Below are 55,239 nucleotides of genomic sequence, written 5' to 3'. Positions count from 1 at the left end.
GGCCTTCACCTTTCGAGGCGCCAGCGACCAGGCCGGCGATGTCGACGAATTCCATGGTGGTCGGCAGGATGCGGTTCGGCTTGACGATCTCGGCCAGCGCGGCCAGGCGTGCGTCGGGCATCGGCACGATGCCGCTGTTCGGCTCGATGGTGCAGAAGGGGAAGTTCTCCGCCGCGATGCCGGACTTGGTCAGGGCGTTGAACAGGGTGGACTTGCCGACGTTGGGCAGGCCGACGATGCCGCAATTGAAACCCATGGGTATTCCCCTATCTAAAAGTGTCAGGCCTTCTGGCTGTGCAGTTCGCGCATCGCCTTGGCGAAGTCGCCGGCAAGCACGTCGGGCATCACGCCGAGGGCAAAATCGATGCTGGCGTCGAGCTTCTCCTGCTCGGCGCGCGGCGCGCGGCCCAGGACGAAGTTGGAGACCAGTTTGGCGTCACCCGGGTGGCCGATGCCAAGCCGCAGGCGGTGGAAGTCGTTCTGGTTGCCGAGCTGCGCGATGATGTCGCGCAGGCCGTTGTGCCCACCATGGCCGCCGCCTCTCTTGAGCTTGGCGACGCCGGGGGGCAGGTCGAGTTCGTCGTGCGCCACCAGGATCGCTTCCGGCTTGATGCGGAAGAAATTGGCCAGAGCCGCCACGGACTGGCCGCTACGGTTCATGTAGGTGGTGGGGATCAGCAAACGAACATCGTTGCCTTGATGGCTGAACTTAGCCGTCAGGCCGAAATACTTCTTGTCAGCGGACAGCGAGACGCGCTGGGCGCTGGCGAGGCGTTCAACGAAAAGAGCCCCTGCGTTATGCCGGGTCTGTTCGTATTCGGGGCCGGGGTTACCCAGGCCGACGATCAACTGGATGGCGGTCACGTCAGGGGCTCTTCCTTGGAGTTGGTGGGTTACGGTGCGCGCGGCACTGTAACCCGATCAACGCCGGCGTGCGAGTGGATTACTCGGCAGCGCCTTCAGCAGCTTCAGCGGCAACGCGCGGGGCGTGGACGTTGGCAACAGCTTTGTCATCACCGTGGGCCAGAGCAACGAACTCTACGCCTTTCGGAGCTTTCAGGTCCGACAGGTGGATGATGGTGCCGACTTCGGCGTTGGCCAGGTCGACTTCGATGAACTCAGGCAGGTCTTTGGCTTCGCAGGAAACTTCGATCTCGGAAACAACGTGCGAGATCTCGCCGCCTTTCTTGATCGGGGCTTCTTCGCCGACGAAGTGAACCGGGACCTTGGCGGTCAGCTTCTGGCCAGCAACGACGCGAACGAAGTCGGCGTGCATGATGAAGCCTTTGGCCGGGTGACGCTGCATGGCCTTGACCACGACGTTCTGCTTGGCGCCGTCGACATTCAGTTCGATAACGTGGCTGAAGGCAGCTTCGTTTTCGAACAGCTTGGCGATTTCCTTGGCCACGATGGTCAGGGATTGGGCTTCTTTATCGCCACCGTAGACAACGGCAGGAATGTTGGCGGAGTGACGCAGGCGGCGGCTCGCACCTTTCCCCAGGTCAGTACGCGCTTGGGCGTTCAGGATGAAATCAGTCATTTTGCTTCTCCAAAATAGCCCCCCGAGGGCGTTTGCGACCAGCGCCAACGGGGATGGCAAAAAAGCCCCGCCCCAACGAATGCTGGGGCGGGGCGCTTCATATCAACACGTGTTCCGCTTAGCGGAACATCGCGCTGATCGATTCTTCGTTGCTGATGCGGCGTACCGCTTCAGCGACAACCGGTGCGATATCCAGCTGGCGGATACGGTCACAGGCTTGAGCAGCGGCGGACAGCGGAACGGTGTTGGTCACCACCAGCTCGTCCAGTACCGACTTCTCGATGTTCTCGATCGCGCGGCCCGACAGGACAGGGTGCGTGCAGTAGGCGTAAACCTTGGCAGCGCCGTGTTCTTTCAGGGCCTTGGCCGCGTGGCACAGGGTGCCGGCGGTGTCGACCATGTCGTCTACCAGGATGCAGGTGCGTCCTTCGACGTCGCCGATGATGTGCATAACCTCGGAGTGGTTAGCCTTTTCGCGGCGCTTGTCGATGATCCCGAGATCGACGCCCAGGGACTTGGCGACGGCGCGAGCACGCACCACACCACCGATGTCCGGGGAGACGATCATCAGGTTCTCGAAACGCTGGTCTTCGATGTCGTCGACCAGTACGGGCGAGCCGTAGATGTTGTCGACGGGGATATCGAAGAAACCCTGGATCTGGTCAGCGTGAAGGTCGACGGTGAGTACACGGTCGATACCCACGACAGTGAGCATGTCAGCGACAACTTTGGCGCTGATGGCTACACGTGCCGAACGCGGACGGCGATCCTGGCGGGCGTATCCGAAGTAAGGAATCACGGCAGTGATTCGCGACGCTGAGGAGCGGCGGAAGGCATCGGCCATCACTACCAGTTCCATCAGATTGTCGTTGGTAGGGGCACAGGTGGGCTGAATGATGAAGACGTCTTTACCGCGGACATTTTCGTTGATTTCAGCACTGATTTCGCCGTCGGAGAACTTACCGACAGAAACATCACCCAGTGGAATATGCAGCTGACGTACGACACGCCGAGCCAGATCGGGGTTTGCATTCCCCGTGAAGACCATCATCTTGGACACGCGCAGTACCTGAAGGCTGAGGGTAACCTGGATGAGTATAAGAAATGGCAGGGGCGGCTGGATTCGAACCAACGCATGGCAGGATCAAAACCTGCTGCCTTACCGCTTGGCGACGCCCCTGTATCTGTTGCTGCGAATTCTTATGAACTCGACTTCTTGATCAGACTTTGCAGCTTGCGATGCAACATCGAAATATTGCTTCCTTTCGCCACAAACCCTGTTTGGGTCTCTGAAAGAAGGGCCAGAACTCTATCAGCTTCGGCTTTGCTTGGGAAGGCCCCAAACACACAACTTCCAGTGCCGGTCATTCGAGCTTCAGTGAATTTACCCAGTGAAATCAGCGCATTGCGAACTTCAGGATACCGTTGCTCTACTACCGGTTGGCAGTCATTTCGACTGTTTCCCTCGGGAACGGGGCGCATCTTAAGGGGGAGGGAATCACGTGTCAACTCTGGATGCGAAAAAATTTCCGCTGTGCTGACAGACACTTGCGGCACCAGCACGACATACCAGGGTTCGGCGGGGTCGACCGGGGTCAGTTGCTCGCCGACACCCTGTGCGAAGGCAGCATATCCGCGGACGAACACCGGCACATCGGCGCCGAGCGAAAGGCCCAGGGCCGCCAGGCGATCTTCGTTCCAGTCCAGGTGCCACAGGTGCGCGAGTCCCAGCAGGGTAGTCGCCGCGTCGGAGCTGCCGCCACCGATGCCGCCGCCCATGGGCAGCACCTTGCGCAGCCAGATATCGGCGCCGAGCGGAGTGCCGGACTGTGCCTGTAGCATCCGCGCCGCGCGGACGATCAGGTTGCTGTCGTGGGGCACGCCGTCAATTTCAGTCTGCAGGTGGATCTGGCCGTCGTCGCGTAGGGCGAAGCTCAGTTCGTCGCCGTGCTCGAGAAACTGGAACACGGTTTCCAGCTCGTGATAGCCATCGGCGCGGCGCCCAGTAATGTGCAGCCACAGGTTGAGCTTGGCCGGGGCCGGCAGTGTCAGCTTTTGCATCGAATCAGTGCCCCAGCTGGCGTGGCTGCCAGTCCTTGACTACCAGGGTCACGTCGATGTTCTCGCCGTGCAGCTTCAGGCGCTCGGGCAGCCAGTAGCCGTTCTGCTCCACATAGCTCAGGTATTCGACCTTCCAGCCGTCCTGGGCGAGGCTGGCCAGGCGGCTGTCGCCGTCGAGGGTCAGCTGGCTCTTGCTGTCCGGGGCGGGCAGGCCGCGCACCCACCAGACCAGGTGCGACACCGGCAGGCGCCAGCCCAGTTGTTCTTCCAGCAGCGCCTCGGGGTTAGCCGCCTCGTAGCGACCTTGGTTGGCGACTTCCAGCACTACGCCGCCGGGGCGCCCGGTCAAGCGTGCCGCGCCGCGGCCCAGGGGGCCGGCCAGGCGGATGTCGTAGTAGTCCTGGCGCTGCAGCCAGAACAGCGTGCCGCTGCCCGAATCACGCGGGGCGCGGATGCCGACCTTGCCGTTGATCTGCCAGCCGTCGAGATTGCCCAACTGCTGCTTGTGCTCGCGCCACAGCTGCGGGTTGCCCTGGCCCTGCACGGCTTCCTTGCTGCCGAAACCGGCGCAGCCGGCGAGCAGGGCGATGAGGGTGAAGGTGATGCAATGACGCAGGAACATGATTTACAGGCTCTCGGATCCGGTCAGGCGCAGGAGGGTCTTGCGCAGGATGGGGCTGTCGGCCTGGGCTTCGAAGCCCTTGGCCCAGACTTGGCGGGCTTCGCGGCGTTTGCCGTTGGCCCAGAGGACTTCGCCCAGGTGGGCGGCGACTTCATGATCAGGGAAGCGTTCGAAGGCCAGGCGCAGCTGGCGCTCGGCTTCCTCGAGGTTGCCCGTGCGATAGGCGATCCAGCCCATGCTGTCGAGCACGGCCGGGTCGTCCGGGGTGAGCTGGTGGGCTTTTTCGATCAGCGCCTTGGCTTCGCCGTAGCGGGTGGTGCGGTCGGCCAGGGTGTAGCCCAGGGCGTTGAGGGCCATGGCGTTTTCCGGCTCGCGGGCGATGATGGCGCGCAGGTCTTTTTCCATCTGCGCCAGATCGTTGCGTTTTTCGGCCAGCATGGCCCGGGTGTAGAGCAGGTTGAGGTCGTCGGGGTAGCGCTTGATTGCCTGCTCCAGCACCTGGGCGGCCTGAGTTTCCTTGCCGTTGTTGCCCAGGCTTTCGGCCTCGATCAGGTACAGCTGGATGGCGTAGTCCGGCTGCGCCTCTCGGGCCTCGGCGAGCAGTTTCGAGGCTTCGGCGCTGCGACCGTTGGCAATCAGGATATCGGCCTGGCGCAGTTGTGCCGGCAGGTAGTCCGGGCCGGGGCCGACCAGGGCGTACTCGCGCAGGGCGGCAGCCGGCTGGCTGCGTTCTTCACGGATGCGGCCGAGGTTGAGGTGGGCGGCATCGACATTGGCGTCACGCTCGACCAGTTCCTGCAGGTAGCCTTCGGCCTCGTCCCAGTGCTTGGTCTCCAGGCATACCAGGGCCAGCGAGTAGCGGATCTCGTCGTCTTCCGGGTATTGCTGGAGCAGGCTCTCAAACTCGGCCTTGGCGTCGTCGATGCGGTCCTGCTCGACCAGGGTGCGCGCGTAGGTCAGGCGCAGGCGCTTGTCTTCGGGGTTGTCGCGGATTGCGCCGCGCAGCAGCGGCAGGGCCTCCGGGCCGCGGTCCAGGGCCTGCAGCAGGCGGGCGCGCAGCAGCACCGGGGCGATCTCGCCATTCTGTGGCGGGTGGGCCTCGAGCAGGTCGAGGGCCTGTTGCGGCTTGTCATCCTGGTTCAGCAGCAAGGCCTTGCCAAACACCAGCTGGCTGTTCTCTGGGTACTTCACCAGCAGGCGGTCGAAGCTTTGCATCAAGCCGTCGCGGGTATGCTGGTCGGTCTCGGCGGCCGACAGGGCGAGGAAGTCGAAATGGGTATCGCCCTGGCCTTGCAACACCTTCTCCATATAAGTCATGGAGTCGTCGTAACGCCCGGCGCGTGCCAACTGGATGGCGGCGGCGCGCTGGGCGTCGAGGTTCTGCGGGTCGTTGCGGGCCCAGATCAGCGCGGTGTCCATGGCCGGCTCGTCGGCGCCCAGGTACTCGGCGATGCGATAGGCGCGTTCGGAGACAGCCGGGTCCTGGGTCTTCTCGGCCTGGTCGACGTAGTTGGCCAGGGCGATGTCGAAGCGGTTGCGCTGGCCGGCCAGCTCCGCCACCAGCAGGCTGTACAGGGTGTCCTGCTTGAACGATCCGTACACCACGGGCTTTTCCGCGCTCTTGCCGGCGTCGGCGGCGGGCGTCTGGACGTCCGTCTTCGGGGCCAGGCTCTGGCAGCCTTGAAGCAGGGCGAGGGCAAGCAGCAATGCGTAGGATTTGTTCATAGAGGCTTATAAAGAGGCTAAACCGGCGGTCGGAGCATGATGACACAAGCGCGATGGCAAACCCACCTGCGAAGGTCGTGGTGTGAAGCGGCGCTTCGGAGTATAGGGACAATGTATGGCGGTGGTGGTTCGCAAACGGCCTTGCGGCATCTTGCCCTTGCCCTTGCCCTTGCCCTTGCCCTTGCCGTTGCCGTTGCCGTTGCCGTTGTTTTTGCTTTGCTTCTAAGCGCGCGGTAGTTCAGGCAACGCAAAATGCGACTTCAGGAGGCCGAACGCAGGTCTTGCGGAGGGAGGTGACGGGCATGGATGCCCGTCAAGCGCTGCGCCCCAGGATGGGGCGTTCAGCGCGGTCCTCCCGGGAGCAAGGCCGGAGTGAGGGGACCCCGGAGCGAAGCGTAGGGGCCGGATGAATGGAGCCGGGCGGCTTTGGTTACTTTGGCCGTCCAAAGTAACCCGCCGTAAGGGCGGAAAGGTGACTGTGAGTCGCCGCAGCGAATGAATGCGCATACAGCTTTCAATACACACGCTCTAAAAAGCCAAAGCCAAAGCCAAAGGCAGATAGAGGTGGCGGGACAGCCAATAGCCTGGCCGCATTAGCACAATAGCGAACGGTGGTTGTTCTAAAACCTGCGAAGTAGGACAATTATCGGCTTCACGTCCCAACCAGCGATCTTGCATGGCCTTTCTTGCCCTTGGTATCAACCATAAGACTGCCTCGGTAGACGTACGCGAGCGCGTGGCGTTTACGCCCGAGCAGCTGGTCGATGCCCTGCAGCAGCTGTGCCGACTGACCGCCAGCCGCGAAGCGGCGATCCTGTCGACCTGCAACCGTAGCGAACTCTATATAGAACAGGACCACCTTGCCGCCGATGCTGTGCTGCAATGGCTGGCCGACTATCACCAGCTGAGCCTCGACGAGCTGCGCGCCAGCGCCTATGTCCACGAGGAGCACGACGCGGTCCGGCACATGATGCGGGTGGCCTCCGGCCTCGATTCGCTGGTGCTCGGCGAGCCGCAGATCCTCGGCCAGATGAAGTCGGCCTACGCCGTGGCGCGCGAGGCGGGCACCGTCGGGCCGCTGCTCGGGCGCCTGTTCCAGGCCACCTTCAGTGCCGCCAAGCAGGTGCGCACCGACACCGCCATTGGCGAGAACCCGGTGTCGGTGGCATTTGCCGCGGTCAGCCTGGCCAAACAGATCTTCTCCGACCTGGGCCGCAGCCAGGCGCTGCTGATCGGCGCCGGCGAGACCATCACCCTGGTCGCCCGTCACCTGCACGAGCAGGGCGTGCGGCGTATCGTCGTGGCCAACCGTACCCTGGAGCGCGCCAGTATCCTCGCCGAGCAGTTCGGTGCCCATGCGGTGCTGCTGGCGGACATCCCGCAGGAGCTGGCCAACAGTGACATCGTCATCAGTTCCACCGCCAGCCAGTTGCCGATCCTGGGCAAGGGCGCGGTGGAGAGTGCGCTGAAACAGCGCCGGCACAAGCCGATCTTCATGGTCGACATCGCCGTGCCGCGAGACATCGAACCGCAGGTCGGCGAGCTGGACGACGTCTACCTCTATACCGTCGACGACTTGCATGAAGTGGTCGCGGAAAACCTCAAGAGCCGCCAGGGCGCGGCCCAGGCCGCCGAGGAACTGGTATCGGCGGGCGCGGACGACTTCATGGTGCGCCTGCGCGAGCTGGCGGCGGTGGACGTGCTCAAGGCCTACCGCCAGCAGAGCGAGCGCCTGCGCGACGAGGAACTGCAGAAGGCCCAGCGCCTGCTGGCCAACGGCGGCAACCCCGAGGACGTGCTCATGCAGCTGGCCCGGGGCCTGACCAACAAGCTGTTGCATGCTCCCAGCGTGCAACTGAAAAAGCTCTCCGCCGAAGGCCGCGTCGATGCGCTGGCCATGGCCCAGGAACTCTTCGCCCTCGACGAGGGCTCGACGGACAAATCCCCGCAATGAAAGCGTCGCTGCTGAACAAACTGGACACGCTCCAGGACCGCTTCGAGGAACTCACCGCGTTGCTCGGTGATGCCGAAGTCATTTCCGATCAGACGCGCTTTCGCGCCTATTCCCGCGAATATGCCGAAGTGGAACCGGTCATCGGGGCCTATAAAGAGTGGCGCAAGGTCCAGGACGACCTCGAAGGTGCCCAGGCGTTGCTCAAGGACGCCGACCCTGACCTGCGCGAGATGGCGGTCGAGGAGGTGCGCGAGGCGAAGGAGCAACTGGTGGGCCTTGAGTCGACGCTGCAGCGCATGCTGCTGCCGAAGGACCCTAACGATGGGCGCAACGTGTTCCTGGAAATCCGTGCCGGCACCGGTGGTGACGAGGCGGCAATCTTCTCCGGCGACCTGTTCCGCATGTACTCGCGCTATGCCGAGAAGCGCGGCTGGCGCCTGGAGATCCTCTCCGAGAACGAAGGCGAGCACGGTGGCTACAAGGAGATCATTGCCCGGGTCGAAGGGGACAGCGTCTACGGCAAGCTGAAGTTCGAGTCCGGTGCGCATCGCGTGCAGCGTGTGCCGGAAACCGAGTCGCAAGGCCGTATCCATACCTCCGCCTGCACCGTGGCGGTTTTGCCCGAGCCCGATGAGCAGGTGGCGATCGAGATCAACCCGGCCGACCTGCGCGTGGACACCTACCGCGCATCCGGTGCCGGTGGCCAGCACGTCAACAAGACCGATTCGGCGATCCGCATCACCCACTTGCCCACTGGCATCGTGGTCGAGTGCCAGGAAGAACGTTCGCAGCACAAGAACCGTGCCCGCGCCATGTCCTGGTTGTCGGCCAAGCTCAACGACATGCAGACCAGCGCCGCGCAGAACGCCATTGCCAGCGAGCGCAAGCTGCTGGTCGGCTCGGGCGACCGCTCCGAGCGCATCCGCACCTACAATTACCCGCAGGGCCGGGTCACCGACCACCGTATCAACCTCACCTTGTACTCGCTCGACGATGTTCTCGCCGGTGGCGTGGACGCGGTGATCGAACCGTTGCTGGCCGAATACCAGGCCGATCAGCTGGCTGCCCTGGGGGACTGAGATGACCATCATCGCCAGCTTGTTGCGCAACGCGCAGCTGCCCGACTCGCCAACCGAACGGCTGGACGCCGAGCTGCTCCTGGCCGCGGCCCTGGGCAAATCGCGCAGCTACCTGCACACCTGGCCCGAGCGCATCGTCAGCAGCGAGGCGGCAGCCGCCTTCGCCGGCTACCTCGAGCGCCGTCGCGCCGGTGAACCGGTGGCCTATATCCTCGGCCAGCAAGGGTTTTGGAAGCTGGACCTGGAAGTGGCGCCGCACACACTGATCCCGCGCCCGGACACCGAGCTGCTGGTGGAGACCGCCCTGGAGCTGGTTTCGCCCAAGCCCGCCCGGGTGCTCGACCTGGGCACCGGCACCGGGGCCATCGCCCTGGCCCTGGCCAGCGAGTGTCCTGGTTGGCAGGTGACGGCGGTGGACCGTATCGACGAGGCCGTGGCCCTGGCCGAGCGCAACCGCCAGCGCCTGGGCCTGGGCAATGTCCAGGTGCGTGCCAGCCACTGGTTCGACGCCCTCGCCGGTGAGCGTTTCGACTTGATCCTCAGCAACCCGCCCTACATCCGCGCCGCCGACCCGCACCTGGTGGCCGGTGACGTGCGTTTCGAACCCAGCAGCGCACTGGTGGCCGGTGAAGACGGGCTGGACGATCTGCGCGTGATCGTCGCCCAGGCGCCAGGGCATCTGTTGCCTGGTGGCTGGCTGCTGCTCGAACATGGCTACGATCAATCCGCCGCGGTTCGTGAATTGCTGGTGATCGGCGGCTTCACCGAGGTGGTCAGCCGCGTTGACCTGGGTGGCCATGAACGCATCAGCCTGGGGCGCCTGCCATGCTGAGCGACCAGGAACTGTTGCGCTACAGCCGGCAGATCCTGTTGTCGCAGGTGGATATCGACGGCCAGTTGCGCCTGAAACACAGCAAGGCCTTGGTCATCGGCCTGGGCGGGCTGGGCTCGCCGGTGGCGCTGTACCTCGCTGCGGCGGGTGTCGGTGAGCTACACCTGGCCGATTTCGACACCGTCGACTTGACCAACCTCCAGCGCCAGGTGATCCACGACAGCGACAGCGTCGGCATGAGCAAGGTCGATTCGGCTATCAGGCGGTTGCAGGCGATCAACCCACAAATCAGCCTGGTCGCTCATCGCCAGGCGCTGGACGAGGATTCGCTGGCCGCCGCGGTGGCTGCAGTCGACGTGGTGCTGGACTGCTCCGACAACTTCGGCACCCGCGAGGCGGTCAACGCCGCCTGCGTCGCCGCTGGCAAACCGCTGGTCAGCGGCGCGGCGATCCGCCTCGAGGGCCAGTTGTCGGTATTCGACACACGGCGCGACACCAGCCCCTGCTACCACTGCCTGTATGGCCATGGCAGCGAAGCTGAACTGACTTGCAGCGAGGCCGGGGTGATCGGCCCGTTGGTGGGGCTGGTCGGTAGCCTGCAGGCACTGGAGGCCCTGAAGCTGCTGGCCGGTTTTGGCGAGCCACTGGTGGGGCGCCTGTTGCTGATCGACGCCTTGAGTACCCGCATGCGCGAGCTGCGGGTCAAGCGCGATCCGGCCTGCGCCGTGTGTGCCACGCGCCATGGCTGAGCGCACGGCGCCGGTGGGCGTGATGGACTCCGGCGTCGGCGGCTTGTCGGTGCTGGCCGAAATCCAGCGCCTGCTGCCCAGCGAGTCCTTGTTGTACGTGGCCGACAGCGGCCATGTGCCGTATGGCGAGAAATCGCCGGACTACATTCGCCAGCGCCTGCGGCACATCGCCGGGTTTTTCCACGAGCAGGGCGCCAAGGCCATGGTGTTGGCGTGCAACACCGCCACCGTGGCTGCGGTGGCTGACCTGCGCGAGCTGTACCCGGACTGGCCGCTGGTGGGCATGGAGCCAGCAGTCAAGCCGGCGGCGGCGGCGACCCGTTCCGGCGTGGTCGGTGTGCTGGCGACCACCGGTACCCTGCAGAGCGCCAAGTTCGCCGCCTTGCTCGACCGTTTCGCCAATGATGTGCGGGTGGTCACCCAGCCTTGCCCCGGGCTGGTCGAGCGTATCGAGGCGGGCGACCTGTTCAGTGAGCAGCTGCGCCAATTGCTGTCAGGCTATGTGAAGCCGTTACTGGCGGCCGGCTGTGACACTTTGATCCTGGGCTGCACCCACTATCCCTTCCTGCGGCCGATGCTGGCCGAAATGGTGCCTGCTGAGGTGGCGATCATCGACACCGGGGCTGCCGTGGCGCGCCAACTGCAAAGGCTGCTGGAGGCGCGCGGGCTCCTCGGCGAGGGCCCGGCGCAGGCGACTGCATTCTGGAGCAGTGGAGAGCCGGAGCGCCTGCAGAAGGTCTTGCCGTTGTTATGGCATCAGCCTGGCAGCGTGCAGCGCTTCCTGCCTTGAGCTGACCCATGCAGGAGCGGGCAAGCCCGCACCTGCATGTATCAGCTGTGCTTCGGTAGCGGCCACAACTCGCCTGGCTCGAGAACCTCAAGCACCAGTTCGGGTTGACGCTGACCCAGGCGTGCCAGCAACTCCTGGGCAGCACTTTGCGCCGTCCAGGGCTCCGGAATGACCTGTGCCGAGGTCACCGGGGTTTTCAGCGATTGTGGCGCCACCACGGTCAGGTCTATACCCAGCGCCTTCAGGGCGGGACGCTGCAGACGAAGCCACTGTGGCAGGCTGTTGCTGCCACTGGCTGGCTGGTTCGGCTCGTACAACTGCAATGCCGAGTAACGGCTTAGAACGGCCATGACCTGGGGGTGGTCACCTTTGGCCAGATGCGGCAATGCGCCGACCAGGCTCTGTTCGGTGGCGCGCAGGTTGCTGCTGACGATCTGTTCGAACAGTTGCGCATCCGTCACATCGACGGGCAGGTAATCGCAGGTTCCGGCATTGATGATCAGGCAATCCAGCGCGCTCCAGCGGCTCGGTAGGCGCAGGGCGGCGTCCGGCAAGTGGTCCCCAAGGCGCACCAAGTGCCCACCGTAGCGTTGGCCCAGGTTGTCGAGTTCCTGGCTATCCCTGCCACTGGCGGCAACCTCGTGCCCGCGCGCGAGCAACTGCTCCACCAAGGCCAGGCCAAGTCCGTGGCTGGCGCCCGTAATCCAGAAGCGACGTGTCATGCTCTATGCCCCCTGATCCTGCCAGCTGGACAAGCTTTTGAAGGCTTCCAATGCGCGTTGGCGACTGCTATCGAGATCGACTATCGGGCCCGAGTAATTATTAGTAGCAAATAGATCGGGAGATTTCACCGGGTAGTGAATCGATTTATCGTCCCTGCCCTTCAATTCCGGCAGCCATCGACGAATGAACATGCCCTTCGGGTCAAAGCGCTGCGACTGGGTAACGGGATTGAAAATGCGGAAATAGGGCACTGCGTCAGTGCCTGTAGAGGCGCTCCACTGCCAGCCGCCGTTGTTGGCGGCCAGATCGCCGTCTATCAGGTGGCGCATGAAATGCCTCTCGCCATATCGCCAGTCGATCAGCAGGTTCTTGCTGAGGAACATGGCGACGATCATGCGCAGCCGGTTGTGCATCCAGCCGGTGTGCAGCAACTGACGCATGGCTGCATCGATGATAGGGAAGCCGGTGCGGCCTTCCTTCCAGGCTTGCAGGTCGCCAGGCGCATCACGCCAAGGCAGCGCCTCGGTGTGTGGGCGGAAGGCGCGATGCCGCGAGACCCGGGGATAACCCACCAGGGTGTGCTTGTAGAACTCGCGCCATAGCAGCTCGTTGACCCATGTCTGCACACCGACGCTGCCACTGTCGAACTCACCCCGGTTGCTCCCAAGGGCCGCGTGCAGGCACTGACGTGGCGAGACCACACCCGCAGCCAGGTAAGGCGAAAGCTGGCTGGTACCGGCCTTGGCGGGCAAGTCGCGCAGTTGTGCGTAATCCTCGACGGTTTCGTCGACAAAGCGCTGCAACCGCTGCCGTGCTTCATCCTCACCGGCGGGCCAGTGCTGGCGCAGGGCGTCGGAAGGTGCCTCGAAGCCGTCGATACGCTCGGGTATGGCGTCGCCGTGAATACCCAGCGCCTCTTGACGACGTACAGGTGGAACGAGAGAGGGGAGGCTGCGGTGCAGATGTTCCAGGCAGACCCGTTTGAACTGGCTGAAGACCTGGAAATACTGGCCTGCGCGGGTCAGCACGCTACCGGGCCTGAACAGCAACTGGTCGAGGTGGGCGGTAGCGCCAATTCCTGCGTGTTGCAGCAGGTTCCGAGTCGCTTCGTCGCGCCGGGTCTCGTTGATGCCGTATTCCTCGTTCCAGTGCACGGCCTCGATGCTGTGCTGGCGGCAGACATCGTGCACGCATTGCGGGACGTCTTCCCAGGTATCGACTTGGCGAATCAACAGCGGAATATTCAGCGCCGCGAGTGACTGGTGCAGCAGCCGCAGGTTGCGCAGCCAGAAGTCGACCTTGCAGGGTGCGTCGTCATGGGCCAGCCACTGGCCAGGACTGGCGACCCACAGGGCCACGGTCGGGCCGTGCTGGCAGGCGGCCGCGAGAGCGGTGTTATCGTCCACACGCAGGTCATTGCGTAGCCATATCAATTGCATGGAAAACGAGCCCAAGTTGGTCAGGGTTGTTGAAGGCCGCGCAAGGCAGCTTGCGGGCTATCGAACAAGTACAGATCGGATAGCGACAATGCGCGTAGCTCGGCCTCATGGAGAGTGACCCGGCCGCCGCCCAGGAGTTTCCTCACGGTGATCTCCTTCAGCATGCGGCCCAGTGCGGCGAGGTCGGGGCGGCGTCCGAGGTGCAGCAGCAGCGCTTGTGGCTGTAAGCGCTCCACGGCTTGGCGCAGCTGACGAGGCTCGACCGACCACTCGAGAATCTCCAGAGGGTGGCCATTGCTGCTCAGCAGCCAGGCGCAGAGCCAGAACTCCGGGTCGAAGGCTGTATCGTCCGTACGGGCGAGCAGCACGCAGGGGCCGGTGAGCGAGTGGCCGTCGTGATAGACCCGCGCGCCCAGCTTGCTGCGCAGCCAGGTGTGAAAGAACACTTGCTCCAGGCGGGCATCGAAATGGGTTTGCCAGCGCAGGGTGAGGGACTCCAGCAGGGGCAGGAGCAGGTATTCGCACACGGTCACGGCAGGGTAGAGGGCCATCATCTGGTTCAACAGCTGGTCCAGGGGGCGCTGGGCAAGGCGGGCGATCGCCGTGATCAATTGCTCGACGCGTTCGCCCCATTCGCCTTGGAGGGTTGGCGTGGCGGCCTTGGTGTTGTCCAGCAGCTCGCGCACCTGGCTGATTGCGGCGCCGCGCTCCAGCCAGCGTAGCGCGGCCTGGACCCTTTGTACCTGGTCTTGTGGATAGAGGCGGTGGCCTTTGGGTGTGCGCTGGGGCTTGATCAGGCCGTAGCGACGCTCCCAGGCGCGCAGGGTGACCGGATTGACGCCGGTGAGCCGCGCCACCTCACCGATGGGCAGAAGTTCGTCAGATGGCATTGCGTAATCCAAGGTCTTCCGGGTGGGGTTGCAGGTAGGCCTGTTGCAACAGGTAAGGGTCGGGATGGCAGCGCAAATGGTGCTTGAGCAGGGTCAGTGGGACCACCAGCGGCACTACGCCTCTCTGGTACTGGCCGATGACCTGCTGCAGCTCGGCCTTGTCGCTTTGGCCCAGGTTGTTGCGCAGGTACCCGCTCAGGTGCTGCAGCACATTGCCGTGGGTGCCGCGGCTGGCGCATCGGCGCAGGGCCTGCATCAGCTGGCTGAAGTATTGCAGGCCGAGTTGCAACGGGTCGTCGTCCCGGCGCATGTTGCCAAGCAGGCGGCCAAGGGTCCGGTACGCCTGGGGGTTGTGGGCCATCAACAGGTACTTGTAGCGGGCATGGAAGCGAATCAGAGCGCCGCGGCTCATGCCCTGGCGCAGCTGCTGCTGCCAGTCGGCGTAGGCATACACACGGGCGATGAAGTTTTCTCGCAGTACCGGGTCGTGCAGGCGACCTTCTTCCTCGACCGGCAGGTCCGGGCGCAGGGCGCAGAAAGCCGCGGCATAGACACCGCGGCCATGGTGAGGCGGGCGGCTGTCTTCCTGATAGACCTTGACCCGTTCGAGGCCACAGGACGGTGACTTTTGCATGAAAATGTAGCCGCAGATATCGTCCAGTTCGCCGGCCATCTGCTCACCGTAGGCGCGCAGTGGGCCGGCGAGGTCGGTGGTGCTGTTGCGCGTGCCGGTGACCGCTGGATGTGCAGGGTCCCCCACCAGGCGGATAGGTTCGCGCGGGGTGCCCAGGCCGATGGCGACTTCGGGGCACAGCGGCGCCCAGTCAAAGTGCTTATCGAGCAGGTCAAGACACAGGCTGGAGGCCTTGTGGCCGGCGTTGTAGCGCACGTTGAGGCCGGTCAGGCAGGCGCTGATGGCCAGGCGTGGCTTGCCGTTGGGCGTGGGAGCGTTCATCACTGTCTCCGAATGACTTGTACAGGCAGCACAATTTGTACAAGGCAATTTCAGCACAGATGAAAACTTATACAAACAATTTTTTTGTATAAGTTTAATGAGCGCCTATTCCAGGTGCTCCAACAAGCGCCTGGCGGCTTCCTGGCCGCTAAGCCAGGCGCCCTCGACGCGCCCGGACAGGCACCAGTCGCCACAGGCGTACAGGCCCAGGTCGGCATCGGCCAGCGCGCCCCACTCATGGTTGCTGGTGGGGCGGGCGTAGAGCCAGCGGTGGGCGAGGGCAAAGGTTGGCGCGGGCACCACGCAACCGACCAGTTCGGCGAACTCACCCCGCAGTTGCTCGATCACTTCCTCCTTGGCCAGGTCGATATGCTGCCTGCTCCAGCTGGAGGTGGCATGCAGCACCCAGGTGTCGAGTTGCTCGTCACGGCCTGGCTTGCTGCGGTTGCGCGCCAGCCAGTCGAGCGGGTTGTCCTGGACGAAGCAGCCCTGCATCGGGGTGTCGAGTGGTGTCTCGAAGCCCAGGGCGATGGCCCAGGTCGGCTCCATCTGTACACCGGCGGCAACCGCCGCGAGTTTCGGCGCGGCCGCCAGCAGCGGTGTGGCCTGAGGGGCCGGCACGGCGATCACCACGCGGCTGAACGGCCCATGGCTGCAGCCTTCGGTGTCCTGCAGGTGCCAGTACTGCTTGCCACGGAACACTTCGGCGATGCGGCAGCCGAAATTGACCGTGACATCCTTGAGCAGGCCACGGGTGATGGCGCTCATGCGCGGCACGCCGACCCAGCGGACCTGTTCGTCGGGGGAGGGCGTCAGTTCGCCATCGCGGTAGTTGTACAACTGCGGTTTCCACTGCTCGGCCCAGCCTGAGGCGACCCAGTGCTGGACCTGTTCGACGAAGCGCCGGTCACGTGCCGTGAAGTACTGCGCGCCCAGGTCGAGGGCCCCGGCCTCGCTGCGCTTGCTGGCCATGCGGCCTCCGCTGCCATGGCCCTTGTCGAACAGGTGGACGGTCTGCCCGGCCTTCTGCAGGGCCTGGGCTGCGGACAGGCCGGCGATACCGGCTCCGATGATGGCGATGGGTACTGTCATGATGGCCTCTTCGAACCTAGCTTTACGCAGCGTACGCTGCCAGGCAAACCTGTACAATGCACAATGTTTGTATAAGGTTATTCCGCTCGATAGGCAGGTGGCCTATGTTTATCCGAGAGCGATCGGTCAAAAAAGTGCCTTGATCTTAAAAATAGACCACGGCCGCCAACTGTGAGGACACAGCCATGCATATATTGCTGACCGGCGGTACCGGCCTTATCGGCCAACACCTTTGCCAACGGTGGCAGGCCGAGGGCCATCGGCTGACGGTCTGGAGCCGCCGGCCGGAACAGGTGGCGAAAATCTGTGGCACTGGAGTGCGTGGCGTCGCGCGGCTGGACGATATCGCCGCCGCCGACCCAGTGGATGCGGTCATCAACCTGGCCGGCGCGCCCATCGCCGATCGTCCCTGGACTGCGGCGCGCCGTACCCTGCTCTGGGCCAGCCGGGTGGCGCTCACCGAGCAGCTGCTGGCCTGGCTGGAGCGCCGCGACCAGCGCCCGTCGGTGCTGATCTCGGGCTCTGCGGTGGGCTGGTACGGCGACGGCGGCGAGCGCGAGCTCACGGAGAGCTCGGCCCCGGTGAAGGAGGACTTCGCCAGCCAGCTGTGCATCGCCTGGGAGGAGACTGCCCTGCGTGCGCAGGCATTGGGTATCCGCGTCGTGCTGGTGCGCACCGGCCTGGTGCTGGCTGCCGATGGCGGCTTTTTGTCGCGCCTGCGCCTGCCCTACAAACTGGGCCTTGGCGGGCCATTGGGCGATGGTCGGCAGTGGATGCCTTGGGTGCATATCGACGATCAAATCGCCTTGATTGATTTTCTCATGCAGCAAAAGGAAGCCAGCGGTCCCTATAATGCCTGCGCGCCGGAGCCGGTACGCAACCGCGAGTTCGCCAAGCGCCTGGGGCGCACCTTGCATCGTCCGGCATGGATGCCGATGCCGGCGCTGCTGCTCAAGGCCGGGCTCGGCGAGATGTCGACGCTGCTGCTCGGTGGCCAGCGCGCCCGCCCTGTGCGTCTGCTGGCGGCGGGTTTCACGTTCCGTTTCAACGATCTGCAATCGGCGTTGGACAACCTGTCCAGCCGCCTCTGACATAGGACGCTGCATGACCGATCATGCCCTGCTGCTGGTCAACCTCGGTTCGCCGGCTTCCACCTCGGTGGCCGACGTGCGCCGCTACCTCAACCAGTTCCTGATGGACCCGTACGTGATCGATCTGCCCTGGCCGGTGCGGCGGTTGCTGGTGTCGCTGATCCTGATCAAGCGGCCGGAGCAGTCTGCCCATGCCTATGGGTCGATCTGGTGGGACGAAGGCTCGCCCCTGGTGGTACTGACCCGCCGCCTGCGCCAGGCGATGGTCGAGCATTGGCCCCATGGCCCGGTGGAGATCGCCATGCGCTATGGCGAGCCGGCACTGCCTGGCGTGCTCGAGCGCCTGGCTGCGCAAGGTGTGCGCAAGGTGACGTTGGCACCGCTTTATCCACAGTTCGCCGACAGTACCGTGACCACGGTGGTGGAACTGGCGAAGCAGACCATCGCCGAGCGCCGGCTGCCCCTGCAGACCCGCGTGCTCCAGCCGTTCTACGAGCATCCCGACTATATCGAGGCATTGGTCGCCAGCGCCCGCCCGTACCTCGAGCAGGACTACGATCACCTGTTGCTGAGCTTCCATGGTTTGCCTGAGCGACACCTGAAAAAGCTCGACCCCACCGGCAATCACGACTTCCAGGCCGCCGACTGCTGCAAGGACGCCAGCGCCGAGATGCGCGCGGTGTGTTATCGCGGCCAGTGCCTGGCCACGGCCAGGGCCTTCGCGACGAAGATGGGCATTCCGGACGGCAAGTGGTCAGTATCGTTCCAATCGCGCCTGGGCCGGGCCAAGTGGATCGAGCCCTACACCGAAACGCGGCTGGATGAACTGGGCAAGGCGGGGGTGAAGAAGTTGCTGGTGATGTGCCCGGCTTTTGTTGCCGACTGCATCGAGACGCTGGAAGAGATCGGTATGCGCGGCAGTGAGCAGTTCATCGAGGCCGGCGGCAAGGAGCTGGTGCTGGTGCCGTGCCTGAACGATCACCCGGAGTGGGTGAGGGTGCTGGCGGGGATGTGCGAGAAGGCCTGAGCGTGAGTTCGTGGTGCTGCGTGGGAGCGGGCTTGCCCCGCGATGGCGATGGCCTGGGCTGACGCCATCGCGGGACAAGCCCGCTCTCACATAGGTGCAGCTACTTAGTCATTCAAGGCAACTGATCATCCAGCTTCTTGTTCTTCCAGCCATCATTGCCCGGCAGGATCAGATTCAGGGCAATGGCCACCACGGCGCACAGGGCGATGCCCTTCAGGCCCCAGTCGTCCGGGCCGTCACCGCTGCCGATCAGCACGCCGCCGATACCGAACACCAGGGTCACCGAGACGATCACCAGGTTGCGGGCTTCGGCCAGGTCGATCTTGTGGCGGATCATGGTGTTCATGCCCACCGCGGCGATCGAGCCGAACAACAGGCAGAGAATGCCGCCCATCACCGGCACCGGAATGCTCTGCAGCAATGCGCCGAATTTGCCGATGAAGGCCAGGGTGATGGCGAAGACCGCCGCCCAGGTCATGATCTTCGGGTTGTAGTTCTTGGTCAGCATCACCGCGCCGGTCACTTCGGCGTAGGTGGTGTTGGGCGGGCCGCCGAACAGGCCGGCTGCCGTGGTGGCCAGGCCGTCACCCAGCAGCGTGCGGTGCAGGCCGGGTTTTTTCAGGTAGTCGCGGCCGGTCACGCTGCCCACTGCAATCACCCCGCCGATGTGTTCGATCGCCGGGGCCAGGGCCACGGGCACGATGAACAGAATGGCCTGCCAGTTGAAGGCTGGCGCGGTGAAGTTGGGCAGTTCCAGCCATGGGGCCGCGGCGATCTTGGCAGTGTCGACCACGCCGAAGGCGAACGACAGAGCGAAGCCCACCAGCACGCCGGAAATGATCGGTACCAGACGGAATATGCCTTTGCCGAACACGGCCACGATCAGCGTGGTCAGCAGTGCCGGCATGGAGATCAGCATGGCGGTCTTGTACGGCATCAGCGCAGCGCCGTCACCACCCTTGCCCATCGCCATGTTGGCGGCAATCGGCGCCATGGCCAGGCCGATGGAAATGATCACCGGGCCGATGACCACCGGCGGCAGCATTCGGTCGATGAAACCGGTGCCCTTGATCTTCACCATCAGGCCCATGAAGGTGTACACGAAGCCTGCCGCCATGACGCCGCCCATGGTCTCGGCCAGGCCGAACTGGCCCTTGGCGAGGATGATCGGGGTGATGAAAGCGAAGCTCGAGGCCAGGAACACCGGAACCTGACGGCCCGTGACCAGCTGGAACAGCAGGGTGCCGATGCCGGCGGTGAACAGCGCCACATTGGGGTCGAGGCCGGTGATCAGCGGCATCAGCACCAGCGCGCCGAATGCCACGAAGAGCATCTGCGCGCCCGAAACGACCTGGCGCCAGAGCGGGTCGTTGAAGCCGTCCTGCATGGTCAGGCGTCCTTCTGCTTGGTGCCGAAGATCTTGTCGCCGGCATCACCCAAGCCCGGCACGATGTAGCCGTGCTCGTTGAGGCGCTGGTCGATCGAGGCGGTATAGATCTGCACGTCCGGGTGGGCTTTTTCCACCACTTCGATGCCTTCGGGCGCCGCGACCAGGACCATGGCGCGGATTTCCTTGCAGCCGGCTTTTTTCAGCAGGTCGATGGTGGCGACCATCGAGTTGCCGGTGGCCAGCATCGGGTCGATGATCAGGGCCAGGCGCTGGTTGATATCCGGCGCGAGCTTCTCCAGGTAGGTATGGGCCTCGAGGGTTTCTTCGTTGCGAGCCACGCCCACGGCGCTGACTTTGGCGCCGGGGATCAGGCTGAGCACGCCGTCGAGCATGCCGATGCCGGCGCGCAGGATCGGCACTACGGTGATCTTCTTGCCGGCGATTTTCTCGACTTGCACCTTGCCGCACCAGCCGTCGATCTCGTAGGTTTCGAGCGGCAGGTCCTGGGTGGCTTCATAGGTCAGCAGTGCACCGACTTCCTGGGCGAGTTCGCGAAAATTCTTGGTGCTGATATCGGCACGGCGCATCAGGCCGAGCTTGTGGCGGATCAGCGGATGGCGGATCTCACGAGTAGGCATAGGGGGAGGGCTCCGGGAGGCGGGCAAAAAAACCGCGCTAGATTAATCTATTCAGTCCTTGATGTCGTGCAGTCATTGTGCACGTTAGTCCATAAAGGCTTGATCTGGGACGAGCGGATGCGTACCTTTGCCCGCTTTTCCAAAACGCACCCCCTGGAGAGCGCCATGTCCGCCGATCTCGAGCATATCCGTCAAGTGATGCGCGAGGCTGATTGCCTGTACAACGAAGCCGAGGTCGAGGCCGCCATCGCCGAGGTCGGTAAACAGATCTGCAAGGACCTGCACGACAAGAACCCGGTGGTCTTCTGCGTGATGAACGGTGGCCTGATCTTCTCCGGCAAGCTGCTGACCCACCTGCAGTTCCCGTTGGAGGCCTCGTACCTGCACGCCACCCGTTACCGCAACACCACCAGCGGTGGCGAGCTGTTCTGGAAGGCCAAGCCGGAAGTGTCGTTCATCGACCGTGACGTACTGATCGTCGACGATATCCTCGACGAAGGGCACACCCTCAGCGCCATCATCGAGTTCTGCAAGCACGCCGGCGCCCGCGCCGTGCACACCGCAGTGCTGATCGACAAGGACCACGACCGCAAGGCCAGCCCGGACCTGAAGGCCACCTACACCGGCTTGTCGTGCGTCGATCGCTACGTCTTCGGCTACGGCATGGATTACAAGGGCTACTGGCGTAACGCCAACGGCCTCTTCGCCGTCAAGGGGATGTGAGCATGCGCCAGCCTGCGTTCCTCGATCAGTCGTTGTTCGTCGGGCTGGTACAAAAGGCCGCCGAGAGTCCGCGTGGCCGTCAGCACCACAACTTCCACCAGATGGAAGAGCCCTGCCACCGCATGGCGGTGGGTTTGCAGCCAGCTACCTACATCCCACCGCACAGGCACCTGAGTGACGACAAGGCCGAGGTCCTGATCGTCCTCAAGGGGCGCTTGGGGTTGCTGATCTTCGATGACCTGGGACAGGTCACCGACAAACGTGTGCTGCAGGCGGGCGGCGAGTGTCTTGGGGTCGACCTGGTGCCTGGCACCTACCATGGCCTGGTGGTGCTCGAGGCCGACAGCGTCATGTTCGAGTGCAAGGCCGGGCCGTACCGGGCGGTGGGCGAGGGGGAGCACGCTCACTGGGCGCCGCGTGAAGGTGAAGCGGCTGTTGCCGAGTATCACGCCTGGATGCGCGCGCAGTTCGATTGAGCTTGTGCCCAATCTTGAGCCCGCTCCCTTACTTCAGGACTGGGCTTGCTCCGCGACAGGGCCTGTGCGTAGAGTGCCTGCTCATGCCAAGGAGCCCTACATGCGTGCGATCGTCCCCCTCTTGATGGCGGTGAGCCTGCCGCTTGCCGCCGCACCGCTGCACAGCCAGTTCCTCCCGCCTGACGACCTCTCACTGCGCCAGGAAGCACCGGCCAGCCAGCAACTGCTGCAGGTCACCGACTACAGTGTGGTGGTCGGCACCCAGCGCCAGTCCGACCAGCAGCCGATCCCGATCACCTCCTCCTTGCTGGTGCGCCTGAAGGGCAAGCCGCTGAGCAAGGGCTCGACCATCGGCCAGGTCCTGCTCAATTTCGACGGCGAGGGCGGCAAGAGCCTGAAGAAGCCGGTGTACGACGACAAGACCCGCACCCTGACGCTCAACTACCCGCTGGCCAACTACCGTGTGGTCATGGACCTGCTGCGTAACGAGACGCTCTACGTTCAGTTCCTCACCTATGCCAACGGCCATATCTGGGCGGATCTGCACACCGGCACCGTACGTACGCGTTGAGGCTCGCCGTCGCCGGGGGGTAAACTGCCGTCCTTCGAAAATGTCCGTGATGGTCCAGTTGGAGTCGGCGATGCGTAAAGACAAGAAACAAGTGATTGGTGACGAGATCAGCGACGAGTACATCAAGACGTTCCTGCAATTCGAGCCGGCCGATGGCCTGACCTCGCCTTCGCATCACAAGCTGATCAAAGGTTACCGTGGTTTGCGCGTCGACGACTTCGAGCGTTACGTCGGTTTCTTCGTGGCGGCCGGCTACGATCTGGACGGCAAGGACGAACATGGCAAGACCTTCGCCGAGGCGATCGCCGACCAGCGCAATGCGCCGGAGTACATCGAGATCATCGACAACGCCCGCGGCTGATCTGGCAGGCCCGCTTTGCGGGCGCGGCCCAGGCACAAAAAAACGCCCCGAAGGGCGTTTTTTCGTTTCAGCCGGATCAGGCGTAATGCTTGGCCGGGCTGCTTTCCACCAGCTCCAGCGCCACATCGTTTTCAGCGCTGATCTTGTGGTAAAGGGCCGCGTCGGCGGCCAGGGTCTTCTCACGGGCGGGGAAGATTTCCTTGAGCTTGGCGGCCCAGGCGCCCTTGGCCTGCTCGGGGAAGCAGCGCTCGATCAGCTCGAGCATGATCGACACGGTCACCGAGGCGCCCGGCGATGCGCCAAGCAGCGCGGCCAGGCTGCCGTCCTCGGCCGAGACCAGCTCGGTGCCGAACTGCAGGATGCCGCCTTTCTTCGGATCCTTCTTGATGATCTGCACCCGCTGGCCGGCCACTTCCAGGCGCCAGTCCTCGGCTTTCGCCTCCGGGTAGAAGCGGCGCAGCGATTCCAGGCGCTGCTCCATCGATTGCATCACTTCGCTGACCAGGTACTTGGTCAGGTCCATGTTGTCACGGGCCACGGCCAGCATCGGGCCGATGTTGCCCATGCGCACCGACAACGGCAGGTCCATGAAGGAGCCGTGCTTGAGGAACTTGGTGGTGAAGCCGGCGTATGGTCCGAACAGCAGCGATTTCTTGCCGTCGACCACGCGGGTGTCCAGGTGCGGCACCGACATCGGCGGGGCGCCGACCGCCGCCTGGCTGTAGACCTTGGCCTGGTGCTGCTTGACGATTTCCGGGTTGTCGCAACGCAGCCACTGGCCGCTGACCGGGAAGCCGCCGAAGCCCTTGCTCTCGGGGATGCCGGACACCTGCAGCAGGGGCAGGGCGGCGCCACCGGCACCGAGGAAGACGAAGCGGGCGTCCACTTCACGGCTGCCGCCGCTGTTGACGTCCTTGATGCTCACGGTCCAGCCGCTGCCGTTGCGACGCAGGCCGACGACCTTCTTGCTGTACTTGACCTGGGCATCCGGCGAGTCGCCAAGCAGCTTGAGGAGCTTGTTGGTGAGGGCGCCGAAGTTGACGTCGGTGCCTTTCATCACGCGGGTGGCGGCGATGTGCTGGTCGGCTGGGCGGCCGGGCATCATCAGCGGCATCCAGTCCTTCATCACGGCCTTGTCTTCGGTGTATTCCATCTCGGCGAAGGCGTGGTGCTGCTTGAGCAGCTCGAAACGCTTCTTGAGGAACGAGACGCCCTTGTCACCTTCGACATAGCTCAGGTGCGGCACCGGGTTGATGAAGGCGCGCGGCGAGCCGAAGTTGCCTTTGCGGCTCAGGTAGGCCCAGAACTGGCGCGAAACCTCGAACTGGGTGTTGATGTGCACGGCCTTCTTGATGTCGATGCTGCCATCGGCGGCCTGCGGGGTGTAATTGAGCTCGCACAGGCCGGCATGGCCAGTACCGGCGTTGTTCCAGGGGTTGGAACTCTCCGCGGCTCCGGAGTCCATCGCCTCGACGACCTCGAGCTTCAGGGTCGGGTCGAGCTCCTTGAGCAGTACGGCCAGGGTGGCACTCATGATGCCCGCGCCTACCAGTACCACATCAACCGATTCGTTCTGCGCCATTAACGCGTCTCCACAATCTACAGCACCTAATTGACAGCATAGGATCCCTGGGTTGGCCAGGATCGCCATGTCCGACTCTTCGCAGTTCTTGCAACTTCCGCGGACACCGCCAATCAGTCTTGGGTGTTCGGCTATTGAACGCCCATTGCCACGGGTGCGGCAATTCGACTTATGGTCAAGTGGTCCGTCGTGCGTTATGGACCGGTCTCAGGCGTTCATCAGGGATGAGCGCTTTTGCCGTCTGTTCAGGGCTGTTCGGTACACATCTGCCGCTCTTGCACATGCCAGACTGTTCATTTGCTCGCCACACTCTCGTGAAGTTGTGAAAAACCGTTTTTTCACGCTCTTTTGGAGTCGTGAACCTCAAAAGTGGACTGCGCGATGGCAACCCGCAGGTTCATGCGCAGCGGACGGCCGGAAACAGCAGGCACGACAGCCAATGCAAGACCTGAGTGGAAGGCTCTCTGTGGGCGAAGCGTCGAGGGTGCCGGGTTTAAGCGGCGAATGCGGGGCCCGATCAGGAGACGTCCTTATAATCGGGGGGAGATTATAACGATGTCGCGGGCGGAAAGGGCGTACTTGTTGGGTTTTTATTGCAGCGTTTGTCAGGCTGCGAGGGTGCGTTGCTGCCAACGGCGCGTTGCACCGTCGCAAACCCGGGCGCTGGCCGGTAGCGGGTGGCCCAGCCAGGCCAGTCGCGCTTCGCTGACCTGCACCCAGGTGCCGTTGCCCGGCGGTGTGGCGCAGTGCTTGAAGGCCAGGCAGGTGCCATCGCTGTCGAGGCGGGCGTAGGTGGCGTGGCGCGGGCGGTGGAAGAGCAGGGTCCAGAGCGAGGCCATGACGTGGCGTCCTGTGAGTGAGGGCTGGCGCAAGGATAAACGCAGGGGCATGAAACGATTGTGACAAGCGGGCCGGGCGATGGCTGGCGTGTGGCGCGCTAGGTATACTGTGGGCCTTTGCCGCTTTTTCTGGAGAAATGCGCATGTTGCAACGTCTGTTGGTCGGTTTGTTCGCGGTGGCCAGCCTGAGTCTGGCCGGTTGTGCCCACAGCCCGCAGCAACTCAGCCCGCAACCCAAGCTCACCCAGCAATTGGCTCCGGTCGGCCACGGCCAGCCGGTGGTGGTCAGGGTTGTCGACGGGCGCGCCTCGCAGTCGCTCGGCACCCGTGGTGGCATGTACCCCGAGACCAGCACCATCACCGTCAATGGCAATGACGTGGTGCCCAAGCTGCAGGCCCAGGCCGAGGCGGCGGTGCGCCTGCTGGGCTTCACCCCGACGCCGAATGCCGGCAATGCCCCGCAGTTGACCGTGACCCTGGCCGAGCTCAAGTACCAGTCGCCCAAGGACAAGATGTACGTGACCGAGGCGACCATCGGTGCCACCTTCCGCGCTGACGTGTCGAATGCCAACCGTCGCTACAGCGGCCGTTACGGTGCGTCGCTGGACCAGCGCTTCGGCATGGCGCCGAACCAGGAAACCAACACCAAGCTGGTGAGTGACGTGCTCAGCGATGCCCTGACCCGCCTGTTCAAGGACCCGACCGTCGGTCAGGTGCTGGGCGAGTAAGTAGGCCGATCAGGCGGCCTGGACGTGAAAGTCCAGCAGGCTGATGCCAGTGTGCGGGTCGATCTCCGGCAGGTCGTCGTGGGCATGCCCGCCCAGGGCGCAATACACCAGCCACTGACGGTCCTGGACGTTGATCGCGAAGCCGTCGATCAGCGCCTGTTGTTCGTCGCTCTGGGCCACGAGGTAGAGGCGGTCCTGGTTTTCGGCGTGCAGCATGACAAGCTCCGGTCAGTTGAAGGCCGACAGGGTGGCCTGTGTTGATGACGAGCGTGTGACAGATGAAATTAGGGGCTGTACGAAATGTGTCTGCGCGAAGGCCAGACAAGGCGAAACGGGGAGAGGAACGGCCGGGGTCGCGCCCGACTGTACTAGAGTACATGAGCATTCCGAGCCCCGTTTCAACGCAGTATGGGCGAGTGCAGATACATTTCGTACAGAGCCTGGATGACAGCTGGTCGCAAAGTGGCGGTGGTTGAAGTCGGCTTGGGTAGAATGCCGGGCTTTGCCACACGTGATATCGAGGTCGCGTAATGTCGTTGCAAGTGCTCTGGGGCTTCCTGGCCGCTCATCCGGCCAAGCTGATCAATCTGTTGGCGTTGCTGATCACCTGCCCGGGCGGGCTGCTGCTGCATGGCGCCCGACGCCGCGAGGCGCTCGCGAAGGAAAGCCTGGCGATGGATGAAGGTGTGGTGGACGTACTCGAGCAGCGGGTGCCGCGCTATTACTACATCCTCGGTTTCTGCTGCCTGGCGATGGCGTTGCTGCTGTCCTGGTTCAGCACCTGGATCTAAAGGCGTTTCGGTTGCTGCGTGGGAGCGGGCTTGACCCGCGATTGCATATTTTCGGGCGACGCTGTCACCTGAGTTGACACTATCGCGGGGCAAGCCCGCTCCCACGTCTCGTCAGACCGATGCCGGCTGACGCTTCACCTGGTACTGATTGCGCACGGGTGTCGCGTACTGCTGCACCAGGTACGGCTGCTGCTCGACCGGGCAGGCGTCCAGGCGGCGCTGCCACTCTTCCTTGGCCTTGGCCAGTTCATCGGCCGGGAACAGCTTCTCCGCGCTCGGCACTTCGAGTGCCGCATCCTTCTCCGCCCACATCGCATAGGCCAGGTAATGCACCGGGAACAGCCGGTAGCCGCCGAGGATCTGCCGGTCGATTGCCTGCGCCAGCTGCTTGGTGTCCTCGTGGTACTCGGTCACCGGGGGGGCGAAGTTGATGTGAACCCGCCCTTTGTAGCCGGTGATGCCCTGGGCGATGCTGTTGTCGTCCTCGCCGGGGGCCTTCTTGTAGGTGCCGGTGGTGGCGCGGATGTACAGCTCGCGGGCCTTGGCCTGGTCGCAGGGGTCGTACTCGTAGCTGATCGACACGGGGATCAGGTTCAGGCTCTGGATCACCGCGCCGAACGGTTCGTCCTTGCGGCTCATGTGGAACATTTTCAGGATCGCCGAATCGGTGCGGTCGTCACCGTCCTTGGCGCGGCCTTCGGCCTGGGCGATCCAGATCGACGCGCCATCGTTGCGGATCGAGTGGTTGATGTAGGCCGAGAGCAGTTGATAGGCGGCCAGTTTCTCGCGGCGGCCGCTGATCGAACGGTGCACGATGAAACTCTTGTTCAGGCGCATCATGTCGCTGACGAACGGCTTTTGCAGCAGGTTGTCGCCGATGGCGATGCGCGGTGTCGGCAGGCCGGCGTGGTACACCGCGTAGTTGACGAAGGCCGGGTCCATCACGATGTCACGGTGGTTGGCCAGGAACAGGTAGGCGGTACCGGACTTGAGCTGTTCGACGCCGCTGTAGGTGACGCCGTCGGTGGCGCGGTCGATGGTGCGGTCGACGTAGTACTCGACCTTGTCCTGCAGCGTGGACACGCAGGTCACGCCGGCAAATTCCTTGCGCAGGCGCCGGGCGATCAGTGGTTTGAGCAGCCAGCCGAAGGCACCCGCCGCGCGCGGGAAGCGGAAGTGGGTGAGGATATCGAGGAATGCCGGGTCGCTGAGCAGGCGTGCCAGCACGGCAGGGACCTCAGCGTCGTCGTACGGTCGGATGGCATCGAATTCGCCCATCATGCTCTCTTGTTGGAAACGGCTAGGGTAAATAGGTAGGGGCGGGCTCCGAAAAACGGCTCGGACGCACACAGGCCCTGTAAACAGACCGGCAATTATACGCACAAGTCACTCCGGAGGCCGCGATGCTGGAAACTGCGCTCTACGATTGCCCTTATTGTGGCGAGGAGGTTGAAACCACGGTGGACCTGTCCGGCGGCGACCAGGAATACATCGAGGACTGCCAGGTGTGCTGCAAGCCTATCCGCTTCGTGCTGCAAGTGCATGGTGAGGAGTGGATGCTGGATGTCTTTGGCGAGAACGACTGATGCGGCGAATCTATGAACCGGAAAGCCTGCTGGAGGCCCAGGTGCTGGTGGGCATGCTGGCCAGCGAAGGCATCGAGGTGCACCTGGTCGGGCGCGACCTGATGGGCGCCGTGGGCGAGTTGCCGATGCACGGCTTGCTCGGCCTGGCGGTGCCCGACGAGCAGGCCGGGTACGCACGACAGCTGATCGATGAGTACAATGCCGCCCAGCCGCTTGCCGGCGACGAACCGGAGAGTTATCCCGGAACCCTGATCTGCTAGGTTTTGATTTCGCCCATGTGTGGACGCTACGCCCTGTTTCGCTGGTCCCAGAGCTTCGCCGGCCTGCCGGGCTTCCCCCCGGGCCAGAAGGCCCAATGGAACATCGCGCCCGGCGCCTCGGTCCTGATTCAGCGCCAGGTCGACGGCCAGTTGCAGCTGGCCAGCGCTCGCTGGGGGCTGACCCCGGCCTGGCTCACCGACCTTTCCCGTACACCGGCACAGGCCCGTGCCGAAACCCTCGCCGAGCAGCCGATGTTTCGCGAGCCCCTGCGCCAGCGGCGTTGCCTGATGCCCGCCAACGGCTTCTACGAATGGCGCGGCACGGCGCGCAAGCGCCCGTACTGGGTGACACCGGGGGAGGGTGCGTCGCTGTTCTTCGCCGCGGTGTGGGAGGTCTACCCGGTGCAGGAACAAGAGTGGTTGAGTTGTGCGGTGGTGACGCAAGCGGCGATGAACCAGCGTCGGCCGCTGATTCTGGACGAGGCCGAGCAGGCGCTGTGGCTGGATCCCGACACGCCGATGGCGAAGCTGCACGAGTTGCTGGCCAAGCCGCCGACGGCGCTGCGTGAGCGGGCGCTGGCGTATTTCGTCAACGATCCGAAGCTCGATGGGCCGGAGTGCCTGACCCCGGCTTGAGCAAACAGCTTTTCTGGCGGGAGCGGGCTTGCCCCGCGATGGCGGTGGTGAGGCGAGGATCGTATCGCGGGGCAAGCCCGCTCCCACCCCCCCGCCCCTTTTGATACCTACACCCTGAATTGATTGATCAGGCGGCGCTGCTGCTCCGCCAGCTTGGTCAGCTCGGCGCTGGCCTGGCTCGACTCGTCGGCACCGCCCGCCACTTCGCCTGCCACCTGGCCGATGTTGATCACATTGCGGTTGATGTCCTCGGCCACGGCACTCTGCTCCTCGGCGGCACTGGCGATCTGGGTGTTCATGTCGTTGATTACCGACACCGCCTGGGTGATGCTTTCCAGCGCCTCGGCGGCGCGGCTGGCCTGCAGCACGCTGTCGTCGGTCTTGCCCTGGCTGTCCTCCATCACCTTGACCACCTCGCGGGTGCCCTGCTGCAACTGCTGGATCATCTGCTGGATTTCCTCGGTCGCCTGCTGGGTCTTCTGCGCCAGGTTGCGCACTTCGTCGGCGACCACGGCAAAGCCGCGACCCTGCTCGCCGGCGCGAGCGGCCTCGATGGCGGCGTTGAGCGCCAGCAGGTTGGTCTGCTCGGCAATGGCGCGGATGGCCACGAGGATGGCATTGATGTTTTCGCTGTCGCGGGCCAGGTCCTGGACCACGGTGACTGCGCGACCGATCTCGCTGGCCAGGGCGCTGATGGCGCTGGAGGTGTCGCGCACGATTTCCAGGCCCTGGTTGGCCGCGCGGTCGGCCGCGCTGGCAGCCTGGGCCGCTTGCGTGGCGTTGCGCGCCACATCCTGGGCGGTCGCGGTCATTTCATGCACGGCGGTGGCTACCTGGTCGATCTCGGCCATCTGCTTGTGCACGCCCTGGTTGGTACGGATGGCGATGTCGGCGGTGTGCTCGGAGGAGTCGCTGACCTTCTGCACCGAGCCCACGACTTGACTGATCATGGCCTGCAGTTTGGCCAGGAAGGTATTGAAGCCCTTGGCGATGGCGCCCAGTTCGTCGGCCCGGTCGCTGTGCAGGCGGCGGGTCAGGTCGCCTTCGCCCTGAGCGATGTCGTCGAGCATCGCCACCATCTGCCTGAGCGGGCGGGCGATGCCCAGGGCCAGCAGCCAGATCACCAGCAGGCCAAGGGCGGCGATGCCGAGGCCGACGAGGGTCATGCCGGTGATATCGGTACGACGCTGTTCGGCCAGGTCCTGCTGCAGTTGGTTGACTTCGGCCATCACGGCGCTCAGCGGCAGTTCCAGCAGCAGTGTCCAGCGCGCATCGGTGTTGGCGACCTTGAACGGCAGGTACAGCTCGATGCGATCCTTGCCGGCGTCCACTTCGTAGTGCAGGGTTTCGCCGCTCAGGTTCTTGAGCGTGCCGGCTTCGTCGCTGTCCAGCACATCGCTGGCCTTCTCGCCGAATTTCGCCGGGTCACGGGTATAGGCCACCAGGCGGCCGTTGCTGGAAACCAGCGCCAGCTCCCCGGCGCCGTCGTACAGCTGGCGATCGGCGGCATTGAGCAGGTCCTGGATGAAGTTCACCGACAGGTCGGCGCCGGCCATGCCCTGGAACTGGCCATCGACCATGATCGGTTCGACGAACGACGCCAGCATGACCATCTTGTCGCCCACTTTATAAGGCGCGGGGTCGATCACGCAGGCCTTCTTCGACTCCTTGGGGCACAGGTAGTACTCGCTGGCGCGCACGCCGGTGGCGAGCACTGTGCGGTCGTCGACATCGGCCAGCTTGTCCTGGCCAAGGCTGCCATCACCATTGCGGAACCACCAGGGCAGGAAGCGGCCGTTGGCGCTGTCGATACCCACCAGGCTACTGCCGACGTAGCGGGCATCGGCATGGTCGAGGGCGTTGGGCTCCCAGCCAAGGTAAGCGCCGAGCACGCTTGGGTTGACCTCCACGGTGCGCTTGAGCTGGTTGATCAGGTGCTCGCGGTCGACCCGCATCAGCGGTTGTCCATCGCTTGCCTGCATGCCGAGCATGGCGTTGCCGGTGGCCAGGCTGCGGGCGATCGACAGCGGGGCTTCGAGGCCGCGCTGGATTTCGCTGACCTGGGTGCGTGCCAGGGCGGTGAGGCGCTGCTCGATGACGTTCTCGAACTGTTGCTGGGTGCGCTGTTGCACCAGCGCCTGGGTGCGTTGCCCGGAGTAGACGGCGTACAGCACCAGGGCCGCGACAATGCTCAGCACGATGGCACCGGCCAGGGCGGCCACGGAAAACTGGATCGACTTGAACTTCATGGCAAAGCTCCGCGCGCAAGGAGGTTGTTACCGAGTGTTATCGGCGGGCTAATACCAAAGCATGAGGACCTTGTCAGAAATCTTACCCGCGGCTCTGGCAGGGGCGGGCGTCTGGGCCTAGGATACGCGGCACGTAAAAAGGGAGTGTTTTCATGCGTAAGTCATTCGTTGTCAGCATGCTGACGGTCGGCGTCCTGCTTGGCGGCTGTCAGGCGGTCAATACCACCAGTGGTGGTGCCGTGGGCGTGCAACGCCAGCAATACATGTTCAGCATGCTTTCGACCGATGAGGTCAACAAGATGTACGCCCAGTCCTACCAGCAGACCCTCGGCGAGGCGTCGAGCAAGGGCGTGCTGGACAAGAGCAGCAATGATGCCAAGCGCGTGCAGGCCATCGCCAAGCGCCTGATCGCCCAGGCACCGCAGTTCCGGCCGGATGCCGCGCAGTGGAACTGGGAAGTCAACGTGATCAAGAGCGACGAGCTCAATGCCAACTGCGGCCCGGGCGGCAAGATCATCGTCTATACCGGGCTGATCGATCAGCTCCAGCTGACCGATGCCGAGATCGCCGCGGTGGTGGGCCATGAAATCGCTCATGCCCTGCGCGAGCACAGCCGTGAAGCGATGTCCAAGGCCTACGGCGTGGAAATGGCCCGCCAGGGCGCCGGCGCGATCTTTGGCCTGGGGCAGGACAGCATGGCCATGGCCGACACCGTGGTGAACTACGCCATGACCCTGCCCAACAGCCGTGCCAACGAGAACGAAGCCGACCTGATCGGCCTAGAACTGTCGGCCCGTGCCGGCTATGACCCGAACGCCGCGATCACCCTGTGGAACAAGATGAGCAAGGCGTCCGAAGGCGCGCCGCCAGAGTTCATGAGCACCCACCCGGCTTCGAGCAGCCGTATCGCTTCGTTGCAGGCGGCGATTCCGAAGGTGATGCCGCTGTATCAGGCGGCCAAGAAGTAAAAGCAGCTGCAAGCTACAAGCTTCAAGCGGCAAGTAAGGATGCACCTGCTCTTTCTTGCCGCTTGTAACTTGCCACTTGCCGCTGCTTCACCCTATCCAGCCACTGGTCTTCATCGCCGAATACACCGCGACGATGGCCAGCACCACGAACGCGGTCGCCGCCAGGCGACGGATCAGCGTCAGCGGCAGTTTCTCCGCCGCGAAGTTGCCCGCCAGCACCACCGGCACGTTGGCGATCAGCATGCCCAGGGTGGTGCCGATGATCACCATGATCAGGTGCGGATACTGGGCGGCCAGCATCACCGTGGCCACCTGCGTCTTGTCGCCGATTTCGGCGAGGAAGAAGGCGATCAATGTGGTCACGAATGGCCCGAACCGTCGTGCGTTGCTGGTTTCGTCATCGTCCATCTTGTCCGGCACCAGCGTCCACAACGCGGTGGCGGTGAAGCTCACGGCGAGGATCCAGTGCAGCACCGACTCGGTAAAGAAGCTGCTGACCCAGGCGCCGACCGCGCCAGCGGCGGCATGGTTGGCCAGCGTCGCGGCGACGATCCCGGCAATGATCGGCCAGGGCTTGCGGAAACGGGCGGCGAGGATGAGCGCGAGCAATTGCGTCTTGTCGCCGATTTCGGCAAGCGCGACGATCGCGGTAGGGACGAGCAATGATTCCAGCATCAGGATTCCTACGGGGGCGGGTCGACACGGCTATGACACGTACGACCTCCCCGCCCCGGGTAAGGTGTGCGTGTCATAGGTCTTGTCAAACCCTGGACCTGTCTGCGCAGATCGTGGGTCGCACGCGCCATGGCCTGTGGGCCAAGTGTGTTGACGCGTACCGGGCGAGCAGGGGGCTCGCGGGAGACTACTCCCCTAGGACGGAGCGGATTCTGCCTAGGCGAATCGCTTTCGGCAAGCCCTGTTTTTATCCATGCGTTGCGCGGTAGATGCGAAAACCTTGTGCTTCGGCACGGATCTCACAGTTTCCCAGGGCGCCTTCGATGAGCGGTTGGTAACGAAGGAAGCTGTTGGCTACCAAACGGATTTCCCCACTTTTTCGCAGATGTTCCCTGGATTTTTTCAGCAGGTTCTCCGAGGCGTGATAGTCGGTGTGTACACCGGTATGGAACGGCGGATTGCTCAGGATTACGTCCAGGCCGCTGGGGGCCGCATCAATCCCGTCACCGCTGATCACCTCGCCTTCCAGGCCGTTGGCGGCCAGGGTCAGCCGACTGGCCGCGACCGCGAAGGCGTCGACATCGAGCAAGGTGACCTGGCTCTGCGGATAGCGACGCTTGATCGTGGCGCCGAGCACCCCGGCACCACAGCCGAAGTCCAGGACATGGCCGCTCGGCAGGCCGTCGAGGTGTTCCAGGAGCAGGGCCGTGCCTTTGTCCAGGCGCCCGTGGCTGAACACGCCGGGCAGGCTGATCACCTGCAGCGGGCCATCTTCGAGGGGCAGTTCAAAGCGTTCGGCCAGGCTTTCCAGAGGCTTGGCCTCGGGCGCGTTGTCCACGGTCACCTGCCATAGCTGGCAGTGGCGGGCGCTGTCGAGCTTGCGCGGCCTGCCGAAGGCCTGCAATTGCTTGGCCGCGCCTTCGACGCCGCCGCGTTTCTCCCCCACCAGGTACAGCGTGCGACCGGCAAGGCGCGAGGCCAGGGCGTTGAGCAAGTAGGCCGCCAGCTCGCGAGACTTGGGCAGGAACAGCACGGCGGCGTCGAAGGCTACCTCGGGCACCTCGACACCGTAATGGCTGCGCCCGGCGAAGCGGCTCTCGAGCACGGCCTGGTCGCCGGCATGCCAGGTCCAGCCGTGGGCCCCGGGCAACTGGCCGAGCAGGCCATCGGCCTGGGCGCCAGCGACCAGCAGTGGGCCTTGGAACAGCTCTGCCTGGCGGAGCAACACTTCACTGCGCGGGTCCATGGACGACGCCTCCTGAAAAAGTGGCGCAGTGTACCAGAGGCGGGTCAGCCGACCACGCGTCGCGGCTGACCGGCGAAGTAGGCCTGGGCGTTCTCGGCCAGCTGGCCGACGATGCGCTGGCGCGACTCTACCGCGCCCCAGGCGCTGTGCGGGGTGATGATCAGGCGGGGAATGTCCGCCGCCAGCAGTGGGTTGCCGTTGACCGGCGGTTCGACGCTCAGCACATCGGTAGCTGCGCCACCCAGGTGGCCGCCGCGCAGCGCGTCGGCCAGGGCCTGCTCGTCGATCAACCCGCCGCGGGCGGTGTTGACCACCAGTGCGCCGGGCTTGAGCAGCGCCAGCTCGCGGGCACCGATCATGTGCCGGGTCTGCTCGTTGAGCGGGCAGTGCAGGGTCAGGGCATCGACCTGCGGCAGCAGCTCATGCAGTGGCAGGCGGTCGGCCCGGGGCGGGCGGCCGGGGATCTGCCCGCTCAGCACGCGCATGCCGAAGGCCTCGGCCAGGCGCGCCACCGCGCCGCCCAGTTCGCCGTGGCCAAGCAGGCCAAGGGTCTTGCCCTCCAGCTCGACGATGGGGAAGTCCAGCAGGCAGAACTGGCTGGCCTTGGCCCATTGCCCGGCCTTCACCGCCTGGTCGTAGTCGCACAGGCGCGTGGCCAGGGCCAGCAGCAGGGCCAGGGTGTGCTGGGCCACCGACGGCGTGCCGTAGCCCTGGCAGTTGCTCACGGTGACGCCCTGGGCACGGGCGGCAGCCAGGTCGACATTGTTGGTACCGGTGGCGGCCACCAGGATCAGTTTGAGTTGCGGGTTGGCGGCGAGCGTGGCGGCATCGAGCATCACTTTGTTGCTGATGACGGCCACGGCACCGTGCAGGCGTTCGGCGACCTGCTCCGGGCGGGTCGTGGCATGCAGTTGCAACGTGTCGAACTGGGCACGCAAGGGCGCAAGGTCGAGGTCACCCAGGTCCAGTGACTGGTGATCGAGAAACACGGCGCGACGTGGGCTGGACATCAGGGGCTCCGGTGGCAGGGCGGGATGGGGTTGGCGCAGTGTCCGGCCCGGCGCCGTCGCTCGTCAACGGTCGCGCCTGCGCTCATACCTGCAGGACATAAATCATTCCTTCGGCTGATTTGACCGATGCGTCACCGAACTACAGTTGTTGCCTGAACTGTCCTGCCCGCTTTGAAGAAAAAGGGATACCCATGTTGCAGACGCGCATCATCAAGCCCGCCGAGGGCGCCTACCAGTACCCACTGCTGATCAAGCGCCTGCTGATGTCCGGCAGCCGCTACGAAAAGACCCGCGAGATCGTCTACCGCGACCAGCTCCGTCTCACCTACCCGCAACTGAACGAGCGCATCGCCCGCCTCGCCAACGTGCTGACCGAGGCTGGGGTGAAGGCCGGCGACACCGTGGCGGTGATGGACTGGGACAGCCACCGCTATCTGGAATGCATGTTCGCCATCCCGATGATCGGCGCCGTGGTGCACACCATCAACGTGCGCCTGTCGCCGGAGCAGATCCTCTACACCATGAACCACGCCGAAGACCGGTTCGTGCTGGTCAACAGTGATTTCATCGGCCTCTACCAGGCCATCGCCGGGCAACTGACCACGGTGCAAGGTACCGTGTTGCTGACCGATGGGCCGGACAAGTCTGCCGACCTGCCGGGCCTGCAAGGCGAGTACGAGCAGTTGCTGGCCGCGGCCAGCCCGCACTATGACTTCCCCGATTTCGATGAAAACTCGGTGGCCACCACCTTCTATACCACCGGCACCACGGGTAACCCCAAGGGGGTGTATTTCACCCATCGGCAGCTGGTGCTGCACACGCTGGCCGAAACCGCGGTACTCGGCAGCCTGGACAGCGTGAGGCTGCTGAGCAGCAACGATGTCTACATGCCGATCACGCCGATGTTCCATGTGCACGCCTGGGGCATCCCCTACGCGGCGACCATGATGGGCATCAAGCAGGTCTACCCGGGGCGCTATGAGCCGGACATGCTGATCAGGCTGTGGCGTGAGGAGAAGGTGACCTTCTCCCACTGCGTGCCGACCATCCTGCAGATGCTGCTCAACTGCCCGTCGGCAGCCGGCCAGGATTTCGGTGGCTGGAAGATCATCATCGGCGGCAGCGCGCTCAACCGCGCGCTGTATCAGGCTGCACTGGCCCGGGGTATCCAGCTCACCGCCGCCTACGGCATGTCCGAAACCTGCCCGCTGATCAGTGCCGCGCACCTGAACGACGAGCTGCAGGCCGGAAGCGAGGATGAGCGTACCAGCTACCGGATCAAGGCCGGGGTGCCGGTGCCATTGGTCGAGGCAGCCATCGTCGATGGCAATGGCAATTTCCTGCCTGCCGATGGCGAAACCCAGGGCGAACTGGTGCTGCGCGCGCCCTGGTTGACCATGGGTTATTTCCGCGAGCCGGAGAAGGGCGAGGAACTCTGGCAGGGTGGCTGGCTGCACACCGGCGATGTCGCCACGCTCGATGGCATGGGTTTCATCGATATTCGCGACCGCATCAAGGACGTGATCAAGACCGGTGGCGAGTGGATTTCTTCGCTCGACCTGGAAGACCTGATCAGTCGCCACCCTGCAGTACGAGAAGTGGCTGTTGTGGGCGTGCCTGACCCGCAGTGGGGGGAGCGCCCGTTTGCGCTGCTGGTGGTGCGCGAGGGGCAGAGCATCGAGGCGCGTGCGCTCAAGGAACATCTGAAGCCTTTCGTGGAGCAAGGACACATCAACAAGTGGGCGATTCCCAGCCAGATCGCCCTTGTTACTGAAATTCCCAAGACCAGCGTCGGCAAGCTCGACAAGAAGCGCATCCGCGTGGACATCAGCCAGTGGCAGGCCAGTAACAGCGCTTTCCTTTCCACCCTGTAACCCGGGCTCGGGTCGCGCTTTCTCAAGCGCGACCCCGCAAGCTAGACAGGATGACGCCTTGTCAAACGATAGAATTGAGCCATGCTTGAGCACTGCCAGCGCGCAGGCCGGCCGATCAGGGTGGGCTGCCAGCAGGACGCGCAAATCACACTTTAGAGGGATCAAGCACCTGTGACCGCTGGCTATAGTCGGGTCAGGGGATTTTCAGGAATGGGGGAGGGCGCCGCACGGCAACGCGCGGCGTCACGGGCAGGAGCCTGCTTCACCAGGCGCTCGAGCCGTTTCTGAAAGGACTCACTGCCATAACAAAAAAGTACATGGAGTAGCGTCGATGACATCTGCAAACCCGTTCTGGCGCCGGGCAAAACTGCCCCTGGCCGTCAGCCTCGCTTCTACGCTTGCAAGTCCTGCTTTCGCGGTCAGCTTCAACATCGGTGAAATCGAAGGCCAGTTCGACTCGTCGCTCTCCGTTGGCGCCAGCTGGTCGACGGCCAATCCCAACAAGAACCTCATCGGGGCCAACAACGGCGGCCGGGGGCTGTCGCAGACCTCCGACGATGGCCACCTGAACTTCAAGAAAGGCGAGACGTTCTCGAAGATCTTCAAGGGTATCCACGACCTGGAGCTCAAGTACGGCGATACGGGCGTGTTCGTCCGTGGCAAGTACTGGTACGACTTCGAGCTCAAGGATGAAAACCGCCAGTTCAAGGACATCAGTGATTCGAACCGCAAGGAGGGCGCCAAGTCTTCGGGCGCGGAACTGCTCGACGCTTTCGTCTACCACAACTACAGCATCGGCGACCTGCCCGGCAACGTACGCTTGGGCAAGCAGGTGGTGAGCTGGGGTGAGAGTACCTTCATCGGCGGCGGTATCAACGCCATCAACCCCATCGACGTGTCGGCGTTCCGCCGTCCTGGCGCTGAGATCAAGGAAGGCCTGATCCCTGTCAACATGTTCTACGTGTCGCAGAGCGTGACCGACAACCTCACCGCAGAGGGCTTCTACCAGATCGAGTGGGACCAGACCGTCGTCGACAACTGCGGGACCTTCTTCTCCCAGCCTGACGTGATCGCCGACGGCTGCAACAACAACCTGGCGGTGTTGGCCAAGCAGGCCAACGTGTCAAGGAGCCTGGCCGCGCAGATCGGCCCGTTTGCCGGGCCTGCCATGAACGCATTGACCGGGCAGGGCGTGTCCTGGGGCTCGCCGGACGAAGGCGTGATCGTGCGCCGCGGCCCCGACCGTGATGCCCGTGACAGCGGCCAGTTCGGTGTGGCCCTGCGCTACATGTACGAGCCGCTGAACACCGAGTTTGGTGGCTACTTCATGAACTACCACAGCCGGGCGCCAATCTTCAGCGGCCGCGGCGCCGCCGCCGGCTTCTACAACCCGGCCAACCTGGCTGGGGCACTGGTCAGGGCAGGTGTTCCGGGGGCCGCCGCAACCAACCCGGCCCTGCTCCAGGCCCTGATGCCGTTGTACGTGGCGGGTAACTCCAGCTACTACGTCGAGTACCCGGAAGACATCCGCCTCTACGGCCTGAGCTTCTCCACCACCTTGCCCACCGGCACGGCCTGGAGCGGTGAGATCAGCTACCGGCCGAATGCGCCGGTGCAGTTGAACACCACCGACATCCTCTATTCAGGGCTGACGCCGCTGGACCCCAATGCATCCGTCCTCAAGGGCACGCCGGACGCCGACCAGCCAGGTTATCGCCGCAAGGAAATCACCCAGCTGCAAACCACGTTCACCCACTTCTTCGACCAAGTCATGGGCGCTGAGCGTCTGACCATGGTCGGCGAGGTCGGCTGGACTCACGTCGGTGGTCTGGAAAGCACCTCCAAGGCCCGCTATGGTCGCGACCCAGTCTATGGTCCAGGCCCGCTGCCCAACGGTCGCTGCCAGAGCCTCAACGCCACCACGCTGGCGGGTGTCGAGCAGAACAACCTGTCGCGCTACTGCGAGAACGACGGCTTCACCACCTCCGACTCCTGGGGTTATCGCGTTCGTGCCATCTGGGACTACAACAACGTCTTCGCCGGCGTGAACCTGCGCCCGAGCGTGGCTTGGTCCCACGACGTCGACGGCTACTCCCCGGGCCCTGGCGGCAACTTCGAGGAAGGGCGCAAGGCCGTCAGCCTGGGCCTGGACGCCGAGTACCAGAACACCTACACGGCGAGCCTGTCGTACACCAACTTCTTCGATGGCAAGTACACCACCGTGGATGACCGCGACTTCGTCGCCCTCAGCTTCGGCGTGAACTTCTAAGAACATTGATCCAGGACGACAAAGAATGAAAATGACCACACGTCTGCTGCAAGCCGGTGTACTGGGCATGTCCCTGCTGGCAACCAGCGTCATGGCTGCGGTTTCCGCTGACGAGGCCGCCAAGCTGGGCGCGTCGCTCACCCCGATGGGGGCCGAGAAGTCCGGTAACGCCGATGGTTCCATCGGCCCGTGGGAGCCGCTGTCCAAGAGTGCCGGCAGTGCCGACGCCAAGGGCTTCCTCTCCGACCCTTACGCCAGCGAAAAACCGCTGTTCACCATCACCGCGCAGAACGTCGACCAGTACAAGGACAAGCTTTCGCCTGGCCAGGTGGCGATGTTCAAGCGCTACCCGGATAGCTACAAGATTCCGGTGTACAAGACCCACCGCAGTTCCACGGTGCCGGACGATGTCTTCGCCGCGATCAAGGAAAACGCCACCAAGACCACCCTGGTCGCCGGTGGCAACGGCCTGGAGAACTTCAAGACAGCCGTGCCGTTCCCGATTCCCAAGGATGGCCTGGAGGTGATCTGGAACCACATCACCCGCTACCGTGGCGGCAGCGTGACTCGCTTGGTCACCCAGGCCACCCCGCAGCAGAACGGCTCCTACAGCCTGGTGTACTTCCAGGACCAGTTCGTCTTCCGCGACAAGATGAAGGACTACGATCCGGCCAACCCCGGCAACATCCTGTTCTACTTCAAGCAGGAAGTGACCGCTCCGGCACGTCTGGCCGGGACCGTGCTGCTGGTCCACGAAACCCTCGACCAGGTCAAGGAGCCGCGCAAGGCGTGGATCTACAACGCCGGCCAGCGCCGCGTGCGCCAGGCGCCGCAAGTGTCCTACGACGGTCCGGGTACCGCCGCCGACGGCCTGCGTACTTCCGATAACCTGGACATGTACAACGGTGCGCCAGACCGTTACGACTGGAAGCTCGAAGGCAAGAAGGAGATGTATATCGCCTCCAACGCCTACAAGCTGGACGATCCGAAGCTCAAGTATGCCGACATCATCAAGGCCGGGCATATCAACCAGGACCTGTCGCGCTATGAGCTGCGTCGCGTCTGGCACGTGGTTGCCACGCTCAAGCCAGGTCAGCGCCATATCTATGCCAAGCGTGACTTCTATATCGACGAGGACACCTGGCAGGCTGCGGTGATCGACCAGTATGACGGCCGCAACCAGTTGTGGCGTGTTTCCGAGGCCCACGCCCAGCCGTACTACAACGTGCAGGTGCCGTGGTACACCCTGGAAGCCATCTACGACCTGCAATCGGGTCGCTACCTGGCGCTGGGCATGAAGAACGAAGAGAAAAGTGCCTACAACTTCGGCTTCAGCGCCAGCAAGGCCGAGTTCCAGCCGGCTGCCCTGCGTCAGTCAGGTGTCCGTTGAGCCATTAAGTGCAACCTCCGTTTGATCTCCCAGAACGCCCCGGCTTGCCGGGGCGTTTCTGTTTCCGCGAGGGAGATTTACTGCTGTCTATCAGTGTTGTTTCTTTTTGTCGTAGTCTTTATCGCGCAAAGCGCGCGCATCATCTTCAAATAAGCAACGTTTGCCGCTAGTCTCGCAACAAACCGTACTGCCGCCATATTCCAATCAGAACGAGCCGGCCATGACAGACTTGTCCCGTACGCATGGAGTCGCCAGCCAGGCCCTGGGCCTGTTGGACGGGCGTTTCTTCCGGCCGCCGCTGCCAGAGGCGCATGTACCCAGAGCACGCTTGTGCCAGCGCCTGCAAAGCGGACTGGCTGGCCGGCTGTTGCTGGTGAACGCTCCAGCCGGTTTCGGTAAAAGTTCACTGGCCATTGAATTCTGTCAGGAACTGCCCAGCCATTGGCGCAGCCTCTGGCTAGGGTTGAGCCAGCGCGATGCCGACCCGGGCCGCTTTCTCGAGCGCCTGCTCGAAGGGCTGCAGCAGTTCTGCCCGGCGCTCGGCGGGCAGGCCATGGGTCTGTTGAAGATGCGCCAGCGTCACCAGCCGTTCGCCTTCGAGGAGTGGCTCGATGGGCTGCTCGATGAGCTCGCGCTCTACCTGCAGCCGGACACCCCCCTGCTGCTGGTTCTGGATGACTACCATCTGGCTCAGGGTCCGGTGCTCGATCGATGCCTGCAGTTCTTCCTCAATCACCTGCCTGCCGGGCTGGTCCTGCTGGTCACTAGCCGTCAGCGGCCCGACTGGCACCTGGCCCGCCTGCGCCTGTCGCGCCAGCTGGTCGAGCTCAACGAGCAGGACTTGCGCCTGACTGCCGATGAAGCGCTGGCGGTCATTGGCCGCCAGCCCACCGGTCTGCGCGGCCAGGCCCTGGACAACTTGATCCAGCGCAGCGACGGCTGGGTGGCCGGGCTGCGCTTCTGGCAGCTGGCGGCCAGCGAGTCCGGCGATGACAACGCCTTGCCCCAGGCACTGCATGGCGGCGAGGGTTTGATTCGCGATTACCTGCTCGAGGAAGTGATCGAAATCCTGCCGGCGCCCGTGCAGGCGTTTCTCTACGACACCGCCTGCCAGGAGCGTTTCTGTGCTGAACTGTGCGATGCCCTGCGCGAGCGGCACGACAGCGCCGAGATCCTGCGCTACCTGCAGGCCCACCAGGTGTTCCTGGTACCGCTGGATGAGCATGGGCTGTGGTTCCGCTATCACCATCTGTTTTCCGACCTGTTGCGCAGCCGGCAGGCCAGTGGCCCCCAGGCGGGGTTGCACTTGCGTGCCTGCCGCTGGTTCGAGGGGCAGGGCCTGCTGGACGAGGCGGTGGAGCAGGCGCTGCGGGCCGGTCACCTGGATGTCGCGGCGGACCTGGTACAGAGCTTGTCGGAAGAACAGCTGCTCGCCGAACAAAATGTCGGCATGCTGCTGCGTTGGAAAATGGATTTGCCTGACAGCCTGCTGATCAGCACGCCCAGGCTGATTGTCCTGTACAGCTGGGCCCTGGGGCTTGCCTGCCAACTGGACGCCGCCGAGGAACTCGCGGCCTACCTGAGCCGTTTCCTGCCCGCGCCTTCGGCCACGGCGCAGAAGTCGATGCTGGCCCAGTGGCTGGCCTTGAGCGGGGTCATCGCGCGCGGCCGTGGTGATCGCGAGCGAACCCTCGCCTATTGTGGCGAGGCGCTGCAGAGCCTGCCGAGCAAACGTTATGGGCAGCGGCTGGTCTGCCTGTCGACCTTGTCGAACCTGGCCATTGCCGACGGCGATTTCTGGCGGGCGCGCGGCTGGAACCGAGAGGCGCTCGAGCTGGCGCAACGGGTCGGCAATCCGCTGTTCGAGGCTTTGGCCCATTACGACCGGGCGCGGGTGCTGCACGCTAGAGGCGAAGTACTGCGGGCACTGGATGAGGTGCGCGAGGGGTTGCAACGGTTGCAGGGCCTGTCGGGCCAGCGCCTGTACGCAGTGCGTGCCCGCCTCACCTTGTACGAGGGATACCTGTTGGCTGCCCGCCTGCACTGCGCGCCAGGCCGTGCGCGTTTGCGCGCCGGGCTCAGCGAGGCACGGAGTTGTCGCGACATCAGTGTCCTGATCGGACATTGCGTGATTGCTTCGCTCGATGGGCGCGAAGGGCGGTTCGCCGAGGCATTTTCCGAGTTGGCCGAGGCCGAGCGGTTGATGCATATCTGGGATGTGCCGCCGATCTTCTACCTGGCCATGATTACCCTGGTGAAGTGCGAGCTCTGGTTGGCCCAGGGCCGTACGGACCTGGCGGAGTCGTGGCTGTTGCGCCTGGGGCAGACCTACGGTGGCGAGCAGCCTGCCGCCGCGCCGGAGTTCCACCCCTTGTTGCCGCTGCATATCGAGTTGCAGCAAGCGTTGCTGGAGCGGGTGCTGGCCCGTGCCGACGATGCCGAAGCGAGGCTGTACAGGCTGATCGAGCGCGGGCAGGCCAGCGCTGGCATGACGCTGATGGTCAGCGCGCAATGCCAGTTGATCGCGTTGTTGTTGGCCCAGGGGCGTGAGCCCGAGGCGGCCAAGCTGCTTGCCCAGGCACTGGAGGCTGCGCAGGGAGGTGCCTTGCAGGCATTCCAGCGCTTGATCGAGGAGCAGCCGCAATGGCTGCGTGAGCAGTTGGCCGGCCGTGCCGCCTGCCCCGTGCAGCGTGATCTGCTGACGTACCTGCCGCAGACCCTCGTCGCCAGCACCTGCACCACCGAGGCCCTGAGCAGCCGCGAGTTCGCCGTGCTCGAACTTATTGCCCAGGGTTGTTCGAACCAGCAGATCAGCGAGCGGCTGTTCATTTCCCTGCATACGGTCAAGACCCACGCCAGTCATATCAACAGCAAACTGGGCGTGGAGCGGCGTACCCAGGCGGTGGCCAGGGCCAAGTCCCTCGGGTTGCTCGTCTAGTGGTTTACGGCAGGGGCGGCCGGTAAGATAGCGGCACAAGGCTATCGCCGTTCCGGGCTCATCTTTTCCGATCCGCTGCCGATACACTTTTCGGCGATACGCATCGCCATGCGCCACTTCCCACTTCTTCCAATACAGGTCGTGTTGATGCTGCAGTACGGGCAAAAAAGCTTTCTGATCGTCGACGACTTTACCGACTTCCGCACCTCGACCCGCTCGATGCTTCGCGAGCTGGGTGTACGCGACGTGGACACCGCCGACAGTGGCGAACAGGCACTGCGCATGTGCGGGCAGAAACGCTACGACTTCATCCTTCAGGATTTCCACCTGGGTGATGGCAAGAAGAATGGCCAGCAGGTACTCGAGGACCTGATTCTCGACAAGCTCATCAGCCATGAATGCGTGTTCATCATGGTCACCGCTGAAAGTAGCCAGTCCATCGTGCTCAGCGCCATCGAGCACGAACCCGACGCCTACCTGACCAAGCCCTTCAACCGCGTGGGCCTGGCCCAGCGTCTCGAGAAGCTGACCCAGCGCAAGACCTTGCTCAAGCCCATCCTCCAGGCCCTGGATCGCAGCCGCCCGGCCGAGGTGCTCGCCGCCTGCGCCGAGTTGTGCAAGAAAGACCCGCGGTTCGCCCCGTTGTGCCTGCGCTATCGCGCCGATGCCCTGCGCGACCTCAATCGTTTCGACGAACTGGAGAAGTTCCTCAAGAACATCCTGGCCAGCCGCCCACAGCCCTGGGCCTACGCGGCGCTCGGCAGCCTGTTGCACAAGCGCGGCCAGAACGCCCAGGCCCAGGGTGTTTACGAGCAGGCCCTCAAGGCTTTCCCGATCATGCCCAACCTGTACGATGGCATGGCTGACGTGCTGGTGGCCCAGGGCGAAACCAAGCGCGCCCAGCACATGCTCGAGGAGGCTGTGCGCCTGTCGCCGCTCGCGGTGCGCCGCCAGGCCGCGCTGGGCAAGCTGGCGCTGGACAACGCCGACTTCGAAAGCGCGTCCAAGGCGTATCGCCATGCGGTCAATCAGGGGCAGAGTTCGCGCTACAAGGACGCCGAAAGCAATCTCGGCCTGGTCCAGGCGCTGATGAGCAAGAATACCGGCAACGGTCTCGATGCGCGTACCCGGGTGGAAATCAACACCGTGCTCAGCGAGGTGGCCAAGGAGAACGTCGAGGACCAGGGCCTGCAGGTGCGCGCCCGCTTGATGAAGGCCGCCAGCCTGCAGCAGGCCGGTGACCCGGATACCGCCGCCAAGCTCACCGAGCAGGCGATGCTGCGCCTGGAAAAGATGGATCAGTTCTTCTCCGTCGAGGCGGCGCTGACGGTGGCCAAGCAATTGCAGCAACTTGGTCAGGACGCGGCGGGCACCTCTATCCTCAAGGGCTGCGTGGAAACCTACGGGGACGACCCCAAGGTCATGCAGAGCGTCGCCAAACTCACCGACGACCCGCTGGTGCTGGGGGCGGTGACCGAAGCCGTGGACCTCAACCGCCAGGGCGTGCGCAGCTACCAGGGTGGCCAGCTCAACGAGGCGCTGGGCATGTTCCGCAAGGCGCTGTCGCTGCAGCCGAAGAACATCAGTATCGCCCTGAACACCGCCCAGGCGCTGCTGCGCATCGGCGGCGAGACGCCACCGCCGGGGTTGATGCAGGAGTGCCGCGACTGCCTCACCAGCGTGGCCGGGATTCCCGCCAGCGACAGCCGCTATGACCGTTACCGCAAACTGCACATCCGGGTCTTTGGCGCATGAACCAGGATAACCAGGGGCTGGATTTTTCCACGGTGATCGCCTCCACCGTGCACGACCTGAAAAACTCCCTCTCGGCGCTGACCCACGCCCACAGTCAATGGCTGGCGCGCCTGCCCGAAGAGCTGCGCGGCGGTACCGAGCAGGGCGTGGTGGAGCACGAACTCAGCCACTTGAACGGCATGCTCGTGCAGTTGCTGGGGCTGTATAAGCTGGGCGTAAACCAGTTGCCCATCTGCCCGGATTACCACGAACTGGACGACTTCATCGAGGCCCAGCTGGCGGCCCAGGAAGACGTGATCAAGCACCGCGACATCCTCGCTACCTGGCGTATCGAGACCGAAAGCCCGTTGGGTTTCTTCGACCGTGAACTGGTCGCCTCGGTGGTGGCCAATGTCCTCACCAACGCCATCCGCTATGCTGGCCACGCCTTGTTGATCAGCATCGAGGAAGAGCGCGAGCAGCTAGTGATCAGCGTCAACGACGACGGCGCCGGTTATCCACAGCGCATGCTCGAACGCCAGCATGACTACGTGCAGGGCATCGATTCGCAGAGTGGCAGTACCGGATTGGGGCTGTATTTCGCGGCGCGGATTGCCGCGTTGCACGAGCGCAATGGCGTGCGCGGGCGGATCGAGATCGCCAATGGCGGGACGCTGGGGGGCGGGTTGTTCAGGTTGTATCTGCCTTGATTTGGTGAGAGGCAAGCTGGACCATGGTCATATTCGCTCCCTCTATCGACTGTATCGAGTCCCAGAACGATGAACCCATTGCCCGTTAGCCTCATCCGCGAAACCTTCCCCGTCGGCCCCTTGCAGTGCAACTGCACCTTGATCGGTGACCCGGTCAGCAAGCACGCCATCGTCGTCGACCCAGGCGGGGACGAGCAGAAGATCCTCGCCCGCCTGCAGCATCATGGCCTGACCCTGGTGAGCATCATCCACACTCACGCGCACTTCGACCATTTCCTCGCCTCGGGCAGGCTCAAGGAGCTGACCGGCGCCACGCTGCACCTGCACAAGGCCGACCAGCCGCTGTGGGAAAACCTGGAAATGCAGTGCCAGATGTTCGGCGTGCCCTATACGCCGGTACCGTCGCCGGACCGCTGGCTGAGCGACGACGAGGCGCTGGCCTGCGGCTGCGGCGTGGCGTTGCACACCCCCGGGCACACGCCGGGTTCGATGAGTTTCTGGTTCGCCGAGCACAAATTGCTGATCGCCGGCGATACCTTGTTCCGCCGTGGTGTCGGGCGCACCGATTTGTGGGGAGGCGATCAGCGGGCTATCGTTCGTTCCATCAAGGAACGGCTGTACCGCCTGGATGAGGACGCCATCGTGGTGACCGGCCATGGCCCGGACACCCGCCTCGGCGACGAGATGCGCGAGAACCCCTTCGTGCGCGCCTGAGGTTTCATGGAATTTTTCCGCTGCGCTGCAATCCAAGGCTGGCATAGATCCGTAGTCGATCCGCTGCACTTTTGAATTTCAGTAGGAGCTTGTCCATGTTCACCATGCGTCGTCTGATTATCGTCGCTACCGCCGCCGCGCTGATGTCTGGTTGTGCCAGCCCCAACCCGTATGACAGCCAGGGCCAGGCGCAGGGCTCCACAGGGATGAGCAAGACCGCCAAGTATGGTGGCCTGGGCGCGCTGGCCGGCGCCATCGCCGGTGCCGCCATCGACCACAACAACCGTGGCAAGGGCGCATTGATCGGCGCCGCCGCGGTCGGTGCCGCCGCTGCCGGTTACGGCTACTACGCCGACAAGCAGGAAGCCGAGCTGCGGGCACAGATGGCCAATACCGGCGTCGAAGTACAGCGCCAGGGTGATCAGATCAAACTGATCATGCCGGGCAACATTACCTTCGCCACCGATTCGGCGAACATTGCCCCAAGCTTCTACTCGCCGCTGAACAACCTGGCCAACTCGTTCAAGCAGTTCAACCAGAACACCATTGAGGTGGTCGGTTTCACCGACAGCACCGGCAGCCGCCAGCACAACATGGACCTGTCGCAGCGCCGCGCCCAGTCGGTCAGCACCTACCTGACCTCGCAGGGGGTGGACCCGTCGCGGGTCAGCGTGCGTGGCATGGGCCCGGACCAGCCGATCGCCAGCAACGCCGACGCCAATGGCCGTGCGCAGAACCGTCGGGTCGAGGTCAACCTGAAGCCGATCCCGGGCCAGCAGTATGACCAGCAAGGCACCGTGCAGCAGTATCCATAAGCGCCAGCTTGACGATGCCGGGGCGGCGCGCCAGCCCCGGCAATTGCGCTAAACCGCCGGGCACTGGTTGGTCACGCAGTGAATCCCGCCCCCTCCCGCCGCAATGGCGTCGATGTCCAATTGCACCACCTTGCGCCCTGGGTACAGCTTCACCAGCAACGCCCGCGCCTGCTCATCGGCACTGCGGTCCCCGAACTGCGGGGCGATCACCGCACCGTTGATCACGAAGTAATTGATATACCCCGCCGCGAAATCAGGATTGTCCTCGTTGAACTTGCTGCGCCTTGGTTTCAAGGGCGGCGACAGCGTATGCACCTGTAGCTTGCGCCCGTCGGCATCGGTGGCGTTGCGCAGGATCTCGAGGTGCTTGAGTGTCACCTCGTGGTCGTAGGAGTCGGGATCGTTGTCCAGGTTTGCCACCACCACGCCGGGCGCGGCAAAGCGGGCATAGAAGTCCACGTGGGCATCAGTGATGTCCTTGCCCTTGATGCCCGGCAGCCAGATGATCTTGCGCAGCCCCAACCGCTCCTTCAGCTCCGCCTCGACCTGGGCTTTGCTCCAGCCGGGGTTGCGATTACCGTTGATCCAGCTGCTCTCGGTCATGATCCCGGTGCCATGGCCGTCCACTTCGATACCGCCGCCTTCGCCCACCAGCTCGCTCTGCTGGTACCGGGCGCCAGTCAGCTTGGCGACGCGGGCTGCGAGCTTGGCGTCATGGCGATGTTGCTGCTTGCCGCCCCAGCCATTGAAATTGAAGTCCACGGCGCCCAGGGCGCCATCGTCATCGACCACGAAGTTGGCGCCGATATCGCGCATCCAGATATCGTCCAGCTCGGTCTCGACATAGGTAATGTTGTGGCTGCCGCATTCCTCCTCGGCAATGTCGCGTTCGCTGGCGCGGCAGAACACTGTCACCGGCTGGTAGGCAGCGATGGCGCGGGCGATGCGCCCGAGGGCGGCCTGGACGTCTTCGGTTAAGTCTTCCCAGATGGCGTCCTGGGCGCCGAAGGCGATGTAGCCGCGCTGGTGCGGCTCACCCTCGTCGGGCATGAACCAGCGGCCTGCTTCGCTGGCGCGGGCGCTGCCGCTGCCGAAGGGCAGGCCGAAGCTGGCGGCAGCACCGAGGCCGGCGACGACGCTCATGTGTTGGAGGAAAGTGCGGCGGGTGGGCATGGGGTCAGTCCTGTGCGGTCTTGAAACGGGTCCAGACACGCATGCGCGCACGCATGTCGGCCTGGGGGATGTCCTTGCCCGGGATCAAGCGGGTGAAGGTGGCATCGCTGAGGTAGATGTCCGGGTTGTCACGCAGGCGCGCGTCCACCTGCGACCGGGCCTTGGCACTGGCGGTGGGGTAGCCGGTGAAGTTGCTGATCGCGGCCATGTTCTCCGGGCGCATGACGAAGTTGATGAAACGATAGGCGTACTCCGGGTGCTTGGCATCGGCGGGGATGGCCATGGTGTCCATCCACACCGTGGTGCCTTCGCGAGGCACGCGGTACTGGAAGTCGATGGCCTTGCCCGCGGCTTCGGCGGTGCGCTGGGCCTGGATCACGTCGCCGCTGTAGCCCAGCGACAGGCAGGTGTTGCCATTGACCAGCTCGGTGACCGGTTGCGACTGCAGCTTGCGCACGTACGGGCGGATGCCCTTGAGCAGCTCGCTGGCGGCGGCCAGGTCTTCACGTTTCGCGCTGCGCGGCTCGCGGCCCAGGTAGTGAAGCACCACGGCCAGCACTTCGTCGGGCGAGTCGATCATCGAGATGCCGCAGTCGGCGAACTTGGCCGCCAGCTCCGGCTTGAACAGCAGGTCGAGGCTGTCGAGCGGGGCGTCGGGCAGGCGCTCGCGGATTTTCTTCGCGTCCATGGTCAGGCCGATGGTGCCCCAGGTGTAGGGCACGGTGGCCTGGCTGGCCTTGGGGTAGCGGTCGTGCAACTGGCGCAGGCCGGGCTCGATATCGTCGAGCGCAGTCAGTTGCTTGCGATCCAGTGGCTGCAGGCTGCCGGCGCGCATCAGCCGTTCGGCCACGGTGTCGCCGGGAAATACCAGGTCGTAGCCGCTGCGCCCGGACATCAGCTTGGCCTCGAGCACCTCGCTGCCGTCCATGACGTCGTAGATCACCGGGATGCCGGTTTCGGCGGTAAAACGCTTGAGGGTGTCCTCGGCAAAGTAGTCGGCCCAGTTGTACAGGCGCAGGGCGTCCTGCTCGGCCTGGGCAATACCGGCGCAGGCCACCAGCGCGGCGATGGCGAGCAGTTTCGATGGACGGCTTGGCATGGTTCAGGCCCTCGCAGTCTGTGGGGTTCGGCCGTCAAGGGTCAGCAGCGGCGCATACATGGCGGGGCGGCGGTCGCGGTAGATGCCCCAGCTCAGGCGGTCTTCGCGCATGCGCGCCAGGTCCAGGTCGTGCAGCCAGACGCCGCTGCTGTCGCGATCGGCTTCGGCGAGCAGGGCGCCTTTGTGGTCGCAGATGAACGACGAGCCGTAGAAGCGCATGCTCAGGCTGTCGTCGCTGCGCGCCACTTCATGACCGACGCGGTTGGCGGCCACCACTGGCAGCAGGTTGGCGGCGGCATGGCCACGCATGGCTATCTGCCAATGGTCGCGTGAATCCAGTTCGGCGGCGCCAGGCTCCGAGCCGATGGCGGTGGGGAACAGCAGCACTTCGGCGCCCATCAGCGCCAGGCAACGGGCGGTCTCGGGGAACCACTGGTCCCAGCAGATGCCGATGCCCAGGCGACCGAAGGCGGTGTCCCAGACCTTGAAACCGGTGTCGCCGGGGCTGAAGTATTCCTTTTCCTGGTAGCCGATGGCGTTGGGGATGTGGGTCTTGCGATACACGCCCAGCAGGCGGCCGTCGGCATCGGCCACGGTCAGCGAGTTGAAGAAGGCGTTGCCGGCTCGTTCGTACCAGCTAAGTGGCAGGACCACGCCCAGTTCCTTGGCCAGCGCGGCGAAGCGCTTGAGCAGCGGGCTGTCGTGGTAGTCCTGGGCCAGGGCCTGGTGGCTGTGGCACTGCTCGATGCAGAAGTACGGGGTGGCGAACAGCTCCTGCAACAGGATCACCTGGGCACCCTGGGCAGCGGCCTGGCGCACCAGTTGCTCGGCGCGCTCGAGGTTGGCCGGCAGGTCCCAGCTGCAGGCCATTTGCGTGGTGGCGATGCGCAGCGTGCTCATGAGCGCGCTCCCTGCCAGGCCGGCTGCTGCTGGGTGATGCAATGAATGCCGCCACCGCCGTGGGCGATATGGTCGATGCGCACCGGTACCACTTCGCGACCGGGGAAGGCCTGGGCCAGTTGCTGCGCGGCCGCCTGGTCGGCGTCGATGCCATAGGCCGGCATGATCACCGCGCCGTTGACCAGGTAGAAGTTGGTGTACGAGGCGCAGAACACCTCGGCTTCGCTGTCCACGGCCGCCGTGGCCTCGAACAGGTCGAGCAGTTCAAACGAACGGCCCTGGGCGTCCGTGGCCAGTTCCAGCGCACGGCGGTTCTCGCGGGCCACTTCGGCATACACCGAGCCCTGGTCGTGGGTGGCGTCGACCAGCAGTACCCCGGGGCGGGCGAAGGCGCACACGCCATCGACATGGCCGTCAGTCATGTCGCCGGTCACATACTGCGGGTCGCCCGGCAGCCAGATGGTCTTGCGGATGCCCAACAGGCGGGCGAAGCAATCCTCGAAATCCGTCTTGCTCAGGCCCGGGTTGCGATTGGGGTTGAGCAGCACCGATTCGGTGGTGATCAGGGTGCCTTCGCCGTCGACATGGATGGCGCCGCCTTCGTTGCACAGCGGGGTGCTCAGGCCTTCCAGGCCGAGGTGGTCGAGGATGCGCCGGGCCAGGCTGCGGTCCTTGCCGTGCTCGGATTTGCCGCCCCAGGCGTTGAAGCGCCAGCTCAAGCCCGCCACGCCCTGTTGCGGGTGGATCAGGAAGGTCGGGCCGCTGTCGCGGCACCAGCTGTCGTCCACGGTCAGCTCGATCAGTTCGATACCGGCGCCGCACAGTTCGCGGGCGATGTTCATGGCCGACGGATCGACCACCATTTTCACCGGCTCGAAGCGGGCGATGGCGGCGGCCACCCGGGCGTAGTCGCGCTGCACGTCGGCCAGGGTCACGCCCCAGCCCGACTCCCACAGCGGTTGATTGTGCGGCCAGATCATCCAGGTGGCGGCGTGGCGGGCCCATTCGGCGGGCATGCGCCAGCCGCTGTCGAGGGACAGGGTCATAGTGAACTCCGATTTATTAGGAATTTTTATCAACGAAGCCCGCCGTCGCGGGTGTTGTCGTCCATGTTATGGCTGGGAATCCGGGGAGACAAACGATAGATTTAGCGTACTTCTGATTAGTCAGGCTTATCAGCATGCTCAAGCATTGGCCCCCGTTAAACACCCTGCGCGGCTTCGAAGCCGCCGCCCGCCTAGGCAGCTTCCACAAGGCCGCCGAGGCCCTGAACCTCACCCAGTCGGCAATCAGCCAGCAGATCCGCAGCTTGGAGGGCTACCTGGAACAGCCGTTGTTCCACCGCAGTGGCCGTAGCGTCAGCCTGACCGACGCCGGGCACGATCTGCTCAGCACCACTCAGGCCTTGTTGCAGCAACTGGCGGTGGGCATTCGCCGCCTGGAGCAGTACCGCAAGCCCAACCAACTGGTGGTCAACACCACCCCGGCGTTCGCCCGCCACTGGCTGTTGCCGCGCCTTGCGGACTTCCACCAGCGCTGCCCGGAAGTGGACCTGTGGCTGTTCACCAGCTTCGAGGTGCCGGACATGGCCAGTGAGACCATCGACCTGGCGATCCGCGACGATATCGGCGCCCAGGCCGAATGCAGCTTCACCGTGCTGCACCCGGATCAGCTGTACCCGGCATGCCACCCGGACCTGCCCGAGCAGGGGCGGACCACCCTGCATGGCGAGCGGGAGATGGACTGGAGCCATTGGCAATTGGAGGGCGGTGAGGACGTGGGGCAGCAAGGCAAGGGGCTGAACTTCTCCGACCCTGGCTTGTTGCTGGATGCGGCGGGTGAGGGGCTGGGGATTGCCCTGGTCAGCCAGTTGCTGGCGCGGCGGCTGGTGGACGAGGGGCGTCTGCGGCCCTTGTCGGTACAGCGCGTGCGCGGGCCGGTGTGGAGCTGCCTGGTGCATTGGGAAAGCCAGGAGGATCCGTTGGCGAGGCAGTTCCTGGGGTGGTTGAAGGCGGCGCTGGTGCAGGCATAGCGTTTGTCAGAGCCGCTGCGATTTTTCATTGCTCCGATCACCCCGTAATATGTGTCGGATGACTTGCGAGGGTAGTCTCACCCTCTAGAACAAACGGCAGCACCCCGAATCCGGGCGCTGCCCCAGCCTAAACCTGACGAGGTACAGACATTGGCCATCATTCATCCCAAGGTTCGCGGTTTCATCTGCACCACGACTCACCCCAAGGGCTGCGAGCTCAACGTCCGTGACCAGATCGAAGCCACCCGCAAGCTGGGCGTGCGCGAGGATGGTCCGAAGAAAGTCCTGGTGATCGGTGCCTCCAGCGGCTACGGCCTGGCCGCGCGCATCACTGCGGCGTTCGGCTTCAAGGCCGACACCCTCGGCGTGTTCTTCGAAAAGCCGGGCACCGAGACCAAGGCCGGCACCGCTGGTTGGTACAACGCCGCCGCCTTCGACAAGTTCGCCAAGGCCGAAGGCCTGTACAGCAAGTCGATCAACGGTGATGCCTTCTCCGACGAAGCCCGTGCCAAGGTCATCGAGCTGATCAAGAACGAAATGGGCGGCCAGGTCGATCTGGTCATCTACTCCCTGGCCTCGCCGGTGCGCAAGCTGCCGCAGACCGGTGAAGTGATCCGCTCGGCCCTGAAGCCGATCGGCCAGCCGTACAAGTCGACCGCCATCGACACCAACAAGGACACCATCATCGAGGCCAGCATCGAGCCGGCCACCGAGCAGGAAATCGCCGATACCGTCACCGTGATGGGCGGCCAGGACTGGGAGCTGTGGATTGACGCCCTGAACGCCGCTGGCGTGCTGGCACCGCAGGCCCGCACCGTGGCCTTCAGCTACATCGGCTCCGACATCACCTGGCCGATCTACTGGGACGGCGCGCTGGGCAAGGCCAAGCAGGACCTGGACGAAACCGCCCAGCGCCTGGGCAAAAAAGTCGGTGGCAGTGCCAACGTTGCGGTGCTGAAGTCGGTGGTTACCCAGGCCAGCTCGGCGATCCCGGTGATGCCGCTGTACCTGTCGATGGTCTTCAAGATCATGCAGGAGAAGGGTATCCACGAAGGTACCCAGCACCAGCTGGACCGCATGTTCCGTGACCGCATGTACCGTGCGGACGGTGCGCCGGCTGCACTGGACGACGAAGGCCGTCTGCGTCTGGACGACTGGGAGCTGCGTGATGATGTGCAGGACGCCTGCCGTGCCATGTGGCCGAAGGTGACCACCGAGAACCTGTTCGAGCTGACCGACTACGCCGGTTACAAGAAACAGTTCCTCAACCTGTTCGGTTTCGAGCGCGCTGACATCAACTACGACGAAGACGTAGCCACCGACGTACGGTTCGACTGCATCGAGCTGTAAGCAAGTCCTTGACCGCGCAGCCGTTGATGGCGGTTGCGCGGTTCCCGCCGACGACTTGTTAATATTCTGAAACAAATCCCTCGCTGGCCCTTTGCCATGGCCACCCTCCGCCTGATCTATACCCCAGCTATTGGCCTGGCAATTTCGCTGGCGCCGAGGAGGGAGCAATGGGCGTACTGCAAAAACTACAAGAACGCATCCGCCGGAAGGGCCTCAAGCGCACCTTCAAGACTTTTTTCGAGCGCTACGTGTTTTTCCATTGGGAACTGCTGTGGATGGAGCGCGACCTGATCAGCCCTGTGCCGCCGCACAGCCTCAAGGCGCATGCGCCGGTCACCCTGGTGCAGATCACCACGGCCAATGCCGATGCCTTCGCCCGGCATTTCGGCGACCGTGTCGAGACCATGCGCGAGCTGGCCGCCGAGGGCCATACCGGGCATATGTACCTGGATGAGCAGGGCGATGCCGTAGCATTCATCTGGGCCAGCGTGGTGGATTACCACGACAAGCATTACTACGGTTGCACCTTCCCGGTGAAACCCGGCGAGTTCTTCGAGTTCGGCGGCGAGATGACCCGGCCGTACTTTGGCAGCGAGCTGTCGGTGACGGCCCAGGTCGAGCTGTGGAACACCATGCGCGAAAAGGGCTGCCACAAGGTGGTTGACGTGGTGGAGACCCACAACGTGCCAGCAATGAAACTGCACCTGCGCATGGGCTACCACGAGCAGGGCCGGGTGATGCATGTGTACGGCCTGTTCGGTCGCTGGAAGCTGTACCGCGAAACCCGCTACCACGGCTCGCGCCTGGCGGTGCTGCGCAAGCCGGGCGTGGCGCGGGCGCTGCCGACCACCTGAGCCTGCACCGAGCTCATCGCGGGGCAAGTCGCATCGGCGCACCGCCGCTCCCACGACGCATCAGACCACTTGGTGGGGAAGGAGGGGTA

General features: G+C 64.1%; 54 protein-coding genes, 1 tRNA gene, 1 pseudogene and 1 riboswitch (1 of these 57 only partly in view). Of the genes and pseudogenes, 28 read left to right on the top strand and 28 right to left on the bottom strand.

The genetic code is table 11. The features are described 5' to 3' along the window. From ychF to ACQ4OD_RS12145, 8 genes are all read right to left on the bottom strand, one after another. Window positions 1–256 carry the 5' end (the start) of a redox-regulated ATPase YchF gene (ychF, locus tag ACQ4OD_RS12180; protein ID WP_023629554.1) on the bottom strand. The gene continues 845 nt to the left of window position 1, outside the view, so the window shows 256 of its 1,101 coding nt (coding positions 1–256); its start codon is at window positions 254–256; the stop codon falls past the left edge of the window. Window positions 257–279: 23 nt separating this feature from the next. Next, the gene (gene pth / locus ACQ4OD_RS12175; RefSeq protein WP_023629555.1) at window positions 280–864 is read right to left on the bottom strand and encodes an aminoacyl-tRNA hydrolase; all 585 of its coding nucleotides are present in this window, start codon (window positions 862–864) and stop codon (window positions 280–282) included. Between the two features lie 79 nt (window positions 865–943). After that, window positions 944–1,540, bottom strand: a complete 597-nt coding sequence (locus ACQ4OD_RS12170; RefSeq protein WP_046857141.1) for a 50S ribosomal protein L25/general stress protein Ctc — start codon at window positions 1,538–1,540, stop codon at window positions 944–946. 118 nt (window positions 1,541–1,658) lie between these two features. Continuing rightward, a complete protein-coding gene (locus ACQ4OD_RS12165) occupies window positions 1,659–2,600 on the bottom strand; it encodes a ribose-phosphate pyrophosphokinase (protein WP_016391678.1) in 942 nt (313 codons plus the stop codon). A gap of 45 nt (window positions 2,601–2,645) precedes the next feature. After that, window positions 2,646–2,720 (bottom strand) — tRNA-Gln (locus ACQ4OD_RS12160). Window positions 2,721–2,740: 20 nt separating this feature from the next. Beyond that, complete coding sequence (ispE, locus tag ACQ4OD_RS12155; RefSeq protein WP_430944353.1) at window positions 2,741–3,601, bottom strand: 4-(cytidine 5'-diphospho)-2-C-methyl-D-erythritol kinase; 861 nt, start codon at window positions 3,599–3,601, stop codon at window positions 2,741–2,743. A 4-nt stretch (window positions 3,602–3,605) separates the two neighbouring features. Continuing rightward, window positions 3,606–4,223, bottom strand: coding sequence for a lipoprotein insertase outer membrane protein LolB (gene lolB / locus ACQ4OD_RS12150; protein WP_102683836.1), 618 nt, complete (start codon window positions 4,221–4,223; stop codon window positions 3,606–3,608). Between the two features lie 3 nt (window positions 4,224–4,226). Next, a complete protein-coding gene (locus ACQ4OD_RS12145; RefSeq protein ID WP_430944352.1) occupies window positions 4,227–5,948 on the bottom strand; it encodes a tetratricopeptide repeat protein in 1,722 nt (573 codons plus the stop codon). Between the two features lie 676 nt (window positions 5,949–6,624). Here ACQ4OD_RS12145 and hemA point away from each other — a divergent pair. From hemA to murI, 5 genes are read left to right on the top strand one after another with little or no spacing between them, the layout of a single operon-like run. Continuing rightward, a complete protein-coding gene (gene hemA, locus ACQ4OD_RS12140) occupies window positions 6,625–7,902 on the top strand; it encodes a glutamyl-tRNA reductase (RefSeq protein ID WP_102685314.1) in 1,278 nt (425 codons plus the stop codon). Then, on the top strand, window positions 7,899–8,981 hold the full coding sequence (prfA, locus tag ACQ4OD_RS12135; RefSeq protein ID WP_110703042.1) for a peptide chain release factor 1: 1,083 nt from the start codon (window positions 7,899–7,901) through the stop codon (window positions 8,979–8,981). Before hemA ends, prfA begins: the two co-directional genes overlap by 4 nt. 1 nt (window position 8,982) lies before the next feature. Further along, window positions 8,983–9,813: a peptide chain release factor N(5)-glutamine methyltransferase gene (prmC, locus tag ACQ4OD_RS12130; RefSeq protein WP_277502876.1), complete on the top strand. Its 831-nt coding sequence runs from the start codon at window positions 8,983–8,985 to the stop codon at window positions 9,811–9,813. After that, on the top strand, window positions 9,807–10,562 hold the full coding sequence (locus ACQ4OD_RS12125; RefSeq protein ID WP_367857123.1) for a molybdopterin-synthase adenylyltransferase MoeB: 756 nt from the start codon (window positions 9,807–9,809) through the stop codon (window positions 10,560–10,562). Before prmC ends, ACQ4OD_RS12125 begins: the two co-directional genes overlap by 7 nt. Further along, window positions 10,555–11,352: a glutamate racemase gene (gene murI / locus ACQ4OD_RS12120; protein ID WP_139668598.1), complete on the top strand. Its 798-nt coding sequence runs from the start codon at window positions 10,555–10,557 to the stop codon at window positions 11,350–11,352. Before ACQ4OD_RS12125 ends, murI begins: the two co-directional genes overlap by 8 nt. A 41-nt stretch (window positions 11,353–11,393) precedes the next feature. Here murI and ACQ4OD_RS12115 read toward each other — a convergent pair whose 3' ends face one another. The 5 genes from ACQ4OD_RS12115 to ACQ4OD_RS12095 form a co-directional block, all read right to left on the bottom strand. Further along, complete coding sequence (locus ACQ4OD_RS12115) at window positions 11,394–12,074, bottom strand: SDR family NAD(P)-dependent oxidoreductase (protein WP_430944351.1); 681 nt, start codon at window positions 12,072–12,074, stop codon at window positions 11,394–11,396. Between the two features lie 3 nt (window positions 12,075–12,077). Then, entirely contained in the window at window positions 12,078–13,514 is a 1,437-nt protein-coding gene (phrB, locus tag ACQ4OD_RS12110; RefSeq protein WP_430944350.1) for a deoxyribodipyrimidine photo-lyase, read from the bottom strand. A gap of 20 nt (window positions 13,515–13,534) precedes the next feature. Beyond that, complete coding sequence (locus tag ACQ4OD_RS12105; protein WP_430944349.1) at window positions 13,535–14,404, bottom strand: MerR family transcriptional regulator; 870 nt, start codon at window positions 14,402–14,404, stop codon at window positions 13,535–13,537. Continuing rightward, window positions 14,394–15,359 (bottom strand): YbgA family protein, encoded by a 966-nt coding sequence (locus ACQ4OD_RS12100; protein WP_139668606.1) that lies wholly within the window; start codon window positions 15,357–15,359, stop codon window positions 14,394–14,396. The genes ACQ4OD_RS12105 and ACQ4OD_RS12100 overlap by 11 nt, the downstream gene beginning before the upstream one ends. Window positions 15,360–15,464: 105 nt before the next feature. Next, the gene (locus ACQ4OD_RS12095) at window positions 15,465–16,451 is read right to left on the bottom strand and encodes an NAD(P)/FAD-dependent oxidoreductase (RefSeq protein ID WP_102685305.1); all 987 of its coding nucleotides are present in this window, start codon (window positions 16,449–16,451) and stop codon (window positions 15,465–15,467) included. Window positions 16,452–16,636: 185 nt separating this feature from the next. Between ACQ4OD_RS12095 and ACQ4OD_RS12090 the strand changes: the two genes are divergently transcribed. Next, complete coding sequence (locus ACQ4OD_RS12090; protein WP_430944348.1) at window positions 16,637–17,542, top strand: TIGR01777 family oxidoreductase; 906 nt, start codon at window positions 16,637–16,639, stop codon at window positions 17,540–17,542. A 13-nt stretch (window positions 17,543–17,555) separates the two neighbouring features. Continuing rightward, complete coding sequence (gene hemH / locus ACQ4OD_RS12085) at window positions 17,556–18,569, top strand: ferrochelatase (RefSeq protein ID WP_258701133.1); 1,014 nt, start codon at window positions 17,556–17,558, stop codon at window positions 18,567–18,569. Between the two features lie 112 nt (window positions 18,570–18,681). Here the strand turns inward: hemH and ACQ4OD_RS12080 are convergent, their stop codons facing one another. Next, a complete protein-coding gene (locus ACQ4OD_RS12080) occupies window positions 18,682–19,956 on the bottom strand; it encodes a uracil-xanthine permease family protein (RefSeq protein ID WP_038707351.1) in 1,275 nt (424 codons plus the stop codon). 2 nt (window positions 19,957–19,958) lie between these two features. Continuing rightward, window positions 19,959–20,597 (bottom strand): uracil phosphoribosyltransferase, encoded by a 639-nt coding sequence (upp, locus tag ACQ4OD_RS12075; RefSeq protein WP_023630748.1) that lies wholly within the window; start codon window positions 20,595–20,597, stop codon window positions 19,959–19,961. A gap of 165 nt (window positions 20,598–20,762) precedes the next feature. On the opposite strand from upp, the gene ACQ4OD_RS12070 reads away from it, so the two are divergent. The 4 genes from ACQ4OD_RS12070 to ACQ4OD_RS12055 all read left to right on the top strand — a co-directional run bounded on the left by ACQ4OD_RS12070 (window position 20,763) and on the right by ACQ4OD_RS12055 (window position 22,728). Next, window positions 20,763–21,320, top strand: a complete 558-nt coding sequence (locus ACQ4OD_RS12070) for a hypoxanthine-guanine phosphoribosyltransferase (protein WP_023630749.1) — start codon at window positions 20,763–20,765, stop codon at window positions 21,318–21,320. 2 nt (window positions 21,321–21,322) lie between these two features. Further along, entirely contained in the window at window positions 21,323–21,796 is a 474-nt protein-coding gene (locus ACQ4OD_RS12065; protein WP_110703074.1) for a WbuC family cupin fold metalloprotein, read from the top strand. Between the two features lie 100 nt (window positions 21,797–21,896). Beyond that, window positions 21,897–22,367 (top strand): hypothetical protein, encoded by a 471-nt coding sequence (locus tag ACQ4OD_RS12060; RefSeq protein WP_110703077.1) that lies wholly within the window; start codon window positions 21,897–21,899, stop codon window positions 22,365–22,367. Between the two features lie 70 nt (window positions 22,368–22,437). After that, the gene (locus ACQ4OD_RS12055; protein WP_139668612.1) at window positions 22,438–22,728 is read left to right on the top strand and encodes a PA4642 family protein; all 291 of its coding nucleotides are present in this window, start codon (window positions 22,438–22,440) and stop codon (window positions 22,726–22,728) included. A gap of 76 nt (window positions 22,729–22,804) precedes the next feature. Here the strand turns inward: ACQ4OD_RS12055 and mqo are convergent, their stop codons facing one another. Together mqo and ACQ4OD_RS12045 are read right to left on the bottom strand one after the other, a co-directional pair. Beyond that, on the bottom strand, window positions 22,805–24,310 hold the full coding sequence (mqo, locus tag ACQ4OD_RS12050; protein WP_198755714.1) for a malate dehydrogenase (quinone): 1,506 nt from the start codon (window positions 24,308–24,310) through the stop codon (window positions 22,805–22,807). Window positions 24,311–24,915: 605 nt separating this feature from the next. Then, a complete protein-coding gene (locus ACQ4OD_RS12045) occupies window positions 24,916–25,149 on the bottom strand; it encodes a hypothetical protein (RefSeq protein WP_139668614.1) in 234 nt (77 codons plus the stop codon). A gap of 143 nt (window positions 25,150–25,292) precedes the next feature. On the opposite strand from ACQ4OD_RS12045, the gene ACQ4OD_RS12040 reads away from it, so the two are divergent. Next, window positions 25,293–25,877: a YajG family lipoprotein gene (locus tag ACQ4OD_RS12040; protein WP_023630961.1), complete on the top strand. Its 585-nt coding sequence runs from the start codon at window positions 25,293–25,295 to the stop codon at window positions 25,875–25,877. Between the two features lie 9 nt (window positions 25,878–25,886). Here ACQ4OD_RS12040 and ACQ4OD_RS12035 read toward each other — a convergent pair whose 3' ends face one another. After that, window positions 25,887–26,093, bottom strand: a complete 207-nt coding sequence (locus ACQ4OD_RS12035) for a hypothetical protein (RefSeq protein ID WP_046857121.1) — start codon at window positions 26,091–26,093, stop codon at window positions 25,887–25,889. A gap of 314 nt (window positions 26,094–26,407) precedes the next feature. Between ACQ4OD_RS12035 and ACQ4OD_RS12030 the strand changes: the two genes are divergently transcribed. Continuing rightward, a complete protein-coding gene (locus tag ACQ4OD_RS12030) occupies window positions 26,408–26,668 on the top strand; it encodes a hypothetical protein (RefSeq protein WP_139668615.1) in 261 nt (86 codons plus the stop codon). Between the two features lie 111 nt (window positions 26,669–26,779). On the opposite strand, the gene ACQ4OD_RS12025 is transcribed toward ACQ4OD_RS12030, so the two are convergent. Next, the gene (locus ACQ4OD_RS12025; protein WP_110703086.1) at window positions 26,780–27,946 is read right to left on the bottom strand and encodes a 1-acyl-sn-glycerol-3-phosphate acyltransferase; all 1,167 of its coding nucleotides are present in this window, start codon (window positions 27,944–27,946) and stop codon (window positions 26,780–26,782) included. Between the two features lie 125 nt (window positions 27,947–28,071). Between ACQ4OD_RS12025 and ACQ4OD_RS12020 the strand changes: the two genes are divergently transcribed. From ACQ4OD_RS12020 to ACQ4OD_RS12010, 3 genes are read left to right on the top strand one after another with little or no spacing between them, the layout of a single operon-like run. Continuing rightward, window positions 28,072–28,254: a CPXCG motif-containing cysteine-rich protein gene (locus tag ACQ4OD_RS12020; RefSeq protein WP_139668617.1), complete on the top strand. Its 183-nt coding sequence runs from the start codon at window positions 28,072–28,074 to the stop codon at window positions 28,252–28,254. Continuing rightward, the gene (locus ACQ4OD_RS12015) at window positions 28,254–28,514 is read left to right on the top strand and encodes a putative signal transducing protein (RefSeq protein ID WP_023630964.1); all 261 of its coding nucleotides are present in this window, start codon (window positions 28,254–28,256) and stop codon (window positions 28,512–28,514) included. Before ACQ4OD_RS12020 ends, ACQ4OD_RS12015 begins: the two co-directional genes overlap by 1 nt. Before the next feature lie 15 nt (window positions 28,515–28,529). After that, entirely contained in the window at window positions 28,530–29,150 is a 621-nt protein-coding gene (locus ACQ4OD_RS12010) for an SOS response-associated peptidase (RefSeq protein WP_110703091.1), read from the top strand. Window positions 29,151–29,257: 107 nt separating this feature from the next. Here the strand turns inward: ACQ4OD_RS12010 and ACQ4OD_RS12005 are convergent, their stop codons facing one another. Further along, entirely contained in the window at window positions 29,258–30,001 is a 744-nt protein-coding gene (locus tag ACQ4OD_RS12005) for a methyl-accepting chemotaxis protein (protein ID WP_371041509.1), read from the bottom strand. Window positions 30,002–30,112: 111 nt separating this feature from the next. After that, a pseudogene (locus tag ACQ4OD_RS12000) lies at window positions 30,113–30,316 on the bottom strand (HAMP domain-containing protein); the annotation flags it as partial. 1,235 nt (window positions 30,317–31,551) lie between these two features. Between ACQ4OD_RS12000 and ACQ4OD_RS11995 the strand changes: the two are divergent. After that, a complete protein-coding gene (locus ACQ4OD_RS11995) occupies window positions 31,552–32,367 on the top strand; it encodes a M48 family metallopeptidase (protein WP_023631454.1) in 816 nt (271 codons plus the stop codon). Window positions 32,368–32,454: 87 nt separating this feature from the next. Here the strand turns inward: ACQ4OD_RS11995 and ACQ4OD_RS11990 are convergent, their stop codons facing one another. From ACQ4OD_RS11990 to ACQ4OD_RS11980, 3 genes are all read right to left on the bottom strand, one after another. Next, the gene (locus ACQ4OD_RS11990; RefSeq protein WP_198755217.1) at window positions 32,455–33,039 is read right to left on the bottom strand and encodes a TMEM165/GDT1 family protein; all 585 of its coding nucleotides are present in this window, start codon (window positions 33,037–33,039) and stop codon (window positions 32,455–32,457) included. 90 nt (window positions 33,040–33,129) lie between these two features. After that, window positions 33,130–33,251: riboswitch (yybP-ykoY riboswitch) on the bottom strand. Between the two features lie 38 nt (window positions 33,252–33,289). Beyond that, a complete protein-coding gene (locus tag ACQ4OD_RS11985; RefSeq protein WP_139668623.1) occupies window positions 33,290–34,288 on the bottom strand; it encodes a class I SAM-dependent methyltransferase in 999 nt (332 codons plus the stop codon). A gap of 44 nt (window positions 34,289–34,332) precedes the next feature. Next, the gene (locus tag ACQ4OD_RS11980) at window positions 34,333–35,298 is read right to left on the bottom strand and encodes a 2-hydroxyacid dehydrogenase (RefSeq protein WP_139668625.1); all 966 of its coding nucleotides are present in this window, start codon (window positions 35,296–35,298) and stop codon (window positions 34,333–34,335) included. A 191-nt stretch (window positions 35,299–35,489) separates the two neighbouring features. Here ACQ4OD_RS11980 and ACQ4OD_RS11975 point away from each other — a divergent pair, with 191 nt between their 5' ends. The 8 genes from ACQ4OD_RS11975 (at window position 35,490) to ACQ4OD_RS11940 (ending at window position 47,742) form a co-directional block, all read left to right on the top strand. Next, on the top strand, window positions 35,490–37,172 hold the full coding sequence (locus ACQ4OD_RS11975) for a fatty acid--CoA ligase (RefSeq protein WP_110700664.1): 1,683 nt from the start codon (window positions 35,490–35,492) through the stop codon (window positions 37,170–37,172). 331 nt (window positions 37,173–37,503) lie between these two features. Beyond that, a complete protein-coding gene (locus tag ACQ4OD_RS11970) occupies window positions 37,504–39,441 on the top strand; it encodes a DUF1302 domain-containing protein (protein ID WP_430944347.1) in 1,938 nt (645 codons plus the stop codon). A 25-nt stretch (window positions 39,442–39,466) separates the two neighbouring features. Further along, window positions 39,467–40,831, top strand: coding sequence for a DUF1329 domain-containing protein (locus ACQ4OD_RS11965; RefSeq protein ID WP_198755196.1), 1,365 nt, complete (start codon window positions 39,467–39,469; stop codon window positions 40,829–40,831). Between the two features lie 220 nt (window positions 40,832–41,051). Then, window positions 41,052–43,769, top strand: coding sequence for a LuxR C-terminal-related transcriptional regulator (locus ACQ4OD_RS11960; RefSeq protein WP_430944346.1), 2,718 nt, complete (start codon window positions 41,052–41,054; stop codon window positions 43,767–43,769). Window positions 43,770–43,916: 147 nt separating this feature from the next. Continuing rightward, on the top strand, window positions 43,917–45,524 hold the full coding sequence (locus tag ACQ4OD_RS11955; RefSeq protein ID WP_139668632.1) for a tetratricopeptide repeat-containing response regulator: 1,608 nt from the start codon (window positions 43,917–43,919) through the stop codon (window positions 45,522–45,524). Beyond that, the gene (locus ACQ4OD_RS11950) at window positions 45,521–46,213 is read left to right on the top strand and encodes a sensor histidine kinase (protein WP_102682550.1); all 693 of its coding nucleotides are present in this window, start codon (window positions 45,521–45,523) and stop codon (window positions 46,211–46,213) included. Before ACQ4OD_RS11955 ends, ACQ4OD_RS11950 begins: the two co-directional genes overlap by 4 nt. A 69-nt stretch (window positions 46,214–46,282) precedes the next feature. Further along, a complete protein-coding gene (locus tag ACQ4OD_RS11945) occupies window positions 46,283–46,927 on the top strand; it encodes an MBL fold metallo-hydrolase (RefSeq protein WP_046857107.1) in 645 nt (214 codons plus the stop codon). Window positions 46,928–47,022: 95 nt separating this feature from the next. Further along, complete coding sequence (locus ACQ4OD_RS11940; RefSeq protein WP_102682547.1) at window positions 47,023–47,742, top strand: OmpA family protein; 720 nt, start codon at window positions 47,023–47,025, stop codon at window positions 47,740–47,742. A 48-nt stretch (window positions 47,743–47,790) separates the two neighbouring features. Here ACQ4OD_RS11940 and ACQ4OD_RS11935 read toward each other — a convergent pair whose 3' ends face one another. The 4 genes from ACQ4OD_RS11935 to ACQ4OD_RS11920 are packed head-to-tail and all read right to left on the bottom strand — an operon-like array spanning window position 47,791 to window position 51,960. Then, a complete protein-coding gene (locus ACQ4OD_RS11935; RefSeq protein ID WP_430944345.1) occupies window positions 47,791–48,915 on the bottom strand; it encodes an agmatine deiminase family protein in 1,125 nt (374 codons plus the stop codon). Window positions 48,916–48,919: 4 nt separating this feature from the next. Next, a complete protein-coding gene (locus tag ACQ4OD_RS11930) occupies window positions 48,920–50,014 on the bottom strand; it encodes an extracellular solute-binding protein (RefSeq protein ID WP_139668636.1) in 1,095 nt (364 codons plus the stop codon). Window positions 50,015–50,017: 3 nt separating this feature from the next. Then, window positions 50,018–50,914, bottom strand: coding sequence for an N-carbamoylputrescine amidase (aguB, locus tag ACQ4OD_RS11925; protein ID WP_430944344.1), 897 nt, complete (start codon window positions 50,912–50,914; stop codon window positions 50,018–50,020). Next, the gene (locus ACQ4OD_RS11920) at window positions 50,911–51,960 is read right to left on the bottom strand and encodes an agmatine deiminase family protein (protein ID WP_198755200.1); all 1,050 of its coding nucleotides are present in this window, start codon (window positions 51,958–51,960) and stop codon (window positions 50,911–50,913) included. The genes aguB and ACQ4OD_RS11920 overlap by 4 nt, the downstream gene beginning before the upstream one ends. Window positions 51,961–52,094: 134 nt before the next feature. Between ACQ4OD_RS11920 and ACQ4OD_RS11915 the strand changes: the two genes are divergently transcribed. The 3 genes from ACQ4OD_RS11915 to ACQ4OD_RS11905 all read left to right on the top strand — a co-directional run bounded on the left by ACQ4OD_RS11915 (window position 52,095) and on the right by ACQ4OD_RS11905 (window position 55,150). Next, the gene (locus ACQ4OD_RS11915) at window positions 52,095–52,946 is read left to right on the top strand and encodes a LysR substrate-binding domain-containing protein (protein WP_258599336.1); all 852 of its coding nucleotides are present in this window, start codon (window positions 52,095–52,097) and stop codon (window positions 52,944–52,946) included. A gap of 150 nt (window positions 52,947–53,096) precedes the next feature. Continuing rightward, window positions 53,097–54,296 (top strand): enoyl-ACP reductase FabV, encoded by a 1,200-nt coding sequence (fabV, locus tag ACQ4OD_RS11910; protein WP_139668642.1) that lies wholly within the window; start codon window positions 53,097–53,099, stop codon window positions 54,294–54,296. A 167-nt stretch (window positions 54,297–54,463) separates the two neighbouring features. Continuing rightward, window positions 54,464–55,150, top strand: a complete 687-nt coding sequence (locus ACQ4OD_RS11905; RefSeq protein WP_139668644.1) for a GNAT family N-acetyltransferase — start codon at window positions 54,464–54,466, stop codon at window positions 55,148–55,150. The last annotated feature ends 89 nt before the right edge of the window (window positions 55,151–55,239 follow it).

Source organism: Pseudomonas sp. WC1, from assembly GCF_050586565.1.
Taxonomy (GTDB): Bacteria; Pseudomonadota; Gammaproteobacteria; order Pseudomonadales; family Pseudomonadaceae; genus Aquipseudomonas.
Note: the sequence above shows the minus strand (reverse complement) of the source record. Positions and strands in the feature narration are given on the sequence as shown.

Coding starts and splice junctions, on each gene's coding strand:
- ACQ4OD_RS12170 (WP_046857141.1), bottom strand. CDS start 1,540: ATGACTGATTTCATCCTGAACGCCCAAGCGCGTACTGACCTGGGGAAA.
- ispE (WP_430944353.1), bottom strand. CDS start 3,601: ATGCAAAAGCTGACACTGCCGGCCCCGGCCAAGCTCAACCTGTGGCTG.
- lolB (WP_102683836.1), bottom strand. CDS start 4,223: ATGTTCCTGCGTCATTGCATCACCTTCACCCTCATCGCCCTGCTCGCC.
- ACQ4OD_RS12145 (WP_430944352.1), bottom strand. CDS start 5,948: ATGAACAAATCCTACGCATTGCTGCTTGCCCTCGCCCTGCTTCAAGGC.
- hemA (WP_102685314.1), top strand. CDS start 6,625: ATGGCCTTTCTTGCCCTTGGTATCAACCATAAGACTGCCTCGGTAGAC.
- prfA (WP_110703042.1), top strand. CDS start 7,899: ATGAAAGCGTCGCTGCTGAACAAACTGGACACGCTCCAGGACCGCTTC.
- prmC (WP_277502876.1), top strand. CDS start 8,983: ATGACCATCATCGCCAGCTTGTTGCGCAACGCGCAGCTGCCCGACTCG.
- ACQ4OD_RS12125 (WP_367857123.1), top strand. CDS start 9,807: ATGCTGAGCGACCAGGAACTGTTGCGCTACAGCCGGCAGATCCTGTTG.
- murI (WP_139668598.1), top strand. CDS start 10,555: ATGGCTGAGCGCACGGCGCCGGTGGGCGTGATGGACTCCGGCGTCGGC.
- ACQ4OD_RS12115 (WP_430944351.1), bottom strand. CDS start 12,074: ATGACACGTCGCTTCTGGATTACGGGCGCCAGCCACGGACTTGGCCTG.
- phrB (WP_430944350.1), bottom strand. CDS start 13,514: ATGCAATTGATATGGCTACGCAATGACCTGCGTGTGGACGATAACACC.
- ACQ4OD_RS12105 (WP_430944349.1), bottom strand. CDS start 14,404: ATGCCATCTGACGAACTTCTGCCCATCGGTGAGGTGGCGCGGCTCACC.
- ACQ4OD_RS12100 (WP_139668606.1), bottom strand. CDS start 15,359: ATGAACGCTCCCACGCCCAACGGCAAGCCACGCCTGGCCATCAGCGCC.
- ACQ4OD_RS12095 (WP_102685305.1), bottom strand. CDS start 16,451: ATGACAGTACCCATCGCCATCATCGGAGCCGGTATCGCCGGCCTGTCC.
- ACQ4OD_RS12090 (WP_430944348.1), top strand. CDS start 16,637: ATGCATATATTGCTGACCGGCGGTACCGGCCTTATCGGCCAACACCTT.
- hemH (WP_258701133.1), top strand. CDS start 17,556: ATGACCGATCATGCCCTGCTGCTGGTCAACCTCGGTTCGCCGGCTTCC.
- ACQ4OD_RS12080 (WP_038707351.1), bottom strand. CDS start 19,956: ATGCAGGACGGCTTCAACGACCCGCTCTGGCGCCAGGTCGTTTCGGGC.
- upp (WP_023630748.1), bottom strand. CDS start 20,597: ATGCCTACTCGTGAGATCCGCCATCCGCTGATCCGCCACAAGCTCGGC.
- ACQ4OD_RS12070 (WP_023630749.1), top strand. CDS start 20,763: ATGTCCGCCGATCTCGAGCATATCCGTCAAGTGATGCGCGAGGCTGAT.
- ACQ4OD_RS12065 (WP_110703074.1), top strand. CDS start 21,323: ATGCGCCAGCCTGCGTTCCTCGATCAGTCGTTGTTCGTCGGGCTGGTA.
- ACQ4OD_RS12060 (WP_110703077.1), top strand. CDS start 21,897: ATGCGTGCGATCGTCCCCCTCTTGATGGCGGTGAGCCTGCCGCTTGCC.
- ACQ4OD_RS12055 (WP_139668612.1), top strand. CDS start 22,438: ATGCGTAAAGACAAGAAACAAGTGATTGGTGACGAGATCAGCGACGAG.
- mqo (WP_198755714.1), bottom strand. CDS start 24,310: ATGGCGCAGAACGAATCGGTTGATGTGGTACTGGTAGGCGCGGGCATC.
- ACQ4OD_RS12045 (WP_139668614.1), bottom strand. CDS start 25,149: ATGGCCTCGCTCTGGACCCTGCTCTTCCACCGCCCGCGCCACGCCACC.
- ACQ4OD_RS12040 (WP_023630961.1), top strand. CDS start 25,293: ATGTTGCAACGTCTGTTGGTCGGTTTGTTCGCGGTGGCCAGCCTGAGT.
- ACQ4OD_RS12035 (WP_046857121.1), bottom strand. CDS start 26,093: ATGCTGCACGCCGAAAACCAGGACCGCCTCTACCTCGTGGCCCAGAGC.
- ACQ4OD_RS12030 (WP_139668615.1), top strand. CDS start 26,408: ATGTCGTTGCAAGTGCTCTGGGGCTTCCTGGCCGCTCATCCGGCCAAG.
- ACQ4OD_RS12025 (WP_110703086.1), bottom strand. CDS start 27,946: ATGGGCGAATTCGATGCCATCCGACCGTACGACGACGCTGAGGTCCCT.
- ACQ4OD_RS12020 (WP_139668617.1), top strand. CDS start 28,072: ATGCTGGAAACTGCGCTCTACGATTGCCCTTATTGTGGCGAGGAGGTT.
- ACQ4OD_RS12015 (WP_023630964.1), top strand. CDS start 28,254: ATGCGGCGAATCTATGAACCGGAAAGCCTGCTGGAGGCCCAGGTGCTG.
- ACQ4OD_RS12010 (WP_110703091.1), top strand. CDS start 28,530: ATGTGTGGACGCTACGCCCTGTTTCGCTGGTCCCAGAGCTTCGCCGGC.
- ACQ4OD_RS12005 (WP_371041509.1), bottom strand. CDS start 30,001: ATGGCCGAGATCGACCAGGTAGCCACCGCCGTGCATGAAATGACCGCG.
- ACQ4OD_RS11995 (WP_023631454.1), top strand. CDS start 31,552: ATGCGTAAGTCATTCGTTGTCAGCATGCTGACGGTCGGCGTCCTGCTT.
- ACQ4OD_RS11985 (WP_139668623.1), bottom strand. CDS start 34,288: ATGGACCCGCGCAGTGAAGTGTTGCTCCGCCAGGCAGAGCTGTTCCAA.
- ACQ4OD_RS11980 (WP_139668625.1), bottom strand. CDS start 35,298: ATGTCCAGCCCACGTCGCGCCGTGTTTCTCGATCACCAGTCACTGGAC.
- ACQ4OD_RS11975 (WP_110700664.1), top strand. CDS start 35,490: ATGTTGCAGACGCGCATCATCAAGCCCGCCGAGGGCGCCTACCAGTAC.
- ACQ4OD_RS11970 (WP_430944347.1), top strand. CDS start 37,504: ATGACATCTGCAAACCCGTTCTGGCGCCGGGCAAAACTGCCCCTGGCC.
- ACQ4OD_RS11965 (WP_198755196.1), top strand. CDS start 39,467: ATGAAAATGACCACACGTCTGCTGCAAGCCGGTGTACTGGGCATGTCC.
- ACQ4OD_RS11960 (WP_430944346.1), top strand. CDS start 41,052: ATGACAGACTTGTCCCGTACGCATGGAGTCGCCAGCCAGGCCCTGGGC.
- ACQ4OD_RS11955 (WP_139668632.1), top strand. CDS start 43,917: ATGCTGCAGTACGGGCAAAAAAGCTTTCTGATCGTCGACGACTTTACC.
- ACQ4OD_RS11950 (WP_102682550.1), top strand. CDS start 45,521: ATGAACCAGGATAACCAGGGGCTGGATTTTTCCACGGTGATCGCCTCC.
- ACQ4OD_RS11945 (WP_046857107.1), top strand. CDS start 46,283: ATGAACCCATTGCCCGTTAGCCTCATCCGCGAAACCTTCCCCGTCGGC.
- ACQ4OD_RS11940 (WP_102682547.1), top strand. CDS start 47,023: ATGTTCACCATGCGTCGTCTGATTATCGTCGCTACCGCCGCCGCGCTG.
- ACQ4OD_RS11935 (WP_430944345.1), bottom strand. CDS start 48,915: ATGCCCACCCGCCGCACTTTCCTCCAACACATGAGCGTCGTCGCCGGC.
- ACQ4OD_RS11930 (WP_139668636.1), bottom strand. CDS start 50,014: ATGCCAAGCCGTCCATCGAAACTGCTCGCCATCGCCGCGCTGGTGGCC.
- aguB (WP_430944344.1), bottom strand. CDS start 50,914: ATGAGCACGCTGCGCATCGCCACCACGCAAATGGCCTGCAGCTGGGAC.
- ACQ4OD_RS11920 (WP_198755200.1), bottom strand. CDS start 51,960: ATGACCCTGTCCCTCGACAGCGGCTGGCGCATGCCCGCCGAATGGGCC.
- ACQ4OD_RS11915 (WP_258599336.1), top strand. CDS start 52,095: ATGCTCAAGCATTGGCCCCCGTTAAACACCCTGCGCGGCTTCGAAGCC.
- ACQ4OD_RS11905 (WP_139668644.1), top strand. CDS start 54,464: ATGGGCGTACTGCAAAAACTACAAGAACGCATCCGCCGGAAGGGCCTC.